The 55,312-nt window shown below is 61.5% G+C and carries 65 protein-coding genes, 1 rRNA gene and 1 riboswitch (1 of these 67 cut by a window edge); of the genes, 55 read left to right on the top strand and 11 right to left on the bottom strand.

What is annotated here, in order from left to right; all coding sequences use genetic code 11:
* Positions 1-289 (top strand): 23S ribosomal RNA (locus C6W55_RS02055); the annotation flags it as partial.
* Positions 290-487: 198 nt separating this feature from the next.
* Here C6W55_RS02055 and C6W55_RS02060 read toward each other — a convergent pair.
* Entirely contained in the window at positions 488-1,021 is a 534-nt protein-coding gene (locus C6W55_RS02060) for a transposase (protein ID WP_286891205.1), read from the bottom strand.
* A 227-nt stretch (positions 1,022-1,248) separates the two neighbouring features.
* On the opposite strand from C6W55_RS02060, the gene C6W55_RS02065 reads away from it, so the two are divergent.
* The 10 genes from C6W55_RS02065 (at position 1,249) to rsmI (ending at position 8,770) form a co-directional block, all read left to right on the top strand.
* Complete coding sequence (locus C6W55_RS02065; RefSeq protein WP_015256486.1) at positions 1,249-1,434, top strand: sigma factor G inhibitor Gin; 186 nt, start codon at positions 1,249-1,251, stop codon at positions 1,432-1,434.
* A 103-nt stretch (positions 1,435-1,537) separates the two neighbouring features.
* A complete protein-coding gene (locus C6W55_RS02070) occupies positions 1,538-3,022 on the top strand; it encodes an aminotransferase class I/II-fold pyridoxal phosphate-dependent enzyme (protein WP_286891208.1) in 1,485 nt (494 codons plus the stop codon).
* Between the two features lie 29 nt (positions 3,023-3,051).
* Complete coding sequence (gene tmk, locus C6W55_RS02075; RefSeq protein ID WP_015256484.1) at positions 3,052-3,705, top strand: dTMP kinase; 654 nt, start codon at positions 3,052-3,054, stop codon at positions 3,703-3,705.
* Between the two features lie 39 nt (positions 3,706-3,744).
* Positions 3,745-4,074: a cyclic-di-AMP receptor gene (locus C6W55_RS02080; protein ID WP_015256483.1), complete on the top strand. Its 330-nt coding sequence runs from the start codon at positions 3,745-3,747 to the stop codon at positions 4,072-4,074.
* Between the two features lie 106 nt (positions 4,075-4,180).
* The gene (locus C6W55_RS02085) at positions 4,181-4,624 is read left to right on the top strand and encodes a YaaR family protein (protein ID WP_015256482.1); all 444 of its coding nucleotides are present in this window, start codon (positions 4,181-4,183) and stop codon (positions 4,622-4,624) included.
* Positions 4,625-4,644: 20 nt separating this feature from the next.
* Complete coding sequence (gene holB, locus C6W55_RS02090; protein ID WP_015256481.1) at positions 4,645-5,622, top strand: DNA polymerase III subunit delta'; 978 nt, start codon at positions 4,645-4,647, stop codon at positions 5,620-5,622.
* A 4-nt stretch (positions 5,623-5,626) separates the two neighbouring features.
* A complete protein-coding gene (locus tag C6W55_RS02095; RefSeq protein WP_015256480.1) occupies positions 5,627-6,433 on the top strand; it encodes a PSP1 domain-containing protein in 807 nt (268 codons plus the stop codon).
* Positions 6,434-6,462: 29 nt separating this feature from the next.
* A complete protein-coding gene (locus C6W55_RS02100) occupies positions 6,463-6,834 on the top strand; it encodes an initiation-control protein YabA (RefSeq protein WP_213484709.1) in 372 nt (123 codons plus the stop codon).
* A 176-nt stretch (positions 6,835-7,010) separates the two neighbouring features.
* Complete coding sequence (locus tag C6W55_RS02105) at positions 7,011-7,814, top strand: tRNA1(Val) (adenine(37)-N6)-methyltransferase (protein ID WP_286891212.1); 804 nt, start codon at positions 7,011-7,013, stop codon at positions 7,812-7,814.
* The gene (rsmI, locus tag C6W55_RS02110; protein ID WP_286891213.1) at positions 7,811-8,770 is read left to right on the top strand and encodes a 16S rRNA (cytidine(1402)-2'-O)-methyltransferase; all 960 of its coding nucleotides are present in this window, start codon (positions 7,811-7,813) and stop codon (positions 8,768-8,770) included. The genes C6W55_RS02105 and rsmI overlap by 4 nt, the downstream gene beginning before the upstream one ends.
* Before the next feature lie 169 nt (positions 8,771-8,939).
* Here the strand turns inward: rsmI and C6W55_RS02115 are convergent, their stop codons facing one another.
* On the bottom strand, positions 8,940-9,194 hold the full coding sequence (locus tag C6W55_RS02115) for an AbrB/MazE/SpoVT family DNA-binding domain-containing protein (RefSeq protein WP_015256475.1): 255 nt from the start codon (positions 9,192-9,194) through the stop codon (positions 8,940-8,942).
* A gap of 272 nt (positions 9,195-9,466) precedes the next feature.
* On the opposite strand from C6W55_RS02115, the gene C6W55_RS02120 reads away from it, so the two are divergent.
* From C6W55_RS02120 to C6W55_RS02185, 14 genes are all read left to right on the top strand, one after another.
* On the top strand, positions 9,467-10,759 hold the full coding sequence (locus C6W55_RS02120; RefSeq protein ID WP_286891214.1) for an HD domain-containing protein: 1,293 nt from the start codon (positions 9,467-9,469) through the stop codon (positions 10,757-10,759).
* A gap of 34 nt (positions 10,760-10,793) precedes the next feature.
* Positions 10,794-11,573 (top strand): TatD family hydrolase, encoded by a 780-nt coding sequence (locus C6W55_RS02125; protein ID WP_286891216.1) that lies wholly within the window; start codon positions 10,794-10,796, stop codon positions 11,571-11,573.
* A gap of 168 nt (positions 11,574-11,741) precedes the next feature.
* Positions 11,742-11,941, top strand: a riboswitch (cyclic di-AMP (ydaO/yuaA leader).
* A 340-nt stretch (positions 11,942-12,281) separates the two neighbouring features.
* The gene (locus C6W55_RS02130; protein ID WP_286891218.1) at positions 12,282-13,427 is read left to right on the top strand and encodes a resuscitation-promoting factor; all 1,146 of its coding nucleotides are present in this window, start codon (positions 12,282-12,284) and stop codon (positions 13,425-13,427) included.
* Between the two features lie 207 nt (positions 13,428-13,634).
* Complete coding sequence (rnmV, locus tag C6W55_RS02135; protein ID WP_286891220.1) at positions 13,635-14,198, top strand: ribonuclease M5; 564 nt, start codon at positions 13,635-13,637, stop codon at positions 14,196-14,198.
* Positions 14,195-15,097 (top strand): 16S rRNA (adenine(1518)-N(6)/adenine(1519)-N(6))-dimethyltransferase RsmA, encoded by a 903-nt coding sequence (rsmA, locus tag C6W55_RS02140; protein WP_015256470.1) that lies wholly within the window; start codon positions 14,195-14,197, stop codon positions 15,095-15,097. The genes rnmV and rsmA overlap by 4 nt, the downstream gene beginning before the upstream one ends.
* A 59-nt stretch (positions 15,098-15,156) precedes the next feature.
* The gene (gene yabG / locus C6W55_RS02145) at positions 15,157-16,074 is read left to right on the top strand and encodes a sporulation peptidase YabG (RefSeq protein ID WP_286891221.1); all 918 of its coding nucleotides are present in this window, start codon (positions 15,157-15,159) and stop codon (positions 16,072-16,074) included.
* 144 nt (positions 16,075-16,218) lie between these two features.
* Entirely contained in the window at positions 16,219-16,494 is a 276-nt protein-coding gene (veg, locus tag C6W55_RS02150; protein WP_015256468.1) for a biofilm formation stimulator Veg, read from the top strand.
* A gap of 81 nt (positions 16,495-16,575) precedes the next feature.
* Positions 16,576-16,767 (top strand): small, acid-soluble spore protein, alpha/beta type, encoded by a 192-nt coding sequence (locus tag C6W55_RS02155; protein ID WP_015256467.1) that lies wholly within the window; start codon positions 16,576-16,578, stop codon positions 16,765-16,767.
* Between the two features lie 170 nt (positions 16,768-16,937).
* Entirely contained in the window at positions 16,938-17,792 is an 855-nt protein-coding gene (gene ispE / locus C6W55_RS02160; RefSeq protein WP_286891223.1) for a 4-(cytidine 5'-diphospho)-2-C-methyl-D-erythritol kinase, read from the top strand.
* Positions 17,793-17,875: 83 nt separating this feature from the next.
* Positions 17,876-18,703, top strand: a complete 828-nt coding sequence (gene purR / locus C6W55_RS02165; RefSeq protein ID WP_286891224.1) for a pur operon repressor — start codon at positions 17,876-17,878, stop codon at positions 18,701-18,703.
* A gap of 154 nt (positions 18,704-18,857) precedes the next feature.
* A complete protein-coding gene (locus tag C6W55_RS02170; RefSeq protein ID WP_213484717.1) occupies positions 18,858-19,262 on the top strand; it encodes a RidA family protein in 405 nt (134 codons plus the stop codon).
* Between the two features lie 118 nt (positions 19,263-19,380).
* Positions 19,381-19,668, top strand: a complete 288-nt coding sequence (gene spoVG, locus C6W55_RS02175) for a septation regulator SpoVG (protein WP_015256463.1) — start codon at positions 19,381-19,383, stop codon at positions 19,666-19,668.
* Between the two features lie 148 nt (positions 19,669-19,816).
* The gene (gene glmU, locus C6W55_RS02180; protein WP_286891225.1) at positions 19,817-21,217 is read left to right on the top strand and encodes a bifunctional UDP-N-acetylglucosamine diphosphorylase/glucosamine-1-phosphate N-acetyltransferase GlmU; all 1,401 of its coding nucleotides are present in this window, start codon (positions 19,817-19,819) and stop codon (positions 21,215-21,217) included.
* Positions 21,218-21,288: 71 nt separating this feature from the next.
* Positions 21,289-21,927, top strand: coding sequence for a 50S ribosomal protein L25 (locus tag C6W55_RS02185; RefSeq protein WP_015256461.1), 639 nt, complete (start codon positions 21,289-21,291; stop codon positions 21,925-21,927).
* 67 nt (positions 21,928-21,994) lie between these two features.
* Here the strand turns inward: C6W55_RS02185 and C6W55_RS02190 are convergent, their stop codons facing one another.
* Positions 21,995-22,234 (bottom strand): hypothetical protein, encoded by a 240-nt coding sequence (locus C6W55_RS02190; RefSeq protein ID WP_015256460.1) that lies wholly within the window; start codon positions 22,232-22,234, stop codon positions 21,995-21,997.
* Between the two features lie 92 nt (positions 22,235-22,326).
* Between C6W55_RS02190 and pth the strand changes: the two genes are divergently transcribed.
* The 4 genes from pth (at position 22,327) to C6W55_RS02210 (ending at position 28,017) form a co-directional block, all read left to right on the top strand.
* Positions 22,327-22,887: an aminoacyl-tRNA hydrolase gene (gene pth / locus C6W55_RS02195; protein WP_015256459.1), complete on the top strand. Its 561-nt coding sequence runs from the start codon at positions 22,327-22,329 to the stop codon at positions 22,885-22,887.
* Positions 22,888-22,951: 64 nt separating this feature from the next.
* Positions 22,952-23,182, top strand: coding sequence for an anti-sigma-F factor Fin (gene fin, locus C6W55_RS02200; protein WP_015256458.1), 231 nt, complete (start codon positions 22,952-22,954; stop codon positions 23,180-23,182).
* A gap of 157 nt (positions 23,183-23,339) precedes the next feature.
* Entirely contained in the window at positions 23,340-26,891 is a 3,552-nt protein-coding gene (gene mfd, locus C6W55_RS02205) for a transcription-repair coupling factor (protein WP_286891229.1), read from the top strand.
* Positions 26,878-28,017 (top strand): peptidylprolyl isomerase, encoded by a 1,140-nt coding sequence (locus tag C6W55_RS02210; protein ID WP_286891230.1) that lies wholly within the window; start codon positions 26,878-26,880, stop codon positions 28,015-28,017. The genes mfd and C6W55_RS02210 overlap by 14 nt, the downstream gene beginning before the upstream one ends.
* Positions 28,018-28,098: 81 nt before the next feature.
* On the opposite strand, the gene C6W55_RS02215 is transcribed toward C6W55_RS02210, so the two are convergent.
* Positions 28,099-28,323: a hypothetical protein gene (locus C6W55_RS02215; protein WP_213485899.1), complete on the bottom strand. Its 225-nt coding sequence runs from the start codon at positions 28,321-28,323 to the stop codon at positions 28,099-28,101.
* Between C6W55_RS02215 and C6W55_RS02220 the strand changes: the two genes are divergently transcribed.
* A complete protein-coding gene (locus C6W55_RS02220; RefSeq protein ID WP_286891233.1) occupies positions 28,309-29,265 on the top strand; it encodes a LysR family transcriptional regulator in 957 nt (318 codons plus the stop codon). The two genes, C6W55_RS02215 and C6W55_RS02220, sit on opposite strands and share 15 nt — an antisense overlap.
* Before the next feature lie 77 nt (positions 29,266-29,342).
* On the opposite strand, the gene adhE is transcribed toward C6W55_RS02220, so the two are convergent.
* Positions 29,343-32,075, bottom strand: coding sequence for a bifunctional acetaldehyde-CoA/alcohol dehydrogenase (gene adhE / locus C6W55_RS02225; protein ID WP_286891234.1), 2,733 nt, complete (start codon positions 32,073-32,075; stop codon positions 29,343-29,345).
* A gap of 281 nt (positions 32,076-32,356) precedes the next feature.
* On the opposite strand from adhE, the gene C6W55_RS02230 reads away from it, so the two are divergent.
* Positions 32,357-32,818 carry an Hsp20/alpha crystallin family protein gene (locus C6W55_RS02230; RefSeq protein WP_213485885.1) on the top strand — a complete coding sequence of 154 codons (462 nt, stop codon included), beginning with the start codon at positions 32,357-32,359 and terminating at the stop codon, positions 32,816-32,818.
* Positions 32,819-32,894: 76 nt separating this feature from the next.
* Here C6W55_RS02230 and C6W55_RS02235 read toward each other — a convergent pair whose 3' ends face one another.
* The 6 genes from C6W55_RS02235 to C6W55_RS02260 all read right to left on the bottom strand — a co-directional run bounded on the left by C6W55_RS02235 (position 32,895) and on the right by C6W55_RS02260 (position 34,858).
* Complete coding sequence (locus tag C6W55_RS02235) at positions 32,895-32,996, bottom strand: YjcZ family sporulation protein (protein ID WP_213484856.1); 102 nt, start codon at positions 32,994-32,996, stop codon at positions 32,895-32,897.
* Positions 32,997-33,089: 93 nt separating this feature from the next.
* On the bottom strand, positions 33,090-33,788 hold the full coding sequence (locus tag C6W55_RS02240) for a nucleotidyltransferase domain-containing protein (RefSeq protein WP_286891237.1): 699 nt from the start codon (positions 33,786-33,788) through the stop codon (positions 33,090-33,092).
* A 20-nt stretch (positions 33,789-33,808) separates the two neighbouring features.
* The gene (locus C6W55_RS02245) at positions 33,809-34,105 is read right to left on the bottom strand and encodes a hypothetical protein (RefSeq protein ID WP_015256450.1); all 297 of its coding nucleotides are present in this window, start codon (positions 34,103-34,105) and stop codon (positions 33,809-33,811) included.
* On the bottom strand, positions 34,095-34,427 hold the full coding sequence (gene gerPC, locus C6W55_RS02250; protein WP_213484857.1) for a spore germination protein GerPC: 333 nt from the start codon (positions 34,425-34,427) through the stop codon (positions 34,095-34,097). Before gerPC ends, C6W55_RS02245 begins: the two co-directional genes overlap by 11 nt.
* Positions 34,424-34,633: a hypothetical protein gene (locus C6W55_RS02255; protein WP_286891241.1), complete on the bottom strand. Its 210-nt coding sequence runs from the start codon at positions 34,631-34,633 to the stop codon at positions 34,424-34,426. The genes gerPC and C6W55_RS02255 overlap by 4 nt, the downstream gene beginning before the upstream one ends.
* A 15-nt stretch (positions 34,634-34,648) precedes the next feature.
* Complete coding sequence (locus C6W55_RS02260; RefSeq protein WP_286891243.1) at positions 34,649-34,858, bottom strand: spore germination protein; 210 nt, start codon at positions 34,856-34,858, stop codon at positions 34,649-34,651.
* A gap of 279 nt (positions 34,859-35,137) precedes the next feature.
* Between C6W55_RS02260 and urtA the strand changes: the two genes are divergently transcribed.
* The 24 genes from urtA to ftsH all read left to right on the top strand — a co-directional run.
* On the top strand, positions 35,138-36,451 hold the full coding sequence (urtA, locus tag C6W55_RS02265) for an urea ABC transporter substrate-binding protein (RefSeq protein ID WP_286891245.1): 1,314 nt from the start codon (positions 35,138-35,140) through the stop codon (positions 36,449-36,451).
* Positions 36,452-36,542: 91 nt separating this feature from the next.
* The gene (urtB, locus tag C6W55_RS02270; protein ID WP_015256445.1) at positions 36,543-37,451 is read left to right on the top strand and encodes an urea ABC transporter permease subunit UrtB; all 909 of its coding nucleotides are present in this window, start codon (positions 36,543-36,545) and stop codon (positions 37,449-37,451) included.
* 36 nt (positions 37,452-37,487) lie between these two features.
* Positions 37,488-38,636, top strand: coding sequence for an urea ABC transporter permease subunit UrtC (gene urtC, locus C6W55_RS02275; protein WP_286891247.1), 1,149 nt, complete (start codon positions 37,488-37,490; stop codon positions 38,634-38,636).
* Positions 38,581-39,384, top strand: coding sequence for an urea ABC transporter ATP-binding protein UrtD (gene urtD / locus C6W55_RS02280; RefSeq protein WP_286891248.1), 804 nt, complete (start codon positions 38,581-38,583; stop codon positions 39,382-39,384). The genes urtC and urtD overlap by 56 nt, the downstream gene beginning before the upstream one ends.
* The gene (gene urtE, locus C6W55_RS02285; RefSeq protein ID WP_015256442.1) at positions 39,362-40,057 is read left to right on the top strand and encodes an urea ABC transporter ATP-binding subunit UrtE; all 696 of its coding nucleotides are present in this window, start codon (positions 39,362-39,364) and stop codon (positions 40,055-40,057) included. Before urtD ends, urtE begins: the two co-directional genes overlap by 23 nt.
* Before the next feature lie 44 nt (positions 40,058-40,101).
* Entirely contained in the window at positions 40,102-40,737 is a 636-nt protein-coding gene (locus tag C6W55_RS02290; protein WP_286891250.1) for an energy-coupling factor ABC transporter permease, read from the top strand.
* Positions 40,734-41,054 carry a PDGLE domain-containing protein gene (locus tag C6W55_RS02295; protein WP_286891251.1) on the top strand — a complete coding sequence of 107 codons (321 nt, stop codon included), beginning with the start codon at positions 40,734-40,736 and terminating at the stop codon, positions 41,052-41,054. Before C6W55_RS02290 ends, C6W55_RS02295 begins: the two co-directional genes overlap by 4 nt.
* 924 nt (positions 41,055-41,978) lie before the next feature.
* Positions 41,979-42,521, top strand: coding sequence for a stage V sporulation protein T (gene spoVT, locus C6W55_RS02300; RefSeq protein WP_015256439.1), 543 nt, complete (start codon positions 41,979-41,981; stop codon positions 42,519-42,521).
* Positions 42,522-42,676: 155 nt separating this feature from the next.
* The gene (yabN, locus tag C6W55_RS02305) at positions 42,677-44,158 is read left to right on the top strand and encodes a bifunctional methyltransferase/pyrophosphohydrolase YabN (protein ID WP_286891252.1); all 1,482 of its coding nucleotides are present in this window, start codon (positions 42,677-42,679) and stop codon (positions 44,156-44,158) included.
* A gap of 180 nt (positions 44,159-44,338) precedes the next feature.
* Complete coding sequence (locus tag C6W55_RS02310) at positions 44,339-44,611, top strand: HU family DNA-binding protein (RefSeq protein WP_015256437.1); 273 nt, start codon at positions 44,339-44,341, stop codon at positions 44,609-44,611.
* Positions 44,612-44,614: 3 nt separating this feature from the next.
* The gene (locus C6W55_RS02315) at positions 44,615-44,893 is read left to right on the top strand and encodes an RNA-binding S4 domain-containing protein (RefSeq protein WP_015256436.1); all 279 of its coding nucleotides are present in this window, start codon (positions 44,615-44,617) and stop codon (positions 44,891-44,893) included.
* 137 nt (positions 44,894-45,030) lie between these two features.
* On the top strand, positions 45,031-45,312 hold the full coding sequence (gene yabP / locus C6W55_RS02320; protein WP_041854644.1) for a sporulation protein YabP: 282 nt from the start codon (positions 45,031-45,033) through the stop codon (positions 45,310-45,312).
* Positions 45,309-45,911: a spore cortex biosynthesis protein YabQ gene (yabQ, locus tag C6W55_RS02325; RefSeq protein WP_286891253.1), complete on the top strand. Its 603-nt coding sequence runs from the start codon at positions 45,309-45,311 to the stop codon at positions 45,909-45,911. The genes yabP and yabQ overlap by 4 nt, the downstream gene beginning before the upstream one ends.
* Before the next feature lie 12 nt (positions 45,912-45,923).
* Positions 45,924-46,238: an FtsB family cell division protein gene (locus tag C6W55_RS02330; protein ID WP_286891254.1), complete on the top strand. Its 315-nt coding sequence runs from the start codon at positions 45,924-45,926 to the stop codon at positions 46,236-46,238.
* Positions 46,239-46,384: 146 nt separating this feature from the next.
* Entirely contained in the window at positions 46,385-46,837 is a 453-nt protein-coding gene (locus tag C6W55_RS02335) for a S1 domain-containing RNA-binding protein (RefSeq protein ID WP_286891255.1), read from the top strand.
* A 227-nt stretch (positions 46,838-47,064) separates the two neighbouring features.
* A complete protein-coding gene (locus C6W55_RS02340; protein WP_286891256.1) occupies positions 47,065-47,397 on the top strand; it encodes an ArsR/SmtB family transcription factor in 333 nt (110 codons plus the stop codon).
* The gene (locus tag C6W55_RS02345; protein ID WP_286891279.1) at positions 47,394-47,807 is read left to right on the top strand and encodes an SRPBCC family protein; all 414 of its coding nucleotides are present in this window, start codon (positions 47,394-47,396) and stop codon (positions 47,805-47,807) included. The genes C6W55_RS02340 and C6W55_RS02345 overlap by 4 nt, the downstream gene beginning before the upstream one ends.
* Positions 47,808-47,844: 37 nt before the next feature.
* Positions 47,845-48,555, top strand: coding sequence for an FAD-dependent oxidoreductase (locus tag C6W55_RS02350; protein ID WP_286891258.1), 711 nt, complete (start codon positions 47,845-47,847; stop codon positions 48,553-48,555).
* 315 nt (positions 48,556-48,870) lie between these two features.
* Positions 48,871-51,363 (top strand): stage II sporulation protein E, encoded by a 2,493-nt coding sequence (spoIIE, locus tag C6W55_RS02355; RefSeq protein ID WP_286891259.1) that lies wholly within the window; start codon positions 48,871-48,873, stop codon positions 51,361-51,363.
* A 118-nt stretch (positions 51,364-51,481) separates the two neighbouring features.
* Positions 51,482-52,207 carry a vWA domain-containing protein gene (locus tag C6W55_RS02360; RefSeq protein WP_286891261.1) on the top strand — a complete coding sequence of 242 codons (726 nt, stop codon included), beginning with the start codon at positions 51,482-51,484 and terminating at the stop codon, positions 52,205-52,207.
* Positions 52,191-53,135, top strand: coding sequence for a protein kinase domain-containing protein (locus tag C6W55_RS02365; RefSeq protein ID WP_015256427.1), 945 nt, complete (start codon positions 52,191-52,193; stop codon positions 53,133-53,135). The genes C6W55_RS02360 and C6W55_RS02365 overlap by 17 nt, the downstream gene beginning before the upstream one ends.
* Positions 53,136-53,200: 65 nt before the next feature.
* The gene (gene tilS, locus C6W55_RS02370) at positions 53,201-54,643 is read left to right on the top strand and encodes a tRNA lysidine(34) synthetase TilS (protein WP_015256426.1); all 1,443 of its coding nucleotides are present in this window, start codon (positions 53,201-53,203) and stop codon (positions 54,641-54,643) included.
* Complete coding sequence (gene hpt, locus C6W55_RS02375) at positions 54,637-55,176, top strand: hypoxanthine phosphoribosyltransferase (RefSeq protein ID WP_015256425.1); 540 nt, start codon at positions 54,637-54,639, stop codon at positions 55,174-55,176. Before tilS ends, hpt begins: the two co-directional genes overlap by 7 nt.
* Positions 55,177-55,306: 130 nt before the next feature.
* On the top strand, positions 55,307-55,312 hold the start of the coding sequence (gene ftsH / locus C6W55_RS02380) for an ATP-dependent zinc metalloprotease FtsH (protein ID WP_286891264.1). The gene runs 2,007 nt beyond the window's last position; the window shows 6 of its 2,013 coding nt (coding positions 1-6); the start codon lies at positions 55,307-55,309; its stop codon lies off the right edge, out of view.

Raw genomic sequence — 55,312 nt, forward strand, 5'->3', positions numbered from 1 at the left:
GGTCCCTATCTGTCGCGGGCGCAGGAAATTTGAGAGGAGCTGTCCTTAGTACGAGAGGACCGGGATGGACGTACCGCTGGTGTACCAGTTGTTCCGCCAGGAGCACCGCTGGGTAGCCAAGTACGGACGGGATAAGCGCTGAAAGCATCTAAGCGCGAAGCCCCCCTCAAGATGAGATTTCCCACTGTAAAGGTAAGACCCCTGGAAGATGACCAGGTTGATAGGTTCGAGGTGGAAGCGCGGCAACGCGTGAAGCTGACGAATACTAATCGGTCGAGGGCTTATCCTAAAAATACCCCACAAAGTGACGATTCGCTTCGAAGCGTAGTCCGATTACTTTGCGGGGGCCCCGGAAACGGGTTCAGCTTGAAGCAAATCATTCGCATCCGGTTTTCAGGGTGCAAACCCTACATAATCTTTAATGAACCAGGCTCGTATTGCAACAGGGCAGTACGGGCCTGGTTTTTTATTGCGGCAGCGTTTTGGATTAACGATAATAAACCGAACAATCCGTGGACTGCAGCTTCATCACGCCGTCTCGCCGCAGTCCGCGGATCTTGCGCAGGACGACCGACCGCGGGGCCAGCGTCCACAGGTGCCAGCAGATGAGGCTGATCATGAACGATTCGTGCATCCAGGGATAAGCGACGGCGATGACGCAGAGTCCGAACCAGAGCAGATGGCGGTGCAGACGCCGGAACAGGCCGTGTTCGATATGCTGCACGGGGACATAGCCGATCCACGGCGCATCCAGGCTCCACCGGAAACGGCGGAATTCCGGTTCATCGACGCGAATCAAGGTCAGCCGGATAATGACGAAATGGACGAGTTCCACGCCGATGAGACTGATCATCCAGGAGAGAATGCCGGTTGTGCCGTACATGCTGCCCTGGAACACGCCGAACAGCGCGGCGATGAGCAGGTGGCTGATTCTCACTTCCCGCGGTATCGGAATCCGGCGGATGAGCTGATAATGATAGATCGTCGCCTTTTCATCCAATTGTTGACGACGAGGCATCATGCGATTTTCCTCCAACTGCATGCTGAAAAGGGGTTTACCAACTATATCGGAAGAGGCGTATGCCGGATGAATGCCTGCGGGGTAAATGCGGATGGTCCCAAGGAACCAAATATTTGAGGAAAACATATATTGAAGCAAAATATTTGAAACGACCTGTGAACAAGTATATCGAACTAGACATTGTGGCATAATGGGAGTTGAAAGAAGGACAGGAAGGATGAGTCGGCATGGAGGAAAGCGTCCGACAATGTTGCATCATTTGCGGGCAGGAGAAGGAATCCGGCATCACGATCATCTCCGAATTTATATGTGAGTCTTGTGAAGCCGAAATGGTGCGCACCGATGTGAAGGACGAGAAATATCCGTTCTTCATCCATCAATTGAAACGAATCTGGGTTCAGAAGAACGCGTGAGCGGCCGCATCCGACAAGGGACGGCTGTTTTTTTGCGGCTCGGTGGTATCGCGGCGTTTCTTCTATTATTATAGAAGAAACAGGAGAGGAGGGACGGAAGCGGATGCCGGAGTTCGAAGCGCCGCTTTACACGCAGCTCGTTCGCAGGCTTGGGCGCGACCCGGTCAGCTTCCACGTGCCCGGACATCAGTACGGACGCGCGCTGCCGGACGAGCCATTCGCGCTGTTCCGGGACATTATGGGCATCGACGTTACGGAACTGGAAGATACGGACGACCTGCATCATCCGGAAGGCGTCATACGGGAAGCGCAGCAACTGGCTGCGCGCTGCTTCGGCGCCGACGAGACGTTCTTTCTCGTCGGCGGCAGCACGGCCGGCAATCTCGCGATGCTGCTCGCCGTCCTCGATCCGGGTGATGCGATCATCGTGCAGCGCAATGTGCACAAGTCGGTGCTGAACGGCATTGCGTTGGCAAGGGCGCGGGCGATTTTTGTGGCGCCGCAGATTGAACCGGTATCCGGTCTTCCGACCGTCCCCGCGGCGGCTGATATTGAAACGGCATTGGACCGCTATCCGGACGCCAAGGCGGTATTCCTGAGCACGCCCAACTATTACGGCATGAATGTCGATCTTGCGCCGTATGCGGAGATCGTCCACTGCCGGAAACTGCCGCTTCTGGTGGACGAAGCGCACGGCGCGCATTTCGGGCTGCATCCGGCTTGTCCGCCTTCCGCGATGATGTCCGGCGCGGATGCGGCTGTCCAATCGACGCACAAGACGCTTACCGCGCTGACGATGGGCGCCATGCTCCATGTGCGCCGGGGCAGGTTGTCGATGGACCGGCTTCGGCGCGCCCTGACGGCGGTGCAAAGTTCAAGTCCGTCCTACCCGATACTGGCGTCGCTCGATATTGCCCGGGCAATGATCGCGGCTTGCGGCCCGGCATGGCTGGAGAGCGGCATGAAGGCGGCAAGCCGCCTCCGGGAACGGCTGGCTGAACGAAACGGCCCGTTCGCCGCTCTCGAGCCGGCCATCGGCAAAGCTTGCAGCGCCGTTGACCCGATGCGCATCGTGCTGCGGGATGAGACCGGCGCGCTCAGCGGCATCCTGCTTCAGTGTTTGCTGGCGGAGCAGGGATGCTGGGCCGAGATGGCCGACGACCGGTATGCGGTGCTGCTGTTCGGGCCGGGCGCAACCGAATCGGATGCGGACAAGCTCGTTTCGGCACTGGACAACATTGCGGCGGAAATGACCGGATCCCAGCCGGTTGCCGATGCCGGTCAAGGGCCAATTGATGTTGCGGCATATGCGGCTGATCCGGAGCATCGTATCGGCGAGCCGTTTGCCATCCCGCTCATGCCGCCGGCGGAAGACGGAACGGAGATCGTTCCGCTTGAAGAAGCGGCCGGACGCACGGCGGCCGAAACGGTCATTCCCTATCCGCCGGGCATTCCGTTGCTCTATACAGGCGAACGGATCAGCATAGCGCAGATCGCAGCCATCCGCAGACTGGCCGCGGCGGGCGCGCGTTTTCAGGGAGCGACCGACGCCAGAATGCGGATGATACGGGTCATGGCGCAACAATGACGCGACAACGACAGATGAAGGAGACGAAGGTGAGCAGAGGCTTTTTTATGACGATCGAAGGCGGCGAAGGCGCGGGCAAGACGACGATTCTGCAGGGCATCGCCGATTGGCTTGAAGCGCGGGGATGGGATGTCGTCGTGACGCGCGAGCCGGGAGGCATTCCGATTGCCGAGAAAATCCGGGAGGTCATTCTCGATCGCGTCCACACCGACATGGATGCGCGGACGGAGGCGCTGCTCTATGCGGCCGCCCGCAGGCAGCATCTCGTTCAGAAGGTGGAGCCGGCGCTTGCGGCCGGCGCGGCGGTGCTGTGCGACCGGTTCGTCGACAGCAGCCTGGCTTATCAAGGCCATGCGCGCGGGCTCGGCATCGAGGAAGTCTGGGCGATAAACCGGTTTGCCACAGTCGAACGCCTGCCGGATCTCACGCTGTATCTGGACGTCAGGCCGGAAATCGGGCTTGCGCGGGTCCGATCGGATCATGGACGAGAGATCAACCGGCTCGATCTGGAGGACCTCACCTTCCACCGAAAGGTGCGCGAAGGTTATCTGCTGTTAACGCGGCGATTCTCCGACCGGATCGTGACGATCAACGCGGAGCAGCCGCCGGAGCAGGTGCTTGCTCAGGCGCTGCAAGAAACGGAAAAACGATTTAAAGGGTTTTCACATTTCCGCGTCAAATAATATAAAATAGGTACACATCCAACCAAGGGAGGGATACGCATGAAACTTGTCATTGCCGTTGTGCAAGACAAGGACAGCAACCGGCTGTCCACCGCCCTCATTCAGGAAGGATTCCGCGCAACGAAGCTGGCGAGCACCGGAGGATTTCTTCGTGCAGGAAATACCACTTTTATGATCGGAATTGAAGACGAACGGGTGGAAGACGTTCTGCGCGTCATCCGGAACAACTGCAAAATCCGCGATCAGCTCGTGACGCCGGTATCTCCGATGAGCGGTTCGACCGATTCGTACATGCCTTTTCCCGTCGAAGTGCAGGTCGGAGGTGCGGCGGTGTTCGTGCTTCCCGTCGAACGGTTTGAGCATTATTGATCACCCGCATGACGCAACCATTTATCGTCCGGTGAAGAGCATGACCCGTCATGCTCTTTGCTTGGGCTAAAAAGCAGCTTTACTCCATACATGGGAAGGAAACGCGATGAAAATCAATCCCGGATACCGCACAGTCGGACAAGACCGGACGCGGATGGACACCGTCCAGCGTCAGGCGGCGCCCAAATCGTTCGCCGATTTCATGCAGGAGCAGGAAACGGCCAGAACGCAGGAAGCGCTGCAGCGGATGCTGAACGACATCCATCAGCAAGGGGAACGGCTGGCCCGCAACATGACGGTGCGCGAGCTGATGCTGTACCGTCAGATGGTGAAACGGTTCCTCGAGGATACGGTCAGGCGCGGCATCGGCCTCAAGGAGACCCGCGGCTGGGACCGGAGGGGCCGGGTCAAGCGCTACAAGCTGATCGAAGAGGTCGATGCCGTCCTGGTCAGCATGGGCGAAGAATTGCTGCAGACCGAGGAAGGACGGCTCGAACTTCTCGGCAAAATCGGCGAAATCCGCGGACTGCTGATGAATCTGCTGTTCTGACGGAAAGGATCGGTAACGCCATGCGAATCAGCGACATCACCGGCCAGCCGAAAGCGGTGAAACTGCTCCAGGCGGCCATAAGAACCGGCAATGTCTCCCACGCCTATCTGTTCGGCGGTCCCGCGGGGACGGGGCGGAAACAGGCCGCGCTCGCCTTCGCGCAGGCGCTGTTCTGCACGTCCGGCGGGCCGGATGCGTGCGGCGAATGTCTGGCTTGCCGGAAGATCGAACACGGCAATGAGCCGGATCTGCATCTCGTGGAGCCGGACGGCGCGGCGATCAAGATCGACCAGATCCGCGGTCTGCAGCGCGACTTGTCGTACCGGTCGGAGGAATCGAAGCGCAAGGTCTATATCATGGAACGGGCGGAGACGATGACGCCGCAGGCGGCCAACAGCATGCTCAAGTTTCTCGAAGAGCCGTCGTCGCCTGTCGTCGCCATTCTGCTCACCGAAAATCCGCAGGCGATTCTCCCGACCATCCGCTCACGCGCCCAATTCGTTCCTTTCCTCCCGCTGCCTCCCCAAGTCATGCTCGAGAAGCTGCTTGCCGAGGGCCATCCGCCGCTTCTTGCCCGGGCAGCGGTGCACCTGGCCTCCGGAATCGACGCCTGCCGCGCGATTATCCAGCAAGAGGGGTTTGCAGAAACGAGAAAGCTGGTGATACAATTGGGGAAAGACAGCCTGGGCAGATTACCCGCCGCGATGGTCAGCATCGGACAAGCGTTCAAGAACGGTCTGCAAGCGGACCGGATCGAAACCGTTCTCGCGCTGCTGGCGCTCTGGTATCGGGATCTGCTGAACGTCCAGATCGGCAGGCGGGAGCAGGTTGTCTTCGCAGACGAACTCGGCTGGATGGACAAGCATGCGTTCATGCGCAAACCGCATGAATGGGTCGCATGCATGGAGCATACGCTTGAAGCAGGCAGACGCATCCGTGCCCACGTATCGCCGCAGCTTGCCCTCGAGCAGCACCTAGTGAAGATTCAGGGGGGCTGAATCCTTGTACAATGTCGTCGGTGTCCGTTTCAAGAAAGCGGGCAAAATCTACTATTTCGACCCGTTGGACTACCCGGTCGAGACGAATCAGCACGTCATTGTCGAGACGGCGCGGGGAATCGAATACGGCAAGGTCGTCATCGGCCGGAGACAGGTGGACGAGTCGGATGTTGTGCTGCCGCTGAAGCGGGTCATCCGCATCGCGGACGAGGCCGACGCCCGGGTCGTCCGCGAGAACGAAGCGGCGGCGAAGCAGGCATTCGCCATTTGCCTCGAGAAGATCAAGCAGCATGAGCTGGGCATGAAGCTCGTTGATGTCGAATATACGTTCGATCGGAACAAGATCATTTTCTACTTCACCGCCGAAGGCCGCGTCGACTTCCGCGAGCTGGTCAAGGATCTGGCCAGCGTCTTCCGGACCCGGATCGAGCTCAGGCAGATCGGCGTGCGCGACGAGGCGAAGATGCTCGGCGGCATCGGGCCTTGCGGACGCATCCTTTGCTGTTCGTCCTGGCTCGGCGACTTCGAGCCGGTGTCGATCAAGATGGCGAAGGATCAGAGTCTGTCGCTCAATCCGACGAAGATTTCGGGATTGTGCGGCCGGCTGATGTGCTGCCTGAAATTTGAGCACGATCATTATGAGAGCGTGCGCGAGGAAATGCCCGCCGTCGGCAAAATCGTCATCACCTCTTACGGCGAAGGCAAGGTGACGGCCATCAACGCCGCTGCCCGCACGCTGTACGTCCAGCTGTTTGAATCGGGCGGCAAGCCGAAGGAGCTGCCGTTCGACGACTGTGTCGTGAAAGCATAACGCCAAGTCGCGGGTGCCGAGGTGGGACAGTGACGAGAGACCTGTTCGATCAAGTCGAACGAATGGAGGCCGTTCTCGGGCAGATGCTGAGGGAGACGGCCGACATCAAGCGGAACATCAAGTCGCTCATCGAAGAGAACAAAAGACTCAGCATTGAGAATCAACAGCTTCGCAAGCTGCTGAAGACGAGTGCGGCGACGGTCCGGGCGGAACTGGCTGCGGGACTCGCGGAGGAAGCATCCGCCGACCGGCTCGAAGAAGACAGCCATGTGCACGTCGGCGAAGGCTACGATAATCTTGCCCGTCTATATAATGAAGGATTTCACATCTGCAATGTCTATTACGGTCACCTCCGCACGGAGGGCGACTGTTTGTTCTGCCTGGCTTTTCTTCATAAATAATGGATACCCTGACGGCTGCTTGCCGGCGGCGCAATCTTGAGCGCTGCGGCGGGCAGCCATATTTTGTTTCGCCGGACCGGTCCCTGTACATTTGCAAGAAACGGGTTTGTTCATTAAGCTTATGGTAAGAACGTTATTTTCCACCGGATGGAAAGGCAAGGAGTCGACTTCCCGACATGAACAGGCCTGACGCGCAGCCGATGCTCGAGCCCGGCGAAAGGCTCGACCATCTGCTGACGCAAGACTTGAAAATCATCCAAAGCCCGGAAGTGTTCAGCTTCTCGCTGGACGCGGTGCTGCTCGCCCGTTACGCCGGTGTGCCGGCCAGAGGCCGCGTGCTGGACCTGTGCACGGGCAACGGCGTCGTGCCGCTGCTTCTGACGACGCGGACGGCCGCGTCGATCGACGGCGTCGAGATTCAGCCGAAGCTGGCGGACATGGCGTGGCGCAGCGTGGCGCTCAACGGCCTTGAGGACCGGATCACGATCATCGAGGCCGATCTGCGCGAATGGTCGAAGCGCGCCGACGTGCGCGGCGCCTACGATGCGGTCACGATCAACCCGCCGTACCTGCCGCGCGGATCCGGGGAGTACAAGGAGAACATCCACAAAGCGATGGCGCGGCATGAAATCGGGTGCACGCTGGACGACGCCGCGGCGGCGTGCGCGGCGGCGGTGAAGAGCGGCGGCCGCGTCACCATGGTGCATCGTCCGTCCCGGCTGGCGGACATCATCGAGACGCTGCGCCGTCACCGGCTCGAACCGAAGCGGATGCGGCTGGTTCACCCGAAGCGGGAGGCGGAAGCGAACATCGTGCTGATCGAGTCGCTGAAGGACGGCAGGCCGGAGCTTCGGCTTGAACCGCCGCTCATCGTCTACGAGCCGGACGGGCGATATACGGACGAGTTGCTGCATATATTTTATGGAAGAAAAACGGAGCTGGCGGGCGTATCCGCCGCGGCGGAGGAGGAGCGGACGTGAGCGGAAAGCCGGACGGCAGGCCGGATGACCGGCAGCTTAAGCGGCAAGCCGCGCAGGTCCAGCGGAGCTTCGCCGAACGGGAGAGGCCCGGCACGCTCTATCTCGTGGCGACGCCGATCGGCAACCTGGAAGACATGACGATGCGCGCCATCCGCACGCTTAAAGAGTGCGATCTGATCGCGGCCGAAGATACGCGCCAGACCCGCAAGCTGCTGACGCATTTCGACATTCGCAACCGTCTCGTCAGCTACCATGAACATAACCGGGAAGCGAGCGGTCCGGAACTGCTCAGGCTGCTGGAAGAGGGCCTCAGCATCGCGCTGGTCAGCGATGCGGGCACGCCCGCCGTCTCCGATCCGGGCGCCGAACTGGCGGCTGAAGCGGCGGCTCGCGGCATCCCGGTCGTGCCGATTCCCGGTGCGAACGCGGCGGTGTCCGCGCTCATCATCTCCGGGCTTCCGACGCACCGGTTTCTGTTCGCCGGATTCCCGCCCCGCGACCGCAAGGGGTTGCAGCAATTTCTGGACAGCCTGGAAGCGGAGCCGGGTACGCTCATTCTGTACGAATCGCCGCATCGCGTGCAGAAGACGCTCGCTGTGCTGGCCGAGCGGTGGGGAAGCCGCCGCATGGCGCTCGTGCGCGAACTGACGAAGCGCCACGAGGAAGCGGTGCGGGGCACGGTCGAAGGCGTGCGGGATTACGCCGCGGCGCATCCGCCGGCGGGCGAATGTTGCCTCGTCATCGAAGGGGCTGAGGCCGGCGAGGCGGCGGAGAGACAAGCCGGCGATTGGTGGGCGCAGATGACGCCCGCCGAACATGTCGCCCATTACGAGCGGCAGGGCATGGCGCGCAAGGAGGCAATGAAGCGGGCAGCGGCCGACCGCGGGCTGAAGAAGCGCGACATCTACGCGGCGCTCCTTGCCGAAGCGGACGGATCCGCAGAGGACAAGCCTTGAGGGCAAAAAAAAACCTTCCCGGCCGACAGTCCGGCGCGGGAAGGCAGCAAGGAGTATAAAAAAGGTTAGAATTATCGAGGTCGTTTCTGTTCTATTATAACCTATTTTTCGTAAAAGTGACACTTTTTTTTCACGAGTCTTTCACTGTGCCGTCCGCGGCCGGACGCCATCAGGAATTGGCGGGCACGGGCAGCTCGGAGATGCACTCGTGGCAGACGATCTTGCCCTTGAAGTACGTGACATTCTCGGCATTGCCGCAGAAAATGCAGGCGGGTTCATATTTCTTCAACATGATGCGTTCCCCGTCGACATAGATTTCAAGGGCGTCTTTCTCTCCGATGCCGAGGGTGCGGCGCAGTTCGATCGGAATAACGACACGGCCCAGTTCATCGACCTTGCGTACAATGCCTGTCGATTTCATCATAACGATTCTGCTCCTCTCAAGCGATTCAACATTATTCGACATAGTTCAACTTTTTCTGCTAATTATAGTACCAACCATTCCCATAATAGTCAACAGAAAATAACAGGAAATTCACGCCTCCATTTCATAGAAACAGCCAGCAAAATCGATGAAAATCCGGTTCAGGGGACGATATGGGGCGTTCTTCGGACATCAAGAAACGATTCGACACAGATCGACATTTTCGACAATTTTGTGAAGGATCTGTCGAATTTCGAAAGGGGTGACTGCGCGTGCACCACGAATTGCCCGAAGAGAAAGTGTTCAAAGATCCTGTTCACAAATCCATCTATGTCAAAGACCGGATTATCTGGAACCTCATCAACACGAAGGAATTTCAGCGGCTCCGCCGGATCCGCCAGCTCGGCACGTCCTACCTGACGTTCCACGGCGCCGAGCACAGCCGGTTCTCCCACTCCCTCGGCGTCTACGAAATTACGCGCCGGATCATCTCCCAGTTCGAGCGGCTCGGCGATTCGGACTGGCCGAAGGAAGAGCGGCTGACCGCGCTGTGCGCCTCCCTGCTGCATGATGTCGGGCACGGGCCGTTCTCGCATTCGATCGAGGCCGTGTTCGACACGCATCACGAGGAATGGACCTGCCGCCTTCTGCTCGAAGACACGGAATTGAACCGTGTGCTGCGCGATGTCTCCGACGATTTTCCGGAGCGGATCGTTTCGGTCATTCGCAAGACGCACGAGAAACCGATCGTCGTCAGCCTGGTCACCAGCCAGCTCGATGCCGACCGGATGGATTTTCTGCTGCGAGACGCGTACTATACCGGAACGCATTACGGCACGTTCGACATCGACAGGATTCTGCGCGTCATGCGTCCCCACAAGGGCCGGATTGTCGTCAAAGAGAGCGGGATGCATGCGGTCGAAGACTACCTGATGTCGCGGTACCAGATGTACTGGCAAGTTTATTTCCATCCCGTGACGCGCAGTTCGGAAATCGTGCTGCGGCAAATTTTCCGCCGGGCGAAGGAACTGTACCGCGGCGGCTGGCGCTTCGATTCCCTGCTCGAGCCGCTCAAACGGCTGTTCGACGGCGAAATGACCGCAGACGACTATTTCCGGCTGGACGAGCCTCTGGTCCAGACGCAGTTCATGATGTGGACGGACGAGAAGGACCCGCTGCTTGCGGACCTGTGCCGGCGGTTCCTCCACCGCAGACTGTATAAATATACAACGATGGACGAGCCGGACGAAGCGCTCCTGGACCGTGCGCGGCAGGCGCTTCTTGATGTCGGGCTGAATCCGTCCTATCATCTCGAAATTGATTACCCCTACGATCTACCGTATCATATATACCGTCCGGGCGGCGACAGCGGTCCCGGAGCGCAGCCGATACTGCTGCTCGGCGAACACGACGAGCTGACCGATATCGCGGATCGCTCCGAGATCGTCCGGTCGATCGCCGGCATACACAGGGGCAGACACCATCTTTATTACCCGGAAGACATGCTGCTGAAACACCGGGACCGATTGCCGTCCGACATCAGGCGGCTCATTGGCATGGCGTGAAGGCGGCCCGGGCATCCCGGAAGGAGATTTGGACATGTTGATCGATTCGCATGCGCATCTGGATTCCCATCGGTTCGACAACGATCGGGAAGATGTGATCCGGCGCGCCAGGGAAGCCGGCGTCGAACTGATCGTCAACATCGGCTTCAACCGCGAGACGATTCCGACGACGCTCGAGCTGACGGAGCGTCATTCGTTCATCTACGCGGCCATCGGCTGGCACCCGGTCGACAGCATCGACATGCGCGAGGGCGACCTGGAATGGATTGAATCGCTTGCGGCGCGCGAGAAGGTCGTTGCGATCGGCGAGATCGGCCTCGACTATCACTGGGACACATCGCCGAAGGAAGTGCAGCATCAGGTGTTCCGCGAGCAGATCCGGCTCGCGCGGCGGCTCGGCCTGCCGATCGTCATCCATAACCGGGACGCGCACGAAGATGTCGTGCGCCTGCTCAGGGAAGAGCGGGCCGAGGAAATCGGCGGCGTCATGCACTGCTTCTCGGGCAGCTGGGAGATCGCGAAGATGTGCCTGGACATGAACTTCTACATCTCGTTCGGCGGCCCCGTTACGTTCAAGAATGCGCGGGTGCCGAAAGAGGTGCTGGCCAAGGTGCCGCTTGACCGGCTCATGATCGAAACGGACTGCCCGTATTTGTCTCCGGAACCTTATCGTGGAAAACGAAACGAGCCCGCTTACGTGTCCCACGTCGCGGAGGCGGCCGCCCAAATTAAGGGAATAGACTTACAGGAACTGGTAAAAATAACCGGACAGAATACTCTGAATTGTTTCCGAATTCGAGATAAGTCGGTCTAAACCGTTGAAACAATGATTTTGCTCACAAAAAAAGTGGCATTACCCGCGAGAAAATCTCCGAAAATGCACTTTAAACCGAAAATAACGCGAAAATCGCATTTTGAACGTCCTTTACAACGCGCAACTCCAGGGGGTATGATGTCTCACAGAACTTTGCTGAAAGTTGAACATTTCCAGACGCTGAATCTCCCGGAGGACGGGAGAGCGGGGGAACCAGTCAGCGGCAATCGGACAACACAGGTTGCCGGCTCCGCTGAAACCTATTGGGGTGAATTGACCGGACGCGCGATTTGAAGCGGCGAAAGGTCATAGGGCGGCTCTCGGCCCGAACCCGTCAGCTAACTCCGCAGGCGCATTTGAGAGTGATCGTCTCGTGCTTTGACAGTCCGAAGTATTATTTATCCTCTTCGAAGCCACGATGGGATCCTCTGTCGGCGGCTTTATTTTTTGAATATTGCGGCAACCGGCGACATAGGTTTCTCCAGGAAGACGGACAGACGACGGGGCGTGATTCTGGAACGACAGCACGGATCCAAGCAAAACGGCTGGCGCCGTCCTCATTTGGAGGTGCGTCCGTTTTGCGGTGAAAGATAAGCCGATTATAAGCGTGCAGCTTATAAATGCTTATCTTTTGAAAACCAAAACGTTCGCGTCAATCGTATCATGCATCATCCTAAGGCGGCGAGCAATGTAAGGAGGACCGAAGACATGGGGAAGTTCCTTCCGGAATCCCATGGATCACGATCATCCGGCATGAACTTCGCAATGCGTTGGAAGCATGAGAACGTACGTCTGGTTCTTCTGAGCGCAATTCTTTCAATCGCCATGACTTTCATGCTGCTGGTGCTGCTCTACGGCACGGCCGACAAACAGGTGTCGGTCGTCGTGGACGGCGAGGAACGAATCGTCACGACGAAACAATGGGTTCTGGAAAAGCTGCTTGACGAGCTCGACATCGAAGTCGGGCCGAACGATGAGGTGTCGAAGCCGCTCAACGCGGCGATCCGGGACGGCGACCGGATTGTCATCAACCAGGCGGTGCCGGTCACGGTCGTCGCCGACGGCAAGGCGGTGGAGGTCTGGCCGACCCGCCATACGGTTCAGGCGGCCCTCAGCGAAGCGGGTATCGACCTGCGCGACGACGACAAGGTGTATCCATCGCCGGGCGCGCCACTCGAGCCGGACATGACGATTGAAGTGGTGCGCGTCGACAAGCACGTGGTACAAACCGAAGAGGTCGTTCCGTATGAGGTCGTCAAGAAGGACGACCCGAATCTGGAAAAAGGCAAAGAAAAGGTCATTCAACCCGGCAAGGAAGGCGTCATCATCAATCTTGTCGAGAAAACGTTCGAAAACGGCGTGTACGTAAATTCGCGGCTGCTGACGAAGACGGTGTCGGCGGAGAAGCAGGATCAGATCGTCGCCGTCGGCACGAAGAAGCCGGAGCCGAAAGCGGCCGTGCTGTCCGCCGAATCGGAGACGGCAACGAAGGTCACGCGCGAAGGCGTGACGTTCAAGGCGAAGAAAGTGCTCAAGAACGTGACGCTGACGGCGTATTCCGCCGGCTTCGAGTCGACGGGCAAGACCGAGGATCATCCCCAATACGGCATTACGGCTTCCGGCACGAAAGTGCAGGAAGGCCGGACGATCGCCGTCGACCCGGACGTCATTCCGCTCGGCTGGTGGGTGTACATCGAAGGCATCGGATTCCGGCGTGCGGAAGACAAGGGCAGCGCGGTCAAAGGGAAGAAGATCGACATTTACTACGACAGCGAAACGAAGGCGGAGCGCTTCGGCAAGAAGAAGGGCTACACCGTCTACGTGATCGGGCCGAACAAGCCGACGGCAAGCTGAGGCTGCGGCTGCCGCCGGCGTGCCCGTGATTCATCCTATGATTCATCACCGCAATTATGCTTGAGCGGCTGGAAACCTCTGTGCGGCATCCCCGCGGATGCCGCGCCGGGGTTTTCTTGTCGTTGCGGAGGCGCATAGCGGGGCGAAGCTGCGGCCATCATCATGAAGAGGACGAGCCGTTTACCGGGCTTGGGAAAGGAATGCGACATGATCCAGGAAATTATCGTCGTCGAAGGCAAGGACGACACCGCCGCCGTGAAGCGCGCGGTTGAGGCGGACACGATCGAGACGGGCGGCTCGGCAATCGGCGAGGAAGTGCTTCGCCGGATTGAACTGGCCGCAGCGCGCCGCGGCGTCATCATCTTCACCGACCCCGATCATGCGGGCGAACGGATCCGGCGGATCGTGGCGGACCGCGTGCCGGGCTGCAAGCATGCGTTCCTGCCGCAGGAGCAGGCGGAGCGGGGCGGCAAGTTCGGCGTCGAGCACGCGACGCCGGAAGCGATCCGGCAGGCGCTTGCCGCCGTTCGGACCGAGCGGCCGGCGGAAGAAGCCGGAGCGGATGTTGTCGAGTGGGATGACCTGATGGAGGCGGGGCTCATCGTCCACCCGGAAGCGGCTCAGCGGCGCCGGGAGCTCGGCAGACGGCTCGGCATCGGCTATGCGAACGGCAAGCAGTTTTTCCGCCGCTGCCGGATGCTCCGCATCACGAAGCGGGAGCTGGCCGAAGCGCTTGCCGCCATGGACGGCGGAGAGGGGGAAGCAGGATGATGACGGACGGCATGCGAATGAGCCGGCCCGCGGGAGACATCGGCACGCCGAAGCGGACGCGCGAAATCATCGCGCGATACGGCTTCACGTTCCGCAAGGCACTCGGGCAAAATTTTCTCGTCGACGCGAATGTGCTGCGCAAAATCGTGGATGCGGCCGAGCTTGGACCGTCGAAGGGCGCGCTTGAGATCGGTCCGGGCATCGGGGCGCTGACCGAGCAGCTCGCCATGGCCGCGGGCAAGGTGGCGGCGATCGAGCTGGACCGGCGGCTCATCCCGATTCTGGAGGAACTGTTCGCGCCTTGCGCCAACGTGGAGATCGTGCACGGCGACGCACTGAAGCTCGATCTGAAGCAGCTGATTGCCGAACGGTTCGCCGGTCTGGAACGCGTCAGCGTCGTCGCCAATCTGCCGTACTACGTAACGACGCCGATCCTCATGAAACTGCTGGAGGACCGGCTGCCGCTTGAACATATTGTCGTGATGGTGCAGAAGGAAGTGGCCGAACGCATGACGGCGCCGCCCGGAGGCAAGGAATACGGCAGCCTCAGCGTCGCGGTCCGCTATTTCGCGGAGCCGGAGGTCGTGTGCACCGTGCCGCGCACCGTCTTCGTGCCGCCGCCGAACGTCGACTCGGCCGTCGTGCGCCTCACCTTGCGCGCCCGGCCGCCCGTGGACGTCACGGACGAAGCGATGTTCTTCCGCGTCGTGCACGCGGCGTTCGCCCAGCGCCGGAAGACGCTGGCGAACAACCTGACCGCGCTGCTCGGCAAGGAGCGGCGCCAGGAAGCTGCCGCGCTGCCGGCGTCCTGCGGCATCGACCCCGGCCGGCGGGGCGAGACGCTGTCGCTCGAAGAATTCGCGGCGCTTGCCAACAAGCTGGCCGAACATCCGGCATAACTGGCTGAACACCAGACGGGCCGCCCTTCCATAGGATAGACGGAAGAGGTGATCAGCCCATGAAGCAAGGGGATTACGTCGTGCGAAAATCGTACGGCGGCGACATCCTGTTCCGCATTGAAGCCATCGTCCGGCAGACGGCCATTCTGAAGGGTGTCGACTACCGGCTGCTGGCCGACGCTCCGCTCTCCGATCTTGTCGTCGTCCGGCAGCCCGAAACGAGCAGCGCCGCCGTGGCGGCGAAAATCAAAGAGCACGAATCGCTGCGGCGCTTCCGGCGCCAGGAGGGGGAGGCGGAAAGCTTCCGCTCCGACACGGAGTCCGTGGACGATGCGGAAGCATACCGCCAGGAGACCGCGAACCCGCCGGGCGGGTATTTCGAGATGCCCGGCCGTGTCCTGCATCTCGACGGGGACGGCGCATATCTGCGCAAAAGCATGGCGCTGTACGCCCAGATGAATGTGCCCGCCGACTGCATCCACTGCCACGAATCGGTCATGCCGGAGGTGATCGGCCGGCTTCTGCCGCAGGTGCGGCCCGACATCGTCGTGATCACGGGACACGACGGCGTCCTCAAGAACCGGCCCTACGCCAGTCTCCGCCCGCTCAGCAGCTACAAGAACTCCGTCCATTTCGTGCAGGCCGTCCGCGCCGCCCGCGCCTATGAACCGAACAAGGACAACCTGATCATCGTCGCCGGCGCTTGCCAGTCGCACTTCGAAGCTTTGCTCATGGCCGGGGCCAACTTCGCCAGCTCGCCGCGGCGGGTGATGATCCACGCCCTCGACCCGGTCGTCGTGGCGATCAAGGCGAGCCGCACGCCGTTCCGCGAGCCGATCCATCTGACCGAAGCGATCCGCGGCACGATATGCGGAGCGGAAGGGATGGGCGGCGTCGAGACGTTCGGCAAGCGCCGGCTCGGAACGCCGCGTCCGGGGTGGAATGCGAAGAAGATCGTCCCGGCTTACGGTGCATAAAATCATGTCGGATTGCGGACATTCAAAAAAAAGGGATAATAGACTGTTGACAACCGATTTATGGTGTTGCTATAATATTTTCTTCATTTGACACTGCCGCTTCTTTTCATGTATAATGGACAAGGAAAGAGGTGGTAGTGGACGATGGCGAAGAATGCGCTGCTCGAAATCCGACGCAGTCTGGAAGCGCACGTCGGTTCCAGAGTCTGCCTGCGAGCCAACGGTGGACGCCGCAAGACGATCGAGCGGACCGGCGTGTTGGAAGAGACCTACCCTTCTGTTTTTATCGTGAAGCTTGACCAGGAACAACATGCTTTCAAACGCGTGTCTTACAGCTATGCCGATATTTTGACGGAGACCGTCGAGGTGACCGTCGTCAGCGACGAAGGACAGGTGCGGATCGCTTACATGCAGCATTGACGCACCGCCGCATGATCCGCCCGGACCGGGGCATACTATCCTTCATCACAACGCGGATTCGCGCGGAAGGAGGACCCCGTCATGGGCCGCAGAAGGCGAGGCGCGATGTCGCAGCAGCTCAAGGAAGAACTGGCGAAGGAACTCGGATTCTACGGTACCGTCGCCAAGGAAGGCTGGGGCGGCATCCGGGCGAAAGATGCGGGCAACATGGTCAAACGGGCGATTCAGCTTGCGGAACAGGCGCTGGCGAATCGCGGCAACCGACCGTCGTGACGAATATCGGACAAAACTGAGCGGCCTGCAGGCGCGATGAGCGCCGCGCGGGCCGCTTTTCGCATTTGCGCCCGCCGACAGGACCGGCCGTTTTTCGCATTTGGCGGAAACCGATGCTATAATTGGGAAGGACTCAAGGACGAGCGGGTGCGACGAACGGTGGTGAATGCGTGAAAATTTACGAGAAAGCGCCGGCCAAGATCAATCTGCTGCTCGACGTGCTGGGCAAGCGGGAAGACGGCTATCACGAAATCGAAATGGTCATGACGATGGTCGACCTGGCCGATCGGCTCGAAATGGAGGAATTGCCCCGGGATGCGATCGTGCTGTCAAGCCAGGCCGGATACATCCCGCTGGACGAGAAAAATCTGGCGTTCCAGGCGGCGAGATTGATCAAGGACCGGTACGGCGTGAAGAAAGGCGTCTACATCCATCTGGACAAACACATTCCGGCGGCTGCGGGACTGGCCGGCGGCAGCAGCGACGCGGCGGCCGCGCTCCGCGGGCTGAACCGGCTCTGGCAGCTGAATCTGTCCGACGCCGAGCTCCTCGAGCTGGCAGCCGAGCTCGGCTCCGACGTGCCGTATTGCGTGCGCGGCGGCACCGCGATTGCGCGCGGGCGGGGCGAGAAGCTCGAACAGCTGCCGAGTCCGCCGCAATGCTGGGTCATTCTGGCGAAACCGCAGCTCAACGTGTCGACGGCTGACGTGTACGGGCAGTTTCGGCTGGAGAAGGTGAAGCAGCATCCGTCGCTCGAACGGATGGTCAAAGCGATCAAGGCCGGCTCGTTCCGCGACATGTGCGCCGAGCTCGGCAACGTGCTCGAGACGGTGACGCTCGAGCGCCATCCCGAAGTGCGCCGGCTGAAGGAGATCATGCAGCGGCTCGGGGCGGACGGCGTGCTGATGTCGGGGAGCGGCCCCACGGTGTTCGGCCTGGTGGCGAAGGAAGCGAAGGTGCCGCGCATTTACAACGGACTCCGCGGGTTCTGCAAGGACGTGTTTGTGGCAAGAATGCTGACATAAGCTCAAGCGGTCACTTGCAAAAAACCGTATGAAAATGATATAGTGACTATATATCATTCGGATTTCATACGGGGGTGCAGGCCGTGAAGAAGTTGAAGCGAAGCGCCAGGCTGGTCGAAATGACACAATACTTGTTGGCACGCCCCCACACGTTAATTTCGCTGACAGCATTTGCGGACCGTTATCAATCGGCGAAATCATCGATCAGCGAAGATCTGGCCATCATCAAGGAAGTTTTCGAAGAAGAAGGCATCGGGCAACTGCACACATTGGCCGGCGCCGCCGGCGGTGTCAAGTATATTCCGACCGTCAGGAAAGAGGCCGCGCTTGCGGTCATCCGCGAGATCTGCCGCCAGCTGGAGCAGCCGGAACGGGTGCTCGCCGGCGGCTATCTGTACATGACGGACATGATCGGCCAGCCGGCGATCATGGGCGAGGTCGGGCGCATGTTCGCGACCGCGTTCGCCGACCGCGAGATCGACGTCATCATGACGGTCGAGACGAAGGGCATTCCGCTGGCCTATGCGACGGCGATGTACCTGAACCTGCCGGTCGTCATCGTGCGGCGCGACAACAAGGTGACCGAAGGTTCGGCGGTCAGCATCAATTACGTGTCGGGCTCGACGAAGCGGATTCAGACGATGTCGCTCGCGCGGCGCGCGCTGCGCGAACAGTCGCGGGTGCTCATCATCGACGATTTTCTGAAGGCGGGCGGCACGGTGCAGGGCATGATTGACCTGCTCGCGGAGTTCAACGCGACGGTCGCCGGCGTCGGCGTGTTCGTCGAATCCGGGGAAGTCGGCGCGGAAGAGCGGTTGTTCCATGATTACGTGTCGCTGGCGAGATTGACGCATGTCGACCTGAAGACGAAGCAGACAACGGTTGTTCCGGGGAACTACTTCGACGATTGAGGAGGCGCGCATCGCCTGATCGGGCGGTGCCGCGTTTGTCCATATGCAAGCGGTTGCGGACGGGCCCGCGTTGCGGGTCGCCGGGACGCAGCCCTTTGGCATACTTGTTAACCCTACCATTCCAATAGGGAAACCATGAAGGAGGAGCGCGAACATGTCTCAACGACCGACCATCATTTCGACCACCGCAGCCCCCGCCGCCATCGGCCCGTATTCGCAAGCCGTCCGGTTCGGCAATCTGCTCTTCACCTCGGGCCAGATTCCGCTTACGCCGGAAGGCGAACCGGTGCAAGGCGGCATCGAGGAACAGACGCATCAGGTCTTTCGCAATCTGCAGGCGGTGCTGGCTGCGGCCGGCTGCAGCCTGTCCGATGTCGTGAAAGCGACCGTCTTCCTCAAGGACATGAACGAATTCGCCGCGTTCAACGCCGTCTACGCCTCGTATTTCGGGGATCACAAGCCGGCGCGTTCGACGGTGGAAGTCGCCCGTCTGCCCCGGGACGTCAAGGTCGAGATCGAGCTGATCGCCGCCGTTCCCGATGGCGAAAAACAGCGGTAATTGTCAGTTAAAAAAAAGTTAGTCAACCCGCAACAATATTTCCAGATACAAGAAGGATTTCGGCGCAATTTGTGGAATATTACACCAAGTCTTTTGGTAGGCAAAGGTGGTGAACAGAATGCAAATTACCGATGTGAGACTCCGCCGCGTGAATTCCGAAGGCCGAATGAAGGCGATTGCCTCGATCACGATTGACAACGAATTCGTTGTTCACGATATTCGGGTCATCGACGGCAATAACGGCATGTTCGTGGCCATGCCGAGCAAGCGTACGCCGGACGGAGAGTTCCGGGATATCGCACATCCGATCTCTTCGTCGACGCGGGAGAAGATCCAATCCGCCGTGCTGGCGGAATACGAGCGGGCGGCAGCTGAAGAAGAAGCGGCGATTGAAGAAGGCGCATGATGGTCATGCACGATGGACTGATAGCGTATTCAGATGATCGGGAGAAGAGGGCCGATGGCTCTCTTTTCTTTTGTCCGAAGCAAGTGTATAGTCGAGGGAGATACGCTTCGCAGCGAAGCGCAGGAACGAACTCGGGAGGAAAACGGACATGAAGAGAATGGCGGTCGTGCTTGCGGCTGGACTGGGGAAACGAATGAAATCGAAACTTCACAAAGTGCTGCACCCCGTCTGCGGCAAGCCGATGGTCGGACATGTGCTGGACGCAGCGGCCGCGGCCGGCTGCGAACGGACGATTGTCGTCGTCGGACACGGGGCGGAGAAGGTGCAAGCCTACGTGGGCGACCGCGCCGAATGCGTGCTGCAGGCCGAGCAGCTCGGCACCGGACATGCGGTATTGCAGGCCGATAAGTTGATCGGCGGGGAAGCGGGCACGACGATCGTCGTCTGCGGCGATACACCGCTCATCCGGCCGGAGACGATCCGCGCGATGCTGGATGCGCACGAGCGGAGCGGCGCCGCCGCGACGCTGCTGACGGCGGTCGTCCCGGACCCGTCGGGTCTCGGACGCGTCATCCGCGGAAAGAACGGCAACGTGGAGCGCATCGTCGAACACAAGGATTGCAGCGAAGACGAGCTGAACATCACGGAAATCAACGCCGGCACCTATTGCTTTGACAACCGGAAGCTGTTCGACGCGCTCGGCAAGGTGAAGAATGACAACGCGCAAGGCGAATATTACCTGACGGATGTGATCGGCATTCTGCACGAAGCGGGCGAGACGATCGCCGCTTACCGGACGCCGGATCCGGCCGAAGCGGCCGGCGTCAATGACCGCATCGCCCTGGCCGAGGCCGAACGGCTCATGCGCGAGCGGATCAACCGCCGGCACATGGAAGCCGGCGTGACGTTCATCGATCCGGCGGTCACATACATCGACGCGGATGTCGCGATCGGCGCGGACACCGTCATCTACCCGGGCACGGTGCTGCGGGGCCGGACCGTCATCGGCGAAGACTGCGTCATCGGCCCGCAGGCCGACATCACCGATTCCGTCGTCGGCCGGGGCGTGACCATCCGCCACTCCGTGCTGCTGGAGTCGGAAGTCGGCGACGAATGTTCGGTCGGGCCGTACGCGAACCTGCGCCCGGGCTCGAAGCTTGCCGCGGGCTGCAAGATCGGCGATTTCGTCGAGCTGAAGAACGCGTCGCTCGGCGAAGGCACGAAAGTATCGCATCTCAGCTATGTCGGCGACGCCGTCGTCGGCCGGGATGTCAACATCGGCTGCGGCGCCATTACGGTGAACTACGACGGTTACAACAAATCGATCACCGAGATCGGCGACCGCGCCTTCATCGGCAGCAACGTCAATCTGATCGCGCCGGTGAAGATCGGCGAAGACGCCTATGTCGTCGCCGGTTCGACGATCACCCAGGACGTGAAGCCGAACGACATGGCAATCGCGCGCGAGCGGCAGGTCAACAAGGAAGGCTACGCCGAGCGTCTCCGCGCGCGGGCGCGGGCGAAGAAGGAGCGCTCGGGCCAGAACTGATCCGATCCGGTGCATGGTGAAGGCTGGAAAAGGGAACACTATAGGGAAACCTGTGCGAAGGAGGTTTCCCTATGACGCCGACGATCAAAGCGGAAGAGCGGCCGACGCGCCCGAAGGGCGAACTGCGCCGGCTGCGCGATCAGGGGAAAGTGCCGGGCAATCTGTACGGCGGCAAGGCGAGCGGCTCGACGCCGATCGCCGTCGAGGAGAAGGAGCTGCTGGCGCTGCTCCGCCATCATCCGAACGCGGTGCTCGATCTTGAAATGGCGGGTTCGGACACGAGACCGGTCATGGTGGCCGGCGTGCAGCGCGATCCGCTGACGCGCAACGTGCTGCACATCGATCTGCGCGAGATCGACCTGAAGACGCCCGTGCGCACGCACGCGCCCCTGGAACCGGCCGGCGAATCGCCGGCCGAGAAGGAAGGCGGCATCGTTCAGATGCTGCTGCACGAGCTGGAGATCGAATGTCTGCCCGCCGACATTCCGGACGCGATTCCCGTGGACGTCTCGGGGCTTAAGCTCGGAGACAGTCTCGTCGTCCGCGACCTCAAGGTTCCGCCGGGCGTGCTCGTGAAGACCGACCCGTCGCTTGTCGTCGTGACGGTGCTCGCTCCGCAGAAAGATGACGCGGAACCGGCCGAACCGGAGGCGAATGCCGCGGAGACGGACCGCAGCGGCGCAGAAGAGAAAACGGCGGCACGATCCTGAATACCGAACGGCAGCGAGCTGCCTGTCCGCCCGCAGCGGCAGGCAGCTTCGTTTTATGGCCGGACGCTCAATAACCCGGACGCGAGACGAAGGTGAACACGTTCCGGTCGAAGTCGATGTTGTTGACGCGGACCGAACGGCTGTTGAACCATTCGACAAATCCGATCTCCTGATGAACGCCTCCCAGGTAGATCTGAATCGGCACGCCATGGTCGATGTGATCCTGGAAATGCTGGTCTTCATGCAGCCTCTGTCCGTTCTCGTACACGACAAACAGCGCGCTTCTCGACAACATTTCGTTGACCATGCGATCACCTCTACCTATAATGACAATTTAGACGATCGAATCGTTGCAGGGCGGCCGATATCTTCTGGTCAGGGAAGGGGGACAGGCGCACGATGAGATGGATCGTCGGACTCGGCAATCCCGGGCCAGCCTATCAGTCGACCCGGCACAATGTCGGCTTCATGGTCATCGACGAGCTCGCGCGCCGGTGGAATATCAGCGTCACGCAGAGCAAGTTCAAGGCGCTTGTCGGGGAAGGCCATGTCAAGGGCGAGAAGGTGCATCTGCTGAAGCCGATGACCTACATGAATCTGTCCGGGGAATCACTCCGGGCGTTTCTCGATTTCTACAAGGCGGACATCGCCGATCTGATCGTCGTCTACGACGATCTGGATACGCCGCTCGGCAAAATCCGGCTCCGCTATCAGGGCAGTTCGGGCGGCCACAACGGCGTGAGGTCGATCATCCAGCATCTCGGCACGCAGCAGTTCAACCGGATCCGGATGGGCATCTCCCGCCCGGCTCCCGGACGCGAGATTGTCGATTACGTGCTCTCGCCGTTCGACAAGGCGGAAGCGGAGCAGCTGAAGACGATGATCGCAGCCGCTTGCGATGCGGTAGAATATGCGCTCGAACACCCTTTTGAGAAGGCGATGGCGAAATTCAACGGATAGCAGCCGATAGTTCTCCCGAAAACCGGGCATAATGGTGACATACCGGTTCTTCAGGAGGCATACGATGGCTGTGAACTACGTCTGCCGGCACTGCCGGACGCCGCTCGGATCGCTCGACCGGGACGATCTGAGCGAGGCGGCGCTGGGCTTTCATTTCTTGACCCCCGAAGAACGGGGCGATATAATAGCGTATGACGCGGCGGGCAATGTAACCGTCAGAGTGATCTGCGATTACTGCCGCGAAGCGCTGGAGGCGAATCCGGAGCTGCTGCTGATCGAGAGCCCGCTGCAATAGCGGGGGCGCGTTCCCCGAATCGAGCTTAAGCAGGAGGGCGGACGATCGCCGGCGCTGCCGGACAGCGGTTGTCCTCCCTTGAGACAGCCTCGGCGAAATGCGCCGAGGCTCTTTTCCTGTTGGACGAACCCGGAATTTGTAAGCGTACCCGGTTCATATGGAAAGCAGGTGCCACAAGTTGGAAAGACTGATCGAGGCTTTCGCTGCCGATCCCGATGTCCGGTTGGTAATGGACGGCATCGGCAGCGGCATGCGCGAACAGATGATATCCGGCCTGGCGGGCTCGTCCCGGCAGGTTATGCTTGCTGCGATCCGGCGCGGGCTGAAGCGCCCGATGCTGATCGTCACGCACAATATGTTTGCCGCCCAGAAGGCCGCGGAAGATCTGCAGGAATGTCTGTCCGGGGACGAGGTGCTGCTCTACCCGGCGAACGAGCTTGTCGCCGCGGAAGCGGCCATCTCGAGTCCGGAGACGATGGCGCAGCGGATGGACGTGCTCATCCGGCTGACCCAGGGATTCCGCGGCATTGTTGTCGTGCCGTACAGCGGCCTGCGGCGCTTCCAGCCGGCCCGCGCCTATCTGGCGGAGGCGCGCATTCCGCTTGCGGTCGGCGAGAAGCTGCCGATGGAGGCGTTCCTGCGCCGCATGGTCGAGCTCGGCTACGAGCGGACGGACCGCGTCGAGCGCAAGGGCGAAATGAGCGTCCGCGGCGGCATCGTCGACTTCTACCCGCTGACGAGCGAGACGGCCATCCGTGTCGAATGGTTCGATGACGAGATCGATTCGATCCGCACGTTCGATCCGTCCGACCAGCGGTCGATCGACAAGATGCAGTCGTTCGTCGTCACGCCCTGCCGGGAAATCGTCGCGGACGAGCAGCGCATGAAGAATGCGGCGCAGCATGCGTTCGAGCTGCTCGAGGCGCAGCTTCAGAAGATGACCGACAGGCAGGCGAAGTCGCGGCTTGAGGAAGCGATCGGCGAGGAGATCGAGAAGCTGCGGCAGCACGTCTATTTTCCCGAGATTTACAAATATATCGCCCTGCTCTTCCCGGAGCGGGAGACGCTTCATGATTACATGCCGCAGGACACGATTCTCGTGCTCGACGAGCCGACGCGGCTGATCGAGACGTCGAAGCAGCTGGAGCGGGACGAGGCGGAATGGACGACGGCGCTCCTGTCGAACGGCAAGACGCTGCCGGGCTTCGTCACCGGCCTGGAGGCGGAAGCCTCGCTGTTCAGGCAGCCGTTCCAGACGCTCTATCTGCAGCTGTTCCTGCGGCAGGTGCCGCATACGCAGCCGCAGAACATCGTCAACATCGTCACCCGTGCGATGCAGAATTTCCACGGCCAGATGAACGTGCTGAAGGCGGAGACGGAACGCTGGCGCAAGGCGGGCTCGACGATCATGATGCTCGCGGGCAGCGCCGAGCGGATGGCGCGGATGGAGCGGGTGCTGCGCGACTACGGCATCGAGCCGCCGATGCTCATCCAGGGGAACCTGCAGAGCGGGTTCGAGCTGCCTTCCGTGCGGCTGGTCGTCATCACCGAAGGCGAGATGTTCTCGCAGAAGCAGCGGAAGGCGCGGCGGGTCGAGCGGAAGATCGACAATGCCGAGCGGATCAAGAGCTACACCGAGCTGAAAGTCGGCGACTACGTCGTTCACCAGAACCACGGCATCGGCAAATATATCGGCATCGGCACGCTCGAGATCGGCGGCGTGCACAAGGACTACCTTCACATTCTGTATGCGGGCGGCGACAAGCTGTCCGTGCCGATCGACCAGATCGACCTGATCCAGAAATATGTCGGCAGCGAGGACAAGGAGCCGAAGATTTACAAGCTCGGCGGCAACGAATGGAACCGGGTGAAGAACAAGGTCCGTTCGTCCGTCAAGGACATTGCGGAAGATCTGGTGCGGCTGTATGCCGAGCGCCAGTCGACGCCGGGGCATGCGTTCCAGAAGGATACGCCGTACCAGCAGGAGTTCGAGGCGATGTTCCCTTACGAGGAGACGCCCGACCAATTGCGCGCCATCGAGGAGATCAAGCGCGACATGGAATCGCCGCGGCCGATGGACCGGCTGCTCTGCGGCGATGTCGGCTACGGCAAGACGGAGGTGGCGATCCGCGCCGCGTTCAAGGCCGCCATCGAAGGCAAGCAGGTGGCGGTGCTCGTGCCGACGACGATTCTTGCCCAGCAGCATTACGAGACGTTCCGCGAGCGGTTCGCGGGCTATCCGTTCAACGTGCAGGTGCTCAGCCGTTTCCGCTCGCGCAAGGATCAGACGGAGACGATCAAGGGTCTCAAGGCCGGAACGGTCGACATCGTCATCGGCACGCACCGGCTGCTCTCGAAGGACGTCGTTTTCAAGGATCTCGGGCTTCTGATTGTCGACGAGGAGCAGCGCTTCGGTGTCACCCACAAGGAGAAACTGAAACGGCTGAAGACGAACGTCGACGTGCTGACGCTCACCGCGACGCCGATTCCGCGGACGCTCCACATGTCGATGCTCGGCGTCCGCGATCTGTCGCTGATCGAGACGCCGCCCGAGAACCGTTTTCCCGTGCAGACCTATGTCGTCGAATACAGCCCGTCGCTCGTGCGGGAAGCGATCGAGCGCGAACTTGCGCGGGGCGGGCAGGTTTACTACCTGTACAATCGCGTGCAGGGCATCTACCAGATGGCCGAGCAGATCTCGGCGCTCGTACCGGACGCCCGCGTCGCCGTCGGCCACGGCCAGATGTCCGAACAGGAACTCGAGAAGACGATCCTCGATTTCCTCGACGGCGAGTTCGACGTGCTCGTGAGCACCAGCATCATCGAGACGGGCGTCGACATTCCGAACGTGAACACGCTCATCGTCCATGACGCCGACAAGATGGGGCTGTCGCAGCTCTATCAGCTGCGCGGACGGGTCGGCCGCTCGAACCGGATCGCCTATGCCTATTTCACCTACCGGCGCGACAAGGTGCTGAACGAGGCGGCCGAGAAACGGCTGCAATCGATCCGCGAGTTCACCGAGCTCGGCTCCGGGTTCAAGATCGCGATGCGGGACCTCGCGATCCGCGGCGCCGGCAACCTGCTCGGCGCGGAACAGCACGGCTTCATCGCCTCCGTCGGGTTCGACATGTATTCGCAGATGCTCGCGGAAGAAATCGCGAAGCGCAAGGCATCGCTGCTCGGACAGCCGGAGCCGGAGGTCCGGGAAGTGAATACGGCGATCGACCTTGCCATGGATGCGTATCTGCCGTCGGACTACATTTACGACAGCATGCAGAAGATCGAGATCTACAGGAAAGTCGCGGTCATCCGGGAGCCGGAGGAGACCGACGACTTGCGCGAAGAACTGGTCGACCGGTTCGGCGACCTGCCGGAAGCGGTCGAGAATCTGCTCGCGGTCGCCCGGCTGAAAGCGTACGGGCGCAGATGCGGCATTGAACAGATCACGCAGCGCGGTGACGATTTTATCCTGAAATTCGCACCGGCCGAAGCGGAGCGCATGGACAAGAAGCAGATCGACAGACTCTGCTTCAAGTTCGAGAACCGGTTCAGCCGGCAGACGGTGCAGCAAGGGTCGCAGCCGACCCTCCTGATGCGCGGCCAGGGACTTGCGGACGGCGCCAAATTGGCGATGTTGGAGCAATTTCTGATACAATATGAAGAAGCGCTCAAACCGAAAGGAGAACTACAAGATGTGGCTCAATAGACGGAACGCGATCAGGCGTCTTGCCGCGCTTGCCCTGACTTGCGCGCTCGCGGGAACGCTGGCCGCCTGCGGCGGCAAGGATGACGGCGGCGTGCCCGGCGAGGGCAAGGGCGATCCGGTCGCGACCTACCAGGGCAAGACCGTAACGGATACCGAATTCAACAAGTATCTCTCGCTGCTCGAACTGACGTCGCCGATGGAGGCGATGTATATCGAGTACATTCCGGGATACAAAGAGCAGGTTCTCGAGCGGTACATCATCTACAAGGAATACGCCGCCAAGGCGACCTCCGACGATGTGAAGCAGGCCGAAGAGTCCGCCGCTACGTTCCGGGGACAGCTTGACGAGGTGCTCAAGGACGAGGCGCAGAAGGAAAGCATTAAACAAATTCTAGACAAGTCGGGCCTGACGAGCAAGGAAGCGGAACGGCTGCTGAAGATGCTCATTTCGGGCGAATTGGCCATCGACAAGAAATTTCAGGAGATCAAGAATGCCGTAACGGAAGACGAGATCCGGGCGGAATTCGACAAGGCTCCGTCCGACTACAACATCGTCACCGTGCGCCACATTCTGGTCGCGACCACCGATTCGGCGACGGGCGAAGAGAAGCGGACGGAGGAAGAAGCGCTCGCGCGCGCGAAGGAAGCGCGGGCGAAGCTGATCGCGGGCGGCAGCTGGGATGAGCTGGCGAAGGAATATTCCGACGATCCGGGTTCGAAGGACAACGGCGGACTGTACGCGGACGCGAAGGCGGGCGACTGGGTCGAAGAGTTCAAGCAGGCGGCCAACACCCAGCCGATCGGCGTCATCGGCGAGCCGGTGCTCACGAGCTACGGATACCATGTCATCAAGGTCGAGAAGCGTGAAGAAATGACGTTCGACAAGCTGCCCCAGGACAAGAAGGACGCGATCCGCGAGTCGCTTGCGGCTCCGAAGTTGAATGAAGAGATGGAGAAGGAACTCGAAGCACTCGGGATCGAGATCAGCCTGCCGCAGGAAGAGACGCCGGCCGAAGACGGAAGCGGCGAAGAGCCGCAAGGCGAAGCGGGCGGCGATGGCGAAGCCCCGCAAGATGATGCAGGCGGCGAAAACGGCGGCGACGCCGGGGGCGAAACGGCGCAGTAAGGCGCGCAAAGCGGACAAGCAGACCATGAAAATAACAAAAAGGTATCGTCAGGGCTCCGTGAAGTGCGGAGTCCGTTTTTTTTACGCAGCTTGCCCAGTGATCTTTTTTACTTTTTTCGCCCGGATTTTGGTGTAAGATGGATGCTGACCTTTTGCGGAGCCGGTGCGGTTCGGCCTGGAGGAACGGGAAATGAACGAAACAGGGGAGGTATTGATGATGAACGTGTTGGAAGCCATCGAAACGCGGCGGGAAATCACGTCGTTCGGGCAGAGATAAGCGGGGAGATCCCGATGAATCTGCAGCATTTGAAATACATCGTCGAGGTGGCCAAGGCGGGCTCCATCTCGCTGGCCGCCGAAAACCTGTTCATGAACCAGCCGAACCTGAGCAAGGCGATCCGGGAAGTCGAAGCGGAAGTCGGCACGGATATTTTCCGGCGGACGCCGCGGGGCATCGTGCCGACGGAGCAGGGGGAAGCCGTCATCGAATACGCCCGGCGGATCATCCGGGAAGTCGAGGAAATGAAATCTTTCTGCCGCGAGGACCGGCGCAACAAGATTTCCTTCAGCCTGCGCGCGCCGCGGTCGGGCTACATTTCCCAGGCGTTCGCGCGGTTTGTCGTCCGCCTCGACAAGACGAAGGAGCTGGACATTCAGTTCCGCGAATCGAGTTCCCTCAACACGATCAAGCGGGTGGAGGAAGGCGACTACAACCTGGGCATCGTCCGCTGCCTGAAAAGCCAGGAACGCTATCTCCAGCAACTGCTCGGCCGCCGGCTGAAGCGTGAATTGGTGTGGGAGTTCGAGGGCCGCGTGCTGATATCGCGCACCAATCCGCTGGCGTCGAAGGATACGGTCACCGCGGGGGAACTGGAAGCCGGCACGGAAATTTTGTACGGCGACCTGAGGGCGGCTTCCCTTGCCCGGGAAGACCGCCGGCCGGAGGAAGAGCGGATCGTGATCAGCAAGCGGCGGGTGTTTGTCTCCGAGCGGGGTAGCCAGATCGAATTGCTGCACCAGGACCCGTCCAGCTACATGTGGTTTTCGCCCATGCCGGACGATCTGCTGAGAAGGTACGGGCTCGTGCAGATCCGCTGCAAAGCGTCTTCCCCCGTCTTCCGCGATGTGCTCATTTACCGGGAGGACCGGAAACTGTCGGAAGCCGATCGCCTCTTTCTTGAGGAGCTGTATCGGGTGCGGGACGATCTCGACCGCCGCATGCGGGACGGGACGCGAACGCCGGGTTGAGGCGGCTCCGGTCCACGACGCCGCCCATGGCGGCTTCGACGGAACCGGAGACGCCCCGTTCCGCTGCGGCTGCGCGGTCACTCACCTCCTTCCCGGCGGACGATTCCGGCGCAGGCGTCTTTTGCCGGTCTGCCGGCGGCCGCGCGTTCGGCCGCGCCGGCCGCATGCCCCCCGGCTGCCCGGTTTGCCGCACCTTCATGCGTGCCGTAGTAGGCGTTCAGGTACAGCTGTTTCAGTTCGGCGAAGAGGGGGTAGCGCGGGTTCGTGCCCGTGCATTGGTCGTCGAAGGCCTGCTCGGCCAGGTCGTCCAGCTTTTCCAGGAATTCTTCCTCGTCGATGCCGTAGTCGCGGATCGTTTTCTTGATGCCGAGTTTTTCCTTCAGCTCCTCGATTTTGCGGATCAGGCTTTCCAGCTTCTCTTCGTCGGTGGCGCCCGGCAGGTTCAAAAATTCCGCGATTTCGGCGTAGCGCCTGAGCGTGCGCGGATGGTCGTATTGCGGGAACGTCCCCATCTTGGTTGGCGCCTCGGCGGCGTTGTAGCGCATCACTTCGGTGATGAGGAGCGCGTTCGCAATGCCGTGGGGCAGACGGAACGCCGCGCCGAGCTTGTGGGCCAGCGAATGGCAGATGCCGAGGAAGGCGTTGGCGAACGCCATGCCGGCGATGGTGGCGGCGTCGGCCATTTTCTCCCGGGCGGCCGGATCGCCGGCGCCCTTCTCGTACGCGCGGGGCAGGTAGTCGAAGATCAGCTTGATCGCCCTGAGCGCCAGGCCGTCGGTGTAGTCGGTCGCCATCATGGAGACGTACGCTTCCAGCGAGTGGGTGAGGGCGTCGATGCCGGAAGCGGTTGTCAGGCCTTTCGGCATGTGCATCATCAGATCCGCGTCGACGATGGCCATGTGGGGCATCAGCTCGTAGTCCGCCAGCGGATATTTGATGCCCGTCTTCTCGTCGGTGATGACGGCAAACGGCGTCACTTCCGAACCGGTGCCCGCCGTCGTCGGAACGGCGACGAATGCGGCTTTCCGGCCCATCAGCGGAAACCGGTACACCCGCTTGCGGATGTCCATGAACCGCATCGCCATGTCCATGAAGTCGGCGTCCGGATGCTCGTACAGCACCCACATGATTTTCGCCGCGTCCATCGGCGAACCGCCGCCGACGGCGATGATGACGTCCGGTTCGAAGGCGGCCATTTGTCTTGCGCCTTCCTGCGCGCAGGCCAGTGTCGGGTCGGGCTCGACCTCGAAGAAGGTGGCGTGGGCGATGCCGAGTTCATCCAGTTTGTCGGTGACCGGTTTCGTCAGACCGTTTTTGTAAAGGAAATGGTCGGTGACGATGAACGCCCGCTTTTTCCCCATGACGGTCTTCAGTTCGTCAAGGGCGACGGGAAGACATCCCCGTTTGATGTACACTTTCTGCGGCGCCCGGAACCAGAGCATGTTTTCTCTCCTTTCGGCGACGGTTTTGATGTTGAGCAGATGCTTGACCCCGACGTTCTCGCTGACGGAGTTGCCGCCCCAGGAACCGCAGCCGAGGGTGAGGGAGGGCGCCAGCCTGAAGTTGTACAGGTCTCCGATGCCGCCTTGGGACGACGGCGTGTTGACCAGGATGCGGTACGTCTTCATGCGGGCGGTGAAGGCGTCCAGTTTGTCCCGCGCGCCGACCGGGTCGAGATAGATCGCCGCGGTGTGGCCCATGCCGCCGTCGGCGACAAGCCGCTCCGCTTTGTCCAGGGCGTCGGCGAAATCCTTCGCGCGGTACATGGCGAGGACGGGCGACAGTTTCTCTCGGGCGAACTCCTCGGACGGATCGGTGCGCTCCACTTCGCCGATCAGGATTTTGGCCGCTTCCGGCGCCTTCACGCCGGCTATTTCGGCGATCCGGTGCGCCGGCTGTCCGACGATTCCGGCGTTGAGGACGCCGTTGATGAAGAGTGTTTTGCGCACCTTCTCCGTTTCGTCCGGATCCAGGAAGCAGCAGCCGCGGTCGGCAAATTCTTTTTTCACCCTGTCATAAATGCCGTCCAGCACGATGACCGCCTGCTCCGAAGCGCAAATCATGCCGTTGTCGAACGTTTTGGAATGGATGATGGAGTTCACGGCGAGCCTGATGTCGGCGCTGTCGTCGATGACGGCCGGCGTGTTGCCCGCGCCGACGCCGACGGCGGGCTTGCCGCTGGAATAGGCCGCCTTCACCATGCCCGGGCCGCCGGTGGCAAGGATGAGATCCGCTTCCTTCATGAGCAGGTTGGTCAGTTCCAGCGAAGGGGCGTCGATCCAGTCGATGATGCCTTCCGGGGCGCCCGCTTCCACCGCCGCGTCCAGCACGATTTTCGCGGCCGCGATGGTGCAGTTTTTCGCCCGGGGGTGCGGGCTGACGAGGATGCCGTTGCGCGTCTTCAGCGCCAACAGGCATTTGAAGATGGCCGTCGACGTCGGGTTGGTCGTCGGGATGACCGCGGCGACGATGCCGACGGGTTCGGCGATCTTTTTGATGCCGTAGGCGGGATCTTCCTCCAGGACGCCGCACGTTTTCACGTCGCGGTAGGCGTTGTAGATGTATTCGGAAGCGTAATGGTTCTTGATGACTTTGTCTTCGACGACGCCCATTCCCGTCTCATCCGCGGCCATTTTCGCCAGCGGGATGCGCGCCTTGTTGGCCGCGGTGGCGGCGGCGAGGAAGATGTGGTCCACCTGCTCCTGCGTGTAGGAGGCAAAAAGGGCCTGCGCCTTTCTCAGCCGGCCAAGCGCCCGTTCCAGCTTTTCCGCGCTGTCGACGGGTTCCCGGTGCAAAACGGTTTCCGCCATGGTTCTCTCCTCCTTTTTTTCAGGGGAATTTTTTTGCGGAGTAACTTTGTGAAAATTGTAACATACTTTGCCGAACCCGCAGTAGATGCAAAAAAGGCATATCGATATATGCGGATCGACATGCCTGACGAATAATTCGAACTATTCGTTCATTTTATGTGAGTTCATGATCTGGCTGCCGCGGGTGTCTGAAGCGCGTGGGAGGGGGAGCCATGCACCGACCGCGCCCATTCGATATATGCTGTAGCAGACCAGGCGACACAGGGAAAGGAGCGCGGACCATGAAGCAGCAGACGCCGGCGGAACAATGGGATGCCTTTGAGAAAGCGATGCTGGAGGCGTTCCCGTTTCTGCCCAAAGACTTCACCCGCGCCGGCATCGTCGACTCCTCCTGGCTTTCGGACGTCGTGCAGAACTCGATCAACCGGTTTATTGATCAGGAGATGAAGTCGAAGTTTCCGAATTCCGTTTTCGGCAGCGCGCTGAACTACGATACGTTCGAGACGCATCGCAGCGTCATCGTGCGCCTGCGGCTGCCGGAGGATCTCAATCCCCGCGAGCTGGAGATGTCGATCAGCTGCCACAAGGTGCGGATCAAGCTGCCGTCCGGGGTGAAGCAGGAAATTCCGCTGCCGAAAGCCGTAAGCCCGAGGAAGGCCCGGACGACGTTCAAGGGCGGCATTCTGGAGCTTCGCCTGCCCAAGACCAGGGAGCCGTTCTATCCGCTCTATGTGGGCGGGTAAAGACGGCGCGCAGAAGGAAAAGCGGCCGGCCGGGATTGAAGCCCGGCCGGCCGCTTGCGTCTCCGCTCCCTCTGAACTAGTAGAGGAAAGGCCGGGAGACGATGACCAGCAGAATGAACAGGACCAGAATGACGCCGGCCGACGTGTACCAGAAACCCGTTTTGCCCGCGTAGCTCATCGGATGACCTCCTTCCTGATGAACTGCACTACTAACGTATGCGGTCTGTGGCCTGATGTATTGTGCGGATGTCCCGGTAACAACTGTTCCGCGTCATCTTTCATACCCGACGATCAACTCGCCGCCGAACGGCTCCAGGATGGAGCGGCAGACGGCGATCAGCGGCGCGGGATCGTCGTGCGCGTTCAGCGCTTCCAGGGCGCTGCTCAGCTTCGCGGCATACTCGGGCGAGAATTCGCGCAGACACCGGTACAGATGCTTGCCTTCGCCGATCCACCGGCGCCCCGTCCGGAGCAGAAATTCGGCGGCGAGCAGCACGAGGCGGCTCGCGATGAACCGCCGCTCGTCCCGGCAGCGGGACCGCAGCAGGTCGGCCGCCGTTTCCGAGAGGCGGTTCCGCGCGTCGTCGATCTCATCGGGAGACCAGGGCAACGGCCCGAACGTGAGATCGGCGCGCGCTTCCTCCACGATCTGCAGCCCCCGCTCGGTGCGGCGGATCACCGTCCCTTCGGCGATCATGCGCTGCAGGGACGGATTGGCTTCCTGCATGCCCGCGTCGAAGATTTCCCGGTAGTCCGAATCGGTCAGAATGAAGCAGTCGACGATCCAGCCGCGGAAGCGGACGACTCTGCGGAACAGTTCGCTTTCTCCTCGCTCCACGACGACGATGTCGAGGTCGGAATCCGGGCCGTGCGTCCGGCGCGCCGCGCTCCCGCCGAGAACGGCAAGCAGGCAGCCGGGATGCGCGGCGGCAACATACTGTGCAGCGGCTTCAAACGGAGACGGGCGCATGGTTGATCTCCTCCCGGGGCTTACCACTTGGTGAAAAACGGATGAAGCAGCCAGCTCATGTCGTCCAGATGGTTCTTGTACAGCACCTTGTTCTCCGTGTAGGGCGAATGGATGAGCCCGGCTTTCTTGAAGGTCGTCTCCGAGCCGCATTTCGAGCAGAACGCGTCCCGGGGGCCGCAGATATGTCCGCACGGATCGTTCAGCAGATCACCCGGGTCGGTGCAGCGGTTCACGACCGGCGCGCCGCACCTGGTGCAATAATGGCTTCCCTCCTCGAAAACGGCCCCGCACCGGAGGCAGGTTTTGTTATCCGCCATCCGTCCCGGCCCCGCTTTCGTTCGTCAGGTTCTCCAGCGAGACGGCCTCTCCGCCGTTCACGATCTTATCCAGCGACTTGGAATCGGTAAGCGCCGTAAGGCCGACGTGCAGCGTTCCGGACAGCTCGCTGACGACCAGTTCCTGCACTTTGTAATTGATCGCTTCGATGCGGATCGGCCTCACCTGGCCGGCCTCCGTCTTCAGCGCACGGAGCTCGTCCTCGGCCTGCCGGAGCCGGTCCTCCAGCTCCCGAAGCTGGTTCTCCAGAAGACGCACGCACGCTTCCAGCGTTCGAATTTGATCCTCTGAAGTCGTGTTCATGGCGCATTGTCGCTCCTTTGCATCGGTTCATGCTGCGGCCCGCCGGGTTCGGCGGTTCCTTCCGCGCCGGTGCCGCCGCCCGCGTCCTCCGGACCGGGCTGCACCGTAACCGTCGAACGGTTGTTGCACAGAATCGTCTTCCCCACATTGAAGGAGCCGACGTTCGTGATGACGTTGATCTTGATGATGCCGATATTGATTTGCATGCCGCGCACCGCCCGTCAAGTGTTGACCTGGTCCTGCAGATCGGGATCGGTTACATTGCTCAGAATGCGGTTCAAGCTCAGGCTGCCGTCTCCGATCAGCACGGTGCTGCCGTTGAATTTCTGGTCGACGGTCATTCCTCTGTGCAGCGTGTTGCCGAAATTGATCGAACCGTTGTGGGACACGCTGGTGATTTTCAGATTGAAAATGTTGTTAACGGTGGGCATTTATCACCCCTCCAGTCATTTCATCATATGGCCCGGAGGCGCGAACGTTACCGCTCTTTCCTGTTGCCGGCTTGAGACGCGGTCTCGGACGGACACCCCTTTTAACATTACATTATTGAGTAATATAATCTAACATAAAGATTGATTAAAAGTGGTTATGGCGATAATATGTTATATATATTGACATGGAAAAATGGTGTAACTATAATTGGATTTACGAACGTTAACCAGATGAAGAGAAACAACGTTCGGAAATATGACATATCAGGGAGTGGGAAGATGAGAAATCGGAAGAGGATCTGGCTTTCGACGATGATGCTGGTGCTTGCCTTCACGCTGGTGCTGGCAGGCTGCGGCGGAGGCGGCGGAAACGCGGGATCCGGAGGAAGCTCGGCGTCCGGTTCCGGCGGCGGTTCTTCGAACGAATCGGCCGAGGGCGGGGAATCCTCCGGCGAGAGCGGAGACGCCGACGCGGGCGAGATCAAGGTCGGCATCCTGCATTCGCTCAGCGGCACGATGGCGATCAGCGAAGTGTCCGTCAAGGACGCGGAACTGCTCGCGATCGAAGAGATCAACGCGAAGGGCGGCGTTCTCGGCAAGAAGATCGTGCCGATCATTGAAGACGGCGCGTCCGACTGGCCGACGTTCGCCGAGAAAGCGCGCAAGCTGATCTCGGAAGACAAGGTCGCGACGGTGTTCGGCGGCTGGACTTCGGCAAGCCGCAAGGCGATGCTGCCGGTATTCGAAGAGCTGAACGGTCTGCTCTGGTACCCCGTGCAATACGAGGGACTGGAAGCTTCGCCGAACATCTTCTACACCGGCGCGACGACGAACCAGCAAATCGTGCCGTCGGTCACGTGGCTGCTGGAGAACCGCGGCAAGAAGTTCTTCCTGCTCGGCTCCGATTACGTATTCCCGCGCACGGCGAACAAGATCATCAAGGCGCAGCTTAAGGCCGAAGGCGGCGAAGTCGTCGGCGAAGAATACACGCCGCTCGGCCATACCGACTACAGCACGATCATCAGCAAAATCAAACAGGCGAACCCCGACGTCGTCTACAACACGCTGAACGGCGACAGCAACGTGGCGTTCTTCAAGCAGCTGAAGGATGCCGGCATCACGGCGCAGGATCTGACGACGCTGTCCGTATCGATCGCCGAGGAAGAGATCCGCGGCATCGGCGCCGACGTGCTGGAAGGCCATCTGGCGGCATGGAACTACTATCAGACGACGGACACGCCGGAAAACAAGGCATTCGTCGAAGCTTACAAGGCGAAGTACGGTCAAGACCGCGTCACCGCCGACCCGATCGAAGCGGGCTACATCGCGGTGTACCTGTGGGCTGCCGCCGTCGAGAAGGCCGGCACGACGGACGTCGACGCCGTCCGGGAAGCGGCGAAGGGCATCGAGTGGAGCGCGCCGGAAGGCAAAGTGACGATCGACGGCGACAACCAGCACATCTACAAGACGGTCCGCATCGGCGAAGTGCAGGCGGACGGCATGTTCAAGGAACTGTGGGCGACGGACGGACCCGTGAAACCCGATCCGTACCTGACCGGATACGAATGGGCGGCCGGTCTGGCCGAAGAATGATCGCGGGCTGCAGCCCGGAAGGGGGCGTCCGGTTTTCCCGGACGCTTCCTTTTCCCGACAGCCGGATTCCTGACAGCCGGAGGGGATAACCATGGAAGTGATGCTGCTTCAATTGTTTAACGGCATCAGCGTCAGCTCGATCCTGCTGCTCATCGCGCTCGGACTTGCGGTCACCTTCGGACTGATGAACGTCATCAACATGGCGCATGGCGAGATGATCATGATCGGCGCGTACGCGGCGTTTGTCACGCAGAACATCTTCCGTGCGGCGCTGCCCGGCGAGATGTTCGACTGGTACTTCGCGCTGGCCATCCCGGTCAGCTTTCTTGTTTGCTTCCTGTTCGGACTGCTCCTGGAGTCGTCGCTGATCCGCTTTCTCTACGGCCGCCCGCTGGACAGCCTGCTGGCGACCTGGGGAGTGGGTCTCGCGCTGCAGCAAGTTGCCCGCTCGATCTTCGGCGCGCCGAACGTTGCGGTGACGAGTCCAGGCTGGCTGAACGGCGGATGGACGATAATGGAAGGCGTCGTGCTGCCGTACAAGCGGCTGTTCATCGTCGCGCTGGTCGCCGTCGTGCTGCTCCTCATGTACGTTTACATCTACCGCACGGCGGAAGGACGGCGGATGCGGGCGGTCATGCAGAACCGCGACATGGCGGCCTGCCTCGGCATATCGACCCGGCGCGTCGACGCGCTCACCTTCGCGGTCGGTTCCGGCATCGCCGGCATCGCCGGATGCGCGCTCACGCTGATCGGCCCGATCGGTCCGTCGATCGGCACCTATTATATCGTCGACGCGTTCATGGTCGTCGTACTCGGCGGCGTCGGCAAGCTGATCGGCACCGTGCTCGGCGCGCTCGGCATCGGCATGGCGAACACGCTGTTCGAATTCTGGACGACCGCATCGCTCGGCAAGGTGCTCGTCTTCCTGGCCGTCGTGCTGTTCCTGCAATGGAAACCCCGGGGGATCATCGCCGTGCGGACGCGTTCGCTCGATTCCTGATGCGGGCACAAAACCGGAAACGAGAGGTGAAGCGTCATGCCTTTTGCCTATTGGACGCCCCGGCGCATCTGGCTGCTCGTCGGATACGCGGCGGCAGTGTCCGCGCTGCTGTGCGCGCCGCTGGTTCTGAATGACTTCCGCCTGAACCTGCTGGCGAAGTTCCTCGCGCTCGCCATTGCGGCGCTCGGCCTCGACCTGATCTGGGGATATACCGGCATCCTCAGCCTCGGTCACGGCGTCTTCTTCGGTCTCGGCGCCTACGCGATGGCGATGCATCTGAAGCTTGCGGCTTCCGGCGGCAAGCTGCCGGATTTCATGAGCTGGAGTGGGCTGACGAAGCTGCCGTGGTTCTGGCGGCCGTTCGAATCTCCGGCCTTCGCGATTCTGGCCGGGGTGCTGCTGCCGGTCGCGCTGGCCCTGCTGCTCGGCTGGTTCACGTTCCGCAACCGGATCAAGGGCGTCTATTTCACGATTCTGACGCAGGCGCTGGTGATCATCACGACGACGCTGTTCGTCGGCCAGCAGGCATACACGGGCGGGACGAACGGCATCACCGGGTACAGCAGGCTGTTCGGATTCAAACTCGCCGATCCGCAGACGAAGGTGTGGCTGTACCTGCTGACGGCCGTCGTACTCTTTGCCGCATTCGCCCTCTGCCGGTATCTGACGGGGAGCCGGTTCGGGTGCGTGCTGCGCGCGATCCGGGACGGGGAGAACCGGGCGCGGTTCATCGGCTACAACCCGGCTCTGTACCAGATGACCGCGTTCTGCGTTTCTGCCGGATTGGCGGGCCTGGCGGGCATGCTGTTCGTGCTGCATGTCGGCATCATTTCCCCGTCGATGATGGGCATTGTGCCGTCCATCGAGATGGTGCTGTGGGTGGCGATCGGCGGCCGCGGCACGCTTATCGGCGCGGTGCTCGGCGCCGTCCTGATGAACGGAGCGAAGAGCGTGCTCAGCGAATCGTATCCCGAATTGTGGACGCTGCTGATCGGGCTGCTGTTCGTCGCGGTTGTCGTATTCATGCCGCGCGGGCTGGCCGGCATTGCCGGTTTGCCGGCGGCGCTGCGAAGAAGGAGGGAGAGAAGCGATGAGAGCGATGGAATTGGAAGCAAGGACGGACTTGGAAATGCGGCCGGCGCAGAAGCCGGGGGCACGGAAGGCGTCCGACATTCTGCGGTGTGAGGCGGTCGTCGTCGATTTCGACGGATTCAAAGCGCTGCAGGGAATGAATTTTACGCTCCGGCAGGGTGAGTTGCGCTTCCTGATCGGGCCGAACGGCGCGGGCAAGACGACATTGCTCGATGTCATCTGCGGCAAGGTGAAGCCGGCGTCCGGCCGCGTCCTGTTCCGGGGCGAAATCGATCTGACGCGGAAGCGGGAGCACCAGATCGCGGAGCTCGGCATCGGGCGGAAATTCCAGGCGCCGTCGATCTTCCCGTCGCTCACGGTGCGCGAGCATCTCGGGATCGCGATGCGCCAGAACAGGGGCGTGTTCGCGACGCTGACGGCGAGGATGAGGTCGGAAGACGAGGACCGCATGGCGGCGCAGCTGAAGATGATCGGGCTGGAAGCGAAAGCCGGCCGCCTGGCCGGCAGTCTCTCCCACGGCGAGAAGCAGTGGCTGGAGATCGGCATGATGCTCATGCAGGAGCCGGATGTGCTGCTGCTCGACGAGCCGGCGGCGGGCATGACCGACCGGGAGACGGAGAAGACGGGCATCCTGCTGCGCGAGATTGCGCGCAGGCAGTCGGTCATCGTCGTCGAGCACGACATGGAGTTCGTGCGGAATTTCGCGAGCGCAGTCACCGTCATGCACGAAGGCCGGCTGCTGGCGGAAGGGTCCGTGGACGAGGTGCAGAACGACGAGCGCGTGATGGAAGTTTACCTCGGACGGAGGCGGGATGCCGATGCTGACCGTTCGACAGCTTGAGACGGGTTACGGCGGCACCGTCATCCTGCGCGGCGTGTCACTGGATGTGAAGCCGGGGCAGGTCGTCTGCCTGCTCGGCCGCAACGGCGTCGGCAAGACGACGCTCATGCGGGGCATCATGGGCGTGCTGAAGGCGCGCAAGGGCAGCATCCGGTTCAAGGACGAGGAGCTCGCCGGCCGCCCGCCGGGCGTCCGCGCCCGGCGCGGCATCGGCTACGTGCCGCAGGGGCGGGAAATCTTCCCCTTGCTCTCGGTGTACGACAATCTGCTGCTCGGTCTGGAGGCCGCCGGCGGACGGCTCAAGACGATTCCGGAGGAAGCGTTCGCGCGCTTCCCGGCGCTGCCCTCGCTCTACGGGCGGCGCGGAGGCGACCTGAGCGGCGGCCAGCAGCAGCAGCTCGCCTTCGCGCGGGCGCTTGCGCCGCAGCCGGATCTGCTGCTGCTCGATGAGCCGTGCGAAGGGATCCAGCCGTCGATCGTCGAGGAGATCCGCGCCGTCATCCGCGACATCAAGCGCGAAGGCCGGATGGCGATTCTGCTGGCGGAGCAGGACCTCGAGTTCGTGCGCAGCGTCGGCGACTACTTCTACATGATGGACCGGGGCATGATCGTCTGGCAGGGAGAAGCGGCGGAGCTTACCGAGGACGTCGTGCAGCGGCATTTGGCGGTATAAAAGAAGTCCGCGCAATGAGAAACTGACAGGGAGGAATGACTTACATGCATATACCGGACGGATATTTGAGCATGGAAGTGTGGACGGCAACGACGGTTGCCGGAGCGGCGGCCGCGGGCTATGCGCTGCGCAGGACCCGGACGGCGCTCGCGCAGCCGCAGGTGCCGGCGGCCGCCCTTGCCGGGGCGTTCATCTTCGCGGCGCAGATGCTGAACTTCCCGATTGCCGGCGGGACATCGGGGCATTTCCTCGGCAGCGCGCTTGCGGCCATGCTGTTCGGACCGTGGGCGGCCACCGTCATCATGTCGGCCGTGCTGATCGTCCAGGCGGTCCTGTTCCATGACGGGGGCATCACCGCGCTCGGGGCCAACATCCTGTGCACCGCAATCATCGGTTCGTTCGCCGGTTACGGCGTCTATCAGGCCGGCTTGAGGCTGCTCAAGGGCAGGCTGCAGGCCGCCGCGTCGTTCGCCGCGGCGTGGGTGTCCATCGTTGCGGCCTCCTGCGGCGTCGCGCTGCTGCTGGCTCTGTCCGGCGCCGCGCCGCTCGGCGCCGCGCTGCCGGCGATGCTCGGCTGGCATGCGCTCATCGGCATCGGCGAAGGGCTGATCACGATGGCTGCGGCAGCCTATTTGACGGAGCGCGGGACTTCCCTGGCGCGGGAAGGTGCGTTCGCATGAACGGAAGGCGCCCGGAATACAAGGTAACGGGCAGCCGGCGCAAATGGGCGGTGCTGGCCGTCCTCACGCTGGCTGCGGCGGGCCTCGCCTCCCCGTGGGCTTCGGGCCATCCCGACGGTCTGGAGCGCGTCGCCGAAGATCTCGGTTTCCTCGGGCGGGAGGCCGCCGTCCATTCGCTGTCGCCGATGCCCGGCTACGAGGTCGCCGGCATTCCGTGGGAAGCCGTCCGGACGGGGCTGGCCGGCCTCATCGGCGCCGTCGTCATGGCGGTCCTGCTGTGGACCGCGCTGCGCGCGCTGGCGGGTAAGCGTCGGTAGGCTTGAAGGTCGGATTGGCCGACAGGCGCAGCGTGCATACCACGTTACAGCGGCTCGCGAGGCCTCTCCGAAGAGGCTGTAACGTGCATACCACGTTACAGCGGCTCGCGTGGCCTCTCCGACGAAGCTGTAACGTGCATACCACGTTACAGCGGCTCGCGAGGCCCCTCCGACGAGGCTGTAACGTGCATACCACGTTACAACGGCTCGCGTGGCCCCTCCGACGAGGCTGTAACGTGCATACCACGTTACAACGGCTCGCGTGGCCCCTCTGACGAGGCTGTAACGTGCATACCACGTTACAGCGGCTCGCGTGGCCCCTCCGACGAGGCTGTAACGTGCATACCACGTTACAGCGGCTCGCGAGGCCTCTCCGACGAGGCTGTAACGTGCATACCACGTTACAGCGGCTCGCGAGGCCTCTCCGACGAGGCTGTAACGTGCATACCACGTTACAGCGGTTCGCGTGGCCCCTCTGACGAGGCTGTAACGTGCATACCACGTTACAGCGGCTCGCGAGGCCCCTCCGACGAGGCTGTAACGTGCATACCACGTTACAGCGGTTCGCGTGGCCGCGCTGCTGCAGCTCGCATGCCGCATAACAGAATCACGGGACCCGGCCCCGACCGGCCGGTCAGGCGCGCACGGCCTGGCCGGCCTTTTTCGTGCCGGAACATCCGGCGGAAATCGACGGGCGGCTGCCCCCAGCGCCGAACGATTGGCGGATTCAGGACGATTCGGGCAAGCGCATAAGGTTCTGGGAGCAGTTGAATACTATGGTCAGATCGCTTCTGGCTCATGGTGCCGCAAATGGCCGCGCGTCGGCCTGGCAGGCGGTGTAACATATGCCAGGGTCTCTCGTCCCGATTGTCTCCGCAGCCTTCTGTCGAATCCAAATCTAGAGCGAAAGTGGGGCATCCAGACATGAAAGCAACAGGTATCGTCCGCCGGATCGATGACCTCGGCCGTGTCGTGATTCCGAAGGAAATCCGCCGCACGCTGAGAATACGCGAAGGCGACCCGCTGGAGATCTTCGTCGACCGCGACGGCGAAGTCATCCTGAAGAAATATTCCCCGATCGGGGAACTTGGCGACTTCGCCAAGGAATATGCCGAATCGCTGTATGAGAGCACGGGACATATCGCTTTGATCTGCGACCGCGATACGATTATCGCCGTGGCCGGCGCCTCGAAGAAAGAATTTCTGGACAAACCGGTCGGCTCGCTGCTTGAGCAGAGCATGGAGAACCGCAAGCCCGTTCTCGAGCCGAACGGCGGCCGTTTCGAGCTGGTCAAGGACACGGAAGACCAGTTCAGCTCCCTGGCGGCCGCACCGATCATCGCCGGCGGCGACCCGATCGGAGCCGTCGTGCTTGTCAGCAAGGACGAAGGCGTGAAGATGGGACAGATGGAAGCGAAAATGGCGGAGACAGCCGCCGGTTTCCTGGCAAAACAGATGGAGCAATAAGCGACAAACTTTCCTGGACAACAAGCTTCCCCAAGCGGCAACCGGCGCAAGGGGGAGCTTTTATTGTGCGACCGGAGAGGCAATTCCGGCGCGGATGGGTTATAATGGTGATCGGCGGCCTGCGGGCCGCTTCGGAAGGAGGACTCACAGGCGCGATGTCACCGACCATCATCGTCGCCGGAATCGGTTCCGGCGGCGAAGACCATATTACGCTGGGTGTCTGGCGGCGGCTGCAGGAGACGCCGCGGCGCTATGTGCGGACCGCAAGCCATCCCGCGGTCCGGAAGCTCACCGAACACGGGCTGGCTTTCGAATCATTCGATCATTTCTACGAACAGTCGGATTCGTTCCCGGACGTGTACGAGCGGATCGCGGACGAGCTGATCCGGCTGGCGCAGGCGGACGGGCAGCCGCTTCTCTATGCGGTGCCGGGCCATCCGATGGTGGCCGAGCGGACGGTGCGGCTGCTCTCCGAGCGGTGCGGCGGCGCCGGCATAGCACTCGAGATCGTCGGCGGCGAAAGCTTCCTCGACCAGGCGTTCATCCGGCTCGGCTTCGATCCGATCGAAGGATTCCAGCTGCTCGACGCGGCGGACGTGAAGCCTTCCCTGCTCCGGCCGGAGCTGCATACCGTTATCGCCCAGGTGTACGACAAGTTCACCGCGTCCGACGTCAAGCTGTCGCTGATGGAGCGTTACCCGGACGATCACCCGGTGACGGTCGGGCACGCGCTGGGCGTTCCGGGCGAGGAGCGGATCGAGACCGTGCCGCTGCACGACCTGGACCGGCTGGAGGAATACGGCAACCTGACCCTGGTCTGGCTGCCGAAGTCCGACGATCCGATGCTGCGCAACCGGTCGTTCGACCGGCTGCATGAGATCGTTGCCATCCTCCGCAGCCCGGAAGGCTGTCCCTGGGATCGGGAGCAGACGCACCGGTCCATCCGGAAAAATTTCATCGAGGAAACCTACGAAGCGATCGAGGCGATCGACAACGACGATCCCGTCGGCATGCAGGAAGAATTCGGCGACGTGCTGCTGCAGGTGATGCTGCACAGCCAGATGGAAGCGGAGAACGGCACGTTCGACGTATACGACGTCATCCAGTCGCTGAACGAGAAGCTGCTGTTCAGGCATCCGCACGTTTTCGGCGAGACCGGCGCGGCGAACGCGCAAGAGGCGCTCGCGAGCTGGGAGCGGATGAAAGCGGAGGAGAGGCGGCGGAAAGGCCTCTCGGAGCGGTCGTCCGTGCTGGACGGCATCCCGCGCGATCTGCCCGCGCTCATGAAGGCGTACGCGCTGCAGAAGAAGGCGGCCAAAGTCGGATTCGACTGGCCGGAGATCGGCCCGGCGCTGGACAAGATCGGCGAGGAGTTGGGGGAGCTGCGCGAAGCGGTCGCGGCGGGGAAAGACAAGGAAGAGCAGGCGCTGGAGCTCGGCGATCTGCTGTTCGCGGCCGTCAACGCCGCGCGGTTCATCGGCGCCGACCCGGAGGAAGCGCTCGCCCGGACGAACGCGAAATTCAGCCGCAGATTCGCCTATATCGAGGAGCAGCTCAGGAAGAACGGCAAGACTTTCGGGGAAACGAATCTAGAGGAAATGGACCAATGGTGGGAAGAGGCGAAACGTAAGAACTAGGACTTTTCGACTTTTTCCCGCGTTTTCCCCGATAAATCGAAAAAAATCACGCGGTCCGGCAGGATTTTCCCATTCCCGGAAAGAATAGAAGATGCGGATGCTTTGCAATTCCGCCGCGGAGCGGCAACTTCTCCGTGCGGGACACTATTATGATGAAGGAAATCAGGAGGCTGTGAGTAGATGAACAAGACGGATCTGATCAACAACATTGCCGCGAAGAGCGGGCTGTCGAAGCGCGACGTCGAGACGGTGCTGAACGGTTTTCTGGGTGAAGTGACGGCAGCGCTGCAATCCGGGGACAAAGTTCAGCTGATCGGTTTCGGCACGTTCGAGACGCGTCAGCGCAACGGCCGCAAGGGCCGCAACCCGCAAACGGGCAAGACGATCGAGATTCCTGCATCGAAAGTCCCGGCGTTCAAAGCGGGCAACAAGCTGAAAGAAGCCGTAAAGTAATACATGAGGCTGGACAAATTCCTCAAAGTATCCCGGCTGATCAAACGGCGGACGGTGGCGAAGGACGTCTCCGAACAGGGGCGCGTCTGGATCAACGGCCGCGAGGCGAAGCCGAGCAGCACGGTCAAGGTTGGCGACGAATTGACGATCCAGTTCGGCCAGAAGACGGTGACGGTCCGGGTCGAGCGGCTCGCCGAGACGACCCGCAAGGACGATGCTGCCGGACTCTACACCTTGCTGCGTGAAGAATTCCGCCGGGAAGGCGAAGAGGAAGAGCAATAAGGCTTCACCGACAACGAAGGCCGTCTTCGGTGCCGCGGACCGCGGCGTCCGGGGGCGGTCTTTCCTTCTTGTCCGACCTGTTCTAAATCTTGTCCTTCTTCCATATCCATGGTGGTAAGGGAGGAGGCCAGACCATGATGATGGAACAGACGAAAGCGAAACGCCAGGAAATCAAAATGTTGAACCGCAAAGTGCTGGAGATCACGGGCATCCGGAACGTGGAGAGCTTCGACAGCGAGGAGTTCCTGCTCGATACCGAGCTCGGCTTCCTGACCGTGCGCGGTCAGAACCTGCACATGAAACATCTCAGCCTCGAGCAGGGGCTCGTCGCCATCGAAGGCGCGATCCATACGATCGCCTATCTCGACGGCGCGTCCGTCGACAAATCCAAAGGCTTCTTCGGGAAGTTGTTCAAGTGAGCCTGCAGGTCCAGTTTCTGACGCTCGCTTATGTGGCGCTGGCCGGCATCGGCATGGGTGCGGCCTTCGACGGCTACCGGGTCGCGGCCCGCGAGCTGAACGCCGGCCGGCTGTGGATTCCCGTGTTCGACCTCCTGTACTGGCTGCTGGCCACGCTGGTTGTTTTTCGCGTGCTGCTGACGGTCAACGAAGGCGAGGTGCGGCTGCCCGTCTTCCTCGGGTTTTTCATCGGGCTGGCCTTCTATTTCTGGCTGCTCAGCGGACCGGTCATCCGCCTGTACCGGCTGCTGGCCGCGGCCGTCCGCCGGCTCTGGCGGCTTGCCGTCCGCACCGCGGATGTGCTCGTCGTCCGGCCGCTGCGATGGCTGGTTCGGCTTTCAAATGGGATTTTCAGACTAGTCTCTGGAGCCTCTATGTATCTGTTCCGGTTTATGGTACAATTATTAAATCCAATACTTGGCTTGATCGCCCGGCTCGCGCGGCCCGTATGGCTCCCGATCAGGAAGACGGCGGCGAGGTGGGCGAAAGCGGCGGGACTTGCGCCGCTGACAGAAAGATTGGCTGCCATGATACGCCATTGGCGGAACAGACGATCTTAGGAGGTACGGCACGTGGCGGATGCCCGAAAGCATACTCCCTCCCGAACGGGCATGAAGCGGCGTTTGCGGCTCTGGTTTCTGATCGTCGCCTCGTTCATGGGGTGGGCGGTCTATACATCCGTTCAGCAGCTTGAGGCCCGGTTGGAGACAATCCAGACACTGAAAGCGCTGCAGGACCAGGTCGCGGCAGCCGAGCAGCGCCAGGCCGAACTCGAGTTCGAGATCGAACGGCTGGGCAACCCGGAATACATCAAGGAACTTGCCCGGAAAAACGGCCTCACCATGCCCGGAGAACAGCCGATCCAGGTGACGGAAAGCGGCGACTGAGCGCCGCTGGCCGCTGTTGTTTTGCATACGGCGTTCGGTTATAATCACGGATAGAACAGCCTTTCGCTGGAGCCCGAGTCAGCCGTGCCCCAAGCGTATGGAAGTGTTCTTCTTTGATCTAATCATTAGGGAGGCCAATCTTATTCATGGCAATTGAAGTGGGAGCCAAGTTAGAGGGCAAAGTAACGGGCATTACCAATTTCGGGGCATTCGTCGATCTGGCTGACGGTGTCACGGGGCTCGTGCACATTTCGGAAATTGCCGACCACTATGTCAAGGACGTGAACGACCACCTCAAGATCAACGACATCGTCACGGTCAAGGTCATCAACGTCGACAAGGACGGCAAGATCGGCCTGTCGATCAAGCAGGCCATCGATCGTCCGGAAGGCTATGTTCCTCCGCAACGCGGCGACCGGCAAGGACGTCCCGGCGGCGACCGCAGACCGGGTGGTCGCGGCGGGTTCAGATCGGCTCCCGGCAGAATGTCCTTCGAAGAAAAAATGTCCCGGTTCTTGAGAGACAGTGAGGAACGGATTTCCTCCCTGAAGAAGAACACGGAAGGCAAACGCGGAGGCCGCGGATCGAGACGCGGCTGAGGCAGCCGAATCGAATAATTGAGGATGCAGGCAGAACCGACGGGGTTCTGCCTTTTTTGATGCGTGCGGCCGCTGCCGCCGGCCGTCACGCCGCGGGAATCTGCAAAACCCCCTGTTTACAAGACACCAAAAAGTGTCGTATAGTAAATATGTCACCGAACGGTAGCATATACCAGGTCCAAGCGGGTGATTCTGCCATATAAGAAAATTGCTACTGGAGTGGTACCGTGAGCAAAGTTCAACAACGAGACGTCTTCGATGCGATTGCCGATCCGACGAGACGCCGATTGATCCAACTGCTCGCCGAGGCGGAGGATCTGCCGCTGCATGAGCTGGCCGCGCATTTTCAAATGGGACGGACCGGGGTTTCCAAGCATCTGGGCATCCTGAAAGAGGCCGGGCTTGTGAAAGACCGCAAGGCAGGCAGGGAAACCCGCTACAAGCTGGATGCGACGCCGCTGAAAGAGGTTCAGGACTGGGTCGCCTATTACAGCAACTATTGGAGTGCCAATATGATGCGTTTGGGCCAATTGCTCGAGGAGGAGGATGAGGAAGCATAAGTTTTTCCTTGAACATGGATTTTCAGTTTGAGACGACGGTCGAGAAGCTGTGGTCTGCCTTGACGGACTCCAGGAAACTGGCCAAGTGGATCGCGGAGAATGATTTCAAACCGGTCGTCGGGCACCGCTTTCAGTTTCGTCATCAGCCAACTGAATATTGGGACGGGATCGTGAACAGCGAAGTGCTGGCCGTGGAAGAACTGCATCGGTTATCTTTCTCATGGGTGGTCGGCGAGGAGAGGCATACGGTGACGCTGACCCTGGACGATCTGGGGAACGGCAAGGTTCATCTTCGTCTCGAACAGACGGGACTCTCGAACAAGGCCTCGCTGGCCGGCGCCAAATACGGCTGGACGGCCTGGGTCGAGAAACTGGAGCGGGTGCTCTCGGAGCAAGAAGCGGCCGGTTAAGGCAACTTGCACCGGCTGACGGAAGAGAGATGTGGACATGGGTTTTCTGCAAGACAACCTGATTCCGTTTTTAAGGCAGCGCGAGATCGTCTTCCGGGAAAGCCGCAGAGAGGCAGATGATGTTGTGAGCTTCCTGTTCGACAAGCCGGATGATCTGGCCTGGAAGGCGGGCCAATACGGGCTGCTGATGATCACGCACAAGAAAATCAAAAACGCGACGAAACCGTTCAGCGTCTCGTCCGCGCCCGCCGAGAACGTCATCCGCATCACGACGGTTGTGCGGGACAACCCGAGCGCGTTCAAGCGGGCGCTGCTGGAGCTTTCGCCCGGCATGAAGGTGACGCTGCGCGGTCCCGTGGGGCCTTTTTATCCGACAGACAAGGCTCCCGTGCTGTTCATCGCGGGCGGCATCGGGATTACGCCGATTCGCTCCATCCTGAAACAGATCGAGGCGGAGGGAAGCGGGGGTGAGCGGCAAATCCGGCTGCTTTACGTGGACAGCCATCGGCGGCATCTGTTCAAAGACGAACTGGACCGGATCGCCGACCGGTCCGCCGTCAGCATCGACTACCTGGACTCGCGCGACGGGCTGTACCGCGAGCTCGACCGGCTGGCCGACGCGTACCGCAAGGACGGCAGCATCATGATCGCGGGACCGCAATCGATGGTGAATCCGCTTGCGGCGGAGCTGACAAACCGGAAAATTCCGAAGCGGAACATCGTCAAAGACGCGTTCTTCGGCTATTGACGGAAGGAAAGATCCGCTGGCGTTCGCCACATGAAGCCAGGATCGGACGGAAGCCGCGCCGCTTTCGTCCGCGGATTTTGCCGGTCCGTCGGACCTTCAAATTTCTCGTGATGCGGGCGAATGCAGGCGCGGCGGGCATTCGCCCTTTGTCGTCCGCCCTGGCGGAGGCGCGCTGCTTGTGTCGGAAAAAAAATAGCCGCCGCCTACCGAATATGACAAACTCCTGAAGGTACCCCGCCTATAATAGGAGTCACTTCTCGCGTCCGCTGCGGGCAAGTGCGGACAAGCATATTCGGATGGGTGGTGCTGTTCAAGATGGACAAGCAGAATATTGTGCCGCTTCCCGGGACCGGCAGCCGGCACGGCGGCGGCCGGTCGAAGCTCGGGCACAGATGGCGGAAGCTATCGTCATCGGCCTCGCAGCTGTTCCTGTCCCGGCGCTGGACGATGCTGATCGCCGTGGTCGGCCTGCTGCTCGGCCGCGCCGCGATATTGGACACGCTCGCGCCGTTCGCGGCCGCCTATTTCGCCGTAATCTACTTCCTGCGCCGCGATGCGGCCTTCACCGCCGCGCTTGCGCTCATCGCCGGCAGCTGTCTGGCCGCCGCACCCCAGGCCTGGTCGACCGCGGCCGAGCTGCTCGTGTTCTACCTGCTCGTGCGCGGGATGGAGGCGTACGAGCGCGCTGAAATATCCTATGCGCCGCTGCTCGTTTTTATATCCGCCTTGCTGGTGCAATTGTTCGGCGTCGTGCTGGACAAGGCGCTGACCGGCTACCAGCTGCTTATGGTCGGGGTTGAGGCGGGCCTGGCTTTCGTGCTCACCCTCGTCTTTATCCAGGCGGTTCCCGTCCTGATGCTGACGAAGAAGCCGGCTCTGCTGCGCAATGAAGAGATCATCTGCCTGATGATTCTGCTCGCTTCGATCATGACGGGCGCGGCCGGCTGGACGGTCTATGGTCTGGAGATCACGCACATCCTGTCGCGCTACGTCCTGCTCTTGTTCGCGCTGACCGGCGGCGCCCTGCTCGGCGCGTCGGTCGGCGTGATCGCCGGGCTCATCCTCAGCCTGGCCGATTTCGGCGCCGTCCTGCAGATGAGCCTGCTCGCGTTCGCGGGGCTGCTCGCCGGCCTGCTCCGGGAAGGCGGCAAGCCGGCCGCGGCTTTCGGCATGCTGCTCGGGACGACGATCCTGTCCGTCTATGTCGGCGGAACGGAAGGCGCGCTCACTTCGTCGTGGGAATCGGCAGCCGCCGCGTTGCTGTTCCTGATGACGCCGCGCGCGCTGCTGAAGACGATCTCCCGCTATGTGCCGGGCACGGCCGAGCATGCGCGGTCGCAGCACGAATACGCCCGCCGGGTCCGCGACGTGACCGCGCAGCGGGTGACGCAATTCTCCGAAGTGTTCTGTCAGCTCGCGGAAAGTTTCGCCGAGACGGCCGATGTCGAACCGTTCGGCCGGCGGCAGCAGGAACGGGTTCACTTCGTCAACGCCGCGGCCGAGGCGGTCTGCGCGACCTGCTTCCGGCAGCAGCAATGCTGGGAGGGAAAGTTCCAGCAGACGTACCGGCTCATGAAAGAAATGACGGCGTCCGTCGAGCGCGAACGGCCGCAGCTGGGCGAGGAGCTGCCGGAGACGTGGACCAGGCACTGCGTCAAGCCGCATCAGGTGCTCGCCGTGCTGCGTCAGCAGGTTGAGCTGGTCGAACATGACCGGCTGTGGCGGAAGCGCATCCGGGAGTCGCGCCGCCTGGTGGCCGACCAGCTGTCGGGCGTCTCGCGGATCATGCAGGATCTGGCGCGGGAGATCCGCCGGGAAGGCCAGGAGATGCACCTGCAGGAAGAGCAGATCCGCGAGGCGGTGGAAGGACTCGGCCTGTCGATCCGCAGCGTCGAGATCATCAGCCTGGAGGAAGGCAACGTCGAGATCGAAATCGCCCATACGTTCCCGCGGGGGTTCGATGAATGCCGGAAAATGATCGCGCCGCTGCTGACCGACATCCTCGGCGAACCGATCGCGGTGAAATCGGAGCGCCTGCCGGAGCTCAGCGGGGAGCCGTCGATTGTGACGTTCGCATCGGCGAAGGCGTATGAAGTGGAGACCGGCGTGGCCGGAACGGCCAAGGGCGGCGGGCTGCTGTCGGGCGACAGCTACAGCACGGTGGAGCTGGCGAACGGCAAGTTCGCTGTGGCCGTGAGCGACGGCATGGGCGGCGGCGAGCGGGCGCGGCTGGAGAGCCGCTCGGCGCTGGACATGCTGCATCAGCTGCTGCAGTCGGGGATGGACGAGAAGCTGGCGATCCAGACGGTCAATTCGGTGCTGCTCCTCCGCTCGGCCGACGAAATGTTCGCGACGGTGGATGTGGCGCTCATCGACCGGTACACGGCGAAGACGACGTTCCTGAAGGTCGGCTCCACGCCGAGCTACATCAAGCGGGGCAACGACGTCATCCCGATCACCGCCGGCAATCTGCCGATCGGCATCCTGCAGGAGATCGACGTCGATCTCGTCCGCGTGCAGCTCTATCCCGGCGACACGCTGATCATGATGACCGACGGCGTGTACGACGCGCCGGGGCACGCGGTGAACAAGGAGATCTGGATGAAGCGCATCATTCAGGAGCTGAAGGCGGAAGATCCGCAGCAGATGGCGGAAGAGCTGCTCGACACGGTGCTGCGCAGCAGCCCGGACGAAATCCGCGACGACATGACGATCGTCGTCGCCAAGGTGCGGAGGTTCCAGCCGGAATGGGCGACGTTCCGCTGGCCGGGGCTGACAAAGCTGGAGCGTCCGAGGACGGTAAGCTGAAAAAGTCTGAAACATTTTCGCGTCATGCAAATCTCTCGCCGAAGTTTACCTCTCTTCCATATCGGGCATGCTGTTAACAGAATCGATAGATTCGAGATTCGAAGGAGGGGCTTCGGCCATGAGACAATTGTTGCTGATCACGGACGGCTGCTCGAACGTCGGGATGAGCCCGGTCGTCGCGGCGGCCCATGCGAAGGCGGAAGGCATTACGGTGAATGTGATCGGGGTGGTGGAACGCGGCGAATCGATTTCTTCCGCGGAAGTCGAGATCGAGGAAATCGCGCGCGCCGGCGGCGGCATGAGCCGGCTTGTTGATACGCGCCAACTGTCGCAGACCGTGCAGATGATGACGCGCAAGACGGTCGTGACGACGATCCAGCAGGCGGTGAACAAGGAGCTCCGGCAGGTGTTCGGCGCGGAATCGATCGAGGCGCTGCCTCCGGAGCGGCGCGGCGAAGTCGTGCGCGTCATCGACGAGCTCGGCGAATCATCGCCGCTGAAAGTCGCGTTGCTCATCGACACGAGCGCGAGCATGCGTCCGAAGCTGGCGGCGGTCGAGGAAGCGATCCGCGATCTCGTGCTCAGCCTGCAGTCACGCTCCGGACGGAGCGAGATTGCCGTGTTCCATTTTCCCGATTCGGAAAACGGCGAGGGCTGCGTCTGCGATCTGGACTGGACGGACAACATCGCCGGCGTGAAACGCATTCTGCCGCGGCTGGCCATGCGCGGCACGACGCCGACCGGACCGGCGATGATGCAGGTCATTGATTTTTTCCGTCAGGGCGATTATGGTAGAACCATCAGAGGCGAAATGGACGGGATGACAGGTGAAGACGTCGTCTGAACTTCGGCTGGCGCCCGGCACGGTCATCACGGGCAAATGGAATCGCGGCCGGTACCGGGTCGAGCGCCTGCTCGGAGAGGGGGCGAACGGCAAGGTTTACCTGGTGGAACACAGCCGCCGCCTGTATGCGATGAAGGTCGGCGGGGACGCGGTGGATCTGCAGTCCGAGATCAACGTTCTCCGCAGCCTGGCATCCCGGCGGCGGAGAACGGAACCGTTCCTGCTCGCCGTCGACGATTATGTCCATGAAGACGGCGCGGAATATCCGTTCTACATCATGCGGTATGTGCGCGGCAGCGTGCTGCACGAATATTTGCAGCGCGAAGGCGCGGACTGGTTCCCGCTCGTCGGGTACAATCTGCTCGGCAAGCTGGCCGAGCTGCACGAAGCGGGCTTCGCGTTCGGCGATCTGAAGCGGGAGAACGTGCTGGTCGGCAGCTACGGCCGCGTGGAGCTGGTCGATTACGGCGGCGCGACGGCGATCGGCAAGAGCGTCCGCCAGTTCACCGAGCTGTACGACCGCGGGTACTGGAATGCGGGCAGCCGGACGGCCGAAGGGACCTACGACCTGTTCTCATTCGCGGTGCTGTGCCTTCATCTGTTCGAAGGCCGGCGGCTGCTGCAGCTGACGAAGACGCTGCTGCCGCAGAACCGCTCGCCGGCGGATTTGATCCGGCTGACAACCGGCCATCCGGCGCTGAAACCGTTCGCCGGCTGGCTGGCCCGCGCGCTGCGCGGCGAATTCGCTTCCGCGCGGGAAGGTGCCGCCGCCTGGCAGCGGATCATGTACGGCGGAGGCGTGAAGATGAACCGGAAGCGGGCGCCCTCGGGCTGGGCGGCCGGCCTGTTCGCCTGCACGATGATCGCGCTGGCGGCGGCGATCGTATGGATGATGACGGAAGGCGTGCTCCCGACCGGGCTGTCGTGACGGAGTCCGGCGCATGCGGCATGCTTCTTCGCCATGCGCACATTTGCAGGTGGGGGGACGGCAGGATGGATCTGGCGGCGCGCATCCGGCGGACGGCGGAGCGGGAAGGGCTCTGGCAGCCGGGCGATACGATACTGGCCGCCGTATCGGGCGGTCCGGATTCGACGGCGCTGCTGCATCTCTTGCGGCGGCTGTCCGGCGAATGCGGCTTCAGGCTCGCGGCGGCCCATGTCAATCACGGCTTCCGCGGCGAGGAATCGGCGCGGGAAGCGGAATTCGTGCGCCGGCTGTGCGAAGAACTCGGCGTGCCGCTCGACGCGGTCGAATACGATCTTCCTTCTTATATAGAAGAGACGGGGATGAACGCACAAGCGGCGGCGCGGGAGAAGCGGTACGCGTTCCTGCGATTGGCGGCGGCGCGGAGGGGCGCATCGCGGATCGCGCTGGCGCACCATGCGGACGACCAGGCCGAGACGGTGCTCATGCGGCTGCTGCGCGGGGCCGGGACGTCCGGCATCGCCGGCATGCCGATGAAGCGGCGCGAAGGAAATGTGGAACTGATCCGGCCGCTGCTTCGTATATCCAAATTGGAGCTGCTGCAGTACTGCGCGCGTGAAGGGCTTGTCTATTGCGAGGACAGCAGCAACCGCAAGACGGTGTACTTCCGCAACGCCGTCCGGCTGGAGATTCTGCCGTTCCTCGAGCGATACAACCCGAACGTGTCCGCGTCGCTCGTGCGGCTGGCCGAGATCAGCCGCGCGGAGGACGACTTCCTGACGCGGGAAGCGGAACGTGCGATGGCCGGACTCGTGCGCCGGGAACAGGGCGGATTTGCCATGGAACGCGGCGCGTTTCTCGGCCTGCATGTCGCTTTACAAAGAAGATTGATTACTCTAATATTAATCTATCTGGGGGTGGAAAAAGGGTCCATCCCGTTCGAACGGATCGACGCTATCCGGGAAGCCGCCGCGGAAGGCTCGCCGACGACATCGGTGATCGAGGCCGGCCGCGGCGTCCGCTTCTTGCGGGAATACGACGTGCTGCGGTGGATGACGGGCGATGCGGCTGCGGACGACGCCGGGTTCGAGTATGAAGTGGCGGCGGATGTCGGCGAGCTTGCGGTGCCCGAAGCGGGCGGCCGGCTCGTCTTCCGCCGCATTCTCCGCGCGGCGGGCGAACCGCTGCCCTCGCCGGGCGCGGAGTCCCGCTGCGCGGCGCTGTTCGACGAAGACGCCGTCGCTTATCCGCTTCGCGTTCGTTCCCGCCGGCCCGGCGACCGGATGCGCCTCTCCGGTTTAAACGGCTCCAAAAAGGTGCAAGATATTTTCGTTGACGGCAAGGTTGCGCGGGCAAGGCGCAGCCGGATTCCGCTTGTTGTGGATGCCGAAGGCCGGCTGCTCTGGATTGCCGGCATCCGGCGATCGGCGGATGCACCGGTGACGGAGGACACGACGCGCATACTGCGGATCGAGTGGCAGGATGATACATTGGAGGTCTGGCGTTGTTAAGCGACATTCAGGAAATCTTGTATGACGAAGAGCAGATCCGGCATAAAGTAATTGAAATGGGCCGTCAGCTCAGCCGCGATTTCAAGGATCAGAATCCGTTGGTCATCTGCATTCTGAAAGGCGCATTCATCTTCATGGCCGATCTGGTGAAAGCGATGGACATTCCGCTGGAGATCGATTTCATGGCCGTCTCCAGCTACGGCGCGTCCACGAAATCGTCCGGCGTCGTCAAGATCGTGAAAGATCTGGACGTGCCGGTGGAAGGACGCGATGTGCTCATCGTCGAGGACATCATCGACAGCGGCCTTACCCTCAGCTATCTGATCGATGTGCTCGAACGCCGCAACGCGAAGTCCGTGACGGTCGCGACGCTCTTCGACAAGCCGTCCGGCCGGACGGTCGAACTCGAAGCGAACTACGTCGGCTACACGCTGCCGGATGCATTCGTTGTCGGTTACGGACTCGATTACGCGGAGAAATACCGCAACCTGCCGTTCATCGGCATTCTGAAGCCGGAAGTCTACAGCCGATGACTCCGGAGAACGTTCGTCGGCGGAGCTGCCCAACCGGGGGCGTTCCCGCGCCATGCCTCCTCACGGTCGTGTTGTGATGGCAAGACGTGCTATGGTAAAATAGTTGAAGCGCCTTGAGAGGAGGTAGGGGATGAAT

The sequence above is a fragment of the Thermobacillus sp. genome (assembly GCF_003390775.1).
Taxonomy (GTDB): domain Bacteria; phylum Bacillota; class Bacilli; order Paenibacillales; family Paenibacillaceae; genus Thermobacillus; species Thermobacillus xylanilyticus.

Coding starts and splice junctions, on each gene's coding strand:
- C6W55_RS02060 (WP_286891205.1), bottom strand. CDS start 1,021: ATGATGCCTCGTCGTCAACAATTGGATGAAAAGGCGACGATCTATCAT.
- C6W55_RS02065 (WP_015256486.1), top strand. CDS start 1,249: ATGGAGGAAAGCGTCCGACAATGTTGCATCATTTGCGGGCAGGAGAAG.
- C6W55_RS02070 (WP_286891208.1), top strand. CDS start 1,538: ATGCCGGAGTTCGAAGCGCCGCTTTACACGCAGCTCGTTCGCAGGCTT.
- C6W55_RS02080 (WP_015256483.1), top strand. CDS start 3,745: ATGAAACTTGTCATTGCCGTTGTGCAAGACAAGGACAGCAACCGGCTG.
- C6W55_RS02085 (WP_015256482.1), top strand. CDS start 4,181: ATGAAAATCAATCCCGGATACCGCACAGTCGGACAAGACCGGACGCGG.
- holB (WP_015256481.1), top strand. CDS start 4,645: ATGCGAATCAGCGACATCACCGGCCAGCCGAAAGCGGTGAAACTGCTC.
- C6W55_RS02105 (WP_286891212.1), top strand. CDS start 7,011: ATGAACAGGCCTGACGCGCAGCCGATGCTCGAGCCCGGCGAAAGGCTC.
- C6W55_RS02115 (WP_015256475.1), bottom strand. CDS start 9,194: ATGATGAAATCGACAGGCATTGTACGCAAGGTCGATGAACTGGGCCGT.
- C6W55_RS02125 (WP_286891216.1), top strand. CDS start 10,794: ATGTTGATCGATTCGCATGCGCATCTGGATTCCCATCGGTTCGACAAC.
- C6W55_RS02130 (WP_286891218.1), top strand. CDS start 12,282: ATGGGGAAGTTCCTTCCGGAATCCCATGGATCACGATCATCCGGCATG.
- rnmV (WP_286891220.1), top strand. CDS start 13,635: ATGATCCAGGAAATTATCGTCGTCGAAGGCAAGGACGACACCGCCGCC.
- rsmA (WP_015256470.1), top strand. CDS start 14,195: ATGATGACGGACGGCATGCGAATGAGCCGGCCCGCGGGAGACATCGGC.
- yabG (WP_286891221.1), top strand. CDS start 15,157: ATGAAGCAAGGGGATTACGTCGTGCGAAAATCGTACGGCGGCGACATC.
- veg (WP_015256468.1), top strand. CDS start 16,219: ATGGCGAAGAATGCGCTGCTCGAAATCCGACGCAGTCTGGAAGCGCAC.
- C6W55_RS02155 (WP_015256467.1), top strand. CDS start 16,576: ATGGGCCGCAGAAGGCGAGGCGCGATGTCGCAGCAGCTCAAGGAAGAA.
- C6W55_RS02170 (WP_213484717.1), top strand. CDS start 18,858: ATGTCTCAACGACCGACCATCATTTCGACCACCGCAGCCCCCGCCGCC.
- spoVG (WP_015256463.1), top strand. CDS start 19,381: ATGCAAATTACCGATGTGAGACTCCGCCGCGTGAATTCCGAAGGCCGA.
- glmU (WP_286891225.1), top strand. CDS start 19,817: ATGAAGAGAATGGCGGTCGTGCTTGCGGCTGGACTGGGGAAACGAATG.
- C6W55_RS02185 (WP_015256461.1), top strand. CDS start 21,289: ATGACGCCGACGATCAAAGCGGAAGAGCGGCCGACGCGCCCGAAGGGC.
- C6W55_RS02190 (WP_015256460.1), bottom strand. CDS start 22,234: ATGGTCAACGAAATGTTGTCGAGAAGCGCGCTGTTTGTCGTGTACGAG.
- pth (WP_015256459.1), top strand. CDS start 22,327: ATGAGATGGATCGTCGGACTCGGCAATCCCGGGCCAGCCTATCAGTCG.
- fin (WP_015256458.1), top strand. CDS start 22,952: ATGGCTGTGAACTACGTCTGCCGGCACTGCCGGACGCCGCTCGGATCG.
- mfd (WP_286891229.1), top strand. CDS start 23,340: ATGGAAAGCAGGTGCCACAAGTTGGAAAGACTGATCGAGGCTTTCGCT.
- C6W55_RS02210 (WP_286891230.1), top strand. CDS start 26,878: ATGTGGCTCAATAGACGGAACGCGATCAGGCGTCTTGCCGCGCTTGCC.
- C6W55_RS02220 (WP_286891233.1), top strand. CDS start 28,309: ATGAATCTGCAGCATTTGAAATACATCGTCGAGGTGGCCAAGGCGGGC.
- C6W55_RS02215 (WP_213485899.1), bottom strand. CDS start 28,323: ATGCTGCAGATTCATCGGGATCTCCCCGCTTATCTCTGCCCGAACGAC.
- adhE (WP_286891234.1), bottom strand. CDS start 32,075: ATGGCGGAAACCGTTTTGCACCGGGAACCCGTCGACAGCGCGGAAAAG.
- C6W55_RS02230 (WP_213485885.1), top strand. CDS start 32,357: ATGAAGCAGCAGACGCCGGCGGAACAATGGGATGCCTTTGAGAAAGCG.
- C6W55_RS02235 (WP_213484856.1), bottom strand. CDS start 32,996: ATGAGCTACGCGGGCAAAACGGGTTTCTGGTACACGTCGGCCGGCGTC.
- C6W55_RS02240 (WP_286891237.1), bottom strand. CDS start 33,788: ATGCGCCCGTCTCCGTTTGAAGCCGCTGCACAGTATGTTGCCGCCGCG.
- C6W55_RS02245 (WP_015256450.1), bottom strand. CDS start 34,105: ATGGCGGATAACAAAACCTGCCTCCGGTGCGGGGCCGTTTTCGAGGAG.
- gerPC (WP_213484857.1), bottom strand. CDS start 34,427: ATGAACACGACTTCAGAGGATCAAATTCGAACGCTGGAAGCGTGCGTG.
- C6W55_RS02255 (WP_286891241.1), bottom strand. CDS start 34,633: ATGCAAATCAATATCGGCATCATCAAGATCAACGTCATCACGAACGTC.
- C6W55_RS02260 (WP_286891243.1), bottom strand. CDS start 34,858: ATGCCCACCGTTAACAACATTTTCAATCTGAAAATCACCAGCGTGTCC.
- urtA (WP_286891245.1), top strand. CDS start 35,138: ATGAGAAATCGGAAGAGGATCTGGCTTTCGACGATGATGCTGGTGCTT.
- urtB (WP_015256445.1), top strand. CDS start 36,543: ATGGAAGTGATGCTGCTTCAATTGTTTAACGGCATCAGCGTCAGCTCG.
- urtC (WP_286891247.1), top strand. CDS start 37,488: ATGCCTTTTGCCTATTGGACGCCCCGGCGCATCTGGCTGCTCGTCGGA.
- urtD (WP_286891248.1), top strand. CDS start 38,581: ATGCGGCCGGCGCAGAAGCCGGGGGCACGGAAGGCGTCCGACATTCTG.
- urtE (WP_015256442.1), top strand. CDS start 39,362: ATGCTGACCGTTCGACAGCTTGAGACGGGTTACGGCGGCACCGTCATC.
- C6W55_RS02290 (WP_286891250.1), top strand. CDS start 40,102: ATGCATATACCGGACGGATATTTGAGCATGGAAGTGTGGACGGCAACG.
- C6W55_RS02295 (WP_286891251.1), top strand. CDS start 40,734: ATGAACGGAAGGCGCCCGGAATACAAGGTAACGGGCAGCCGGCGCAAA.
- spoVT (WP_015256439.1), top strand. CDS start 41,979: ATGAAAGCAACAGGTATCGTCCGCCGGATCGATGACCTCGGCCGTGTC.
- yabN (WP_286891252.1), top strand. CDS start 42,677: ATGTCACCGACCATCATCGTCGCCGGAATCGGTTCCGGCGGCGAAGAC.
- C6W55_RS02310 (WP_015256437.1), top strand. CDS start 44,339: ATGAACAAGACGGATCTGATCAACAACATTGCCGCGAAGAGCGGGCTG.
- C6W55_RS02315 (WP_015256436.1), top strand. CDS start 44,615: ATGAGGCTGGACAAATTCCTCAAAGTATCCCGGCTGATCAAACGGCGG.
- yabP (WP_041854644.1), top strand. CDS start 45,031: ATGATGGAACAGACGAAAGCGAAACGCCAGGAAATCAAAATGTTGAAC.
- C6W55_RS02335 (WP_286891255.1), top strand. CDS start 46,385: ATGGCAATTGAAGTGGGAGCCAAGTTAGAGGGCAAAGTAACGGGCATT.
- C6W55_RS02350 (WP_286891258.1), top strand. CDS start 47,845: ATGGGTTTTCTGCAAGACAACCTGATTCCGTTTTTAAGGCAGCGCGAG.
- spoIIE (WP_286891259.1), top strand. CDS start 48,871: ATGGACAAGCAGAATATTGTGCCGCTTCCCGGGACCGGCAGCCGGCAC.
- C6W55_RS02360 (WP_286891261.1), top strand. CDS start 51,482: ATGAGACAATTGTTGCTGATCACGGACGGCTGCTCGAACGTCGGGATG.
- tilS (WP_015256426.1), top strand. CDS start 53,201: ATGGATCTGGCGGCGCGCATCCGGCGGACGGCGGAGCGGGAAGGGCTC.